Annotated in this window: 49 protein-coding genes (1 of these 49 cut by a window edge); 32 read left to right on the top strand and 17 right to left on the bottom strand. The window is 60.9% G+C overall.

From position 1 onward, the window contains the following. Both carB and guaA (I6E39_RS04790) read left to right on the top strand, forming a co-directional pair. A protein-coding gene (carB, locus tag I6E39_RS04795) for a carbamoyl-phosphate synthase large subunit (protein ID WP_235380473.1) crosses the window boundary here: on the top strand, positions 1–1,976 show its 3' portion. 1,234 nt of this gene lie to the left of the window's left edge; only the last 1,976 of its 3,210 coding nucleotides appear in the window; its start codon lies off the left edge, out of view; it ends in the stop codon at positions 1,974–1,976. Positions 1,977–2,329: 353 nt separating this feature from the next. Continuing rightward, positions 2,330–3,871, top strand: a complete 1,542-nt coding sequence (guaA, locus tag I6E39_RS04790) for a glutamine-hydrolyzing GMP synthase (RefSeq protein ID WP_235380472.1) — start codon at positions 2,330–2,332, stop codon at positions 3,869–3,871. Between the two features lie 195 nt (positions 3,872–4,066). On the opposite strand, the gene I6E39_RS04785 is transcribed toward guaA (I6E39_RS04790), so the two are convergent. Continuing rightward, positions 4,067–4,600 (bottom strand): helix-turn-helix domain-containing protein, encoded by a 534-nt coding sequence (locus tag I6E39_RS04785; RefSeq protein WP_004221664.1) that lies wholly within the window; start codon positions 4,598–4,600, stop codon positions 4,067–4,069. 191 nt (positions 4,601–4,791) lie between these two features. On the opposite strand from I6E39_RS04785, the gene I6E39_RS04780 reads away from it, so the two are divergent. From I6E39_RS04780 to tet(W), 6 genes are all read left to right on the top strand, one after another. Continuing rightward, positions 4,792–4,992: a MerR family transcriptional regulator gene (locus tag I6E39_RS04780; protein ID WP_052792092.1), complete on the top strand. Its 201-nt coding sequence runs from the start codon at positions 4,792–4,794 to the stop codon at positions 4,990–4,992. Positions 4,993–4,995: 3 nt separating this feature from the next. Beyond that, the gene (locus tag I6E39_RS04775) at positions 4,996–6,072 is read left to right on the top strand and encodes a site-specific integrase (RefSeq protein WP_052792091.1); all 1,077 of its coding nucleotides are present in this window, start codon (positions 4,996–4,998) and stop codon (positions 6,070–6,072) included. Positions 6,073–6,074: 2 nt separating this feature from the next. Continuing rightward, positions 6,075–6,395 (top strand): plasmid mobilization protein, encoded by a 321-nt coding sequence (locus I6E39_RS04770; RefSeq protein WP_052792090.1) that lies wholly within the window; start codon positions 6,075–6,077, stop codon positions 6,393–6,395. Positions 6,396–6,402: 7 nt separating this feature from the next. Continuing rightward, complete coding sequence (locus tag I6E39_RS04765) at positions 6,403–7,557, top strand: helicase RepA family protein (RefSeq protein ID WP_052792089.1); 1,155 nt, start codon at positions 6,403–6,405, stop codon at positions 7,555–7,557. A gap of 460 nt (positions 7,558–8,017) precedes the next feature. Continuing rightward, positions 8,018–9,361, top strand: coding sequence for a plasmid recombination protein (locus I6E39_RS04760; RefSeq protein ID WP_036376036.1), 1,344 nt, complete (start codon positions 8,018–8,020; stop codon positions 9,359–9,361). Positions 9,362–9,868: 507 nt separating this feature from the next. Next, on the top strand, positions 9,869–11,788 hold the full coding sequence (gene tet(W) / locus I6E39_RS04755; RefSeq protein ID WP_235229421.1) for a tetracycline resistance ribosomal protection protein Tet(W): 1,920 nt from the start codon (positions 9,869–9,871) through the stop codon (positions 11,786–11,788). 480 nt (positions 11,789–12,268) lie between these two features. On the opposite strand, the gene folK is transcribed toward tet(W), so the two are convergent. From folK to I6E39_RS04730, 5 genes are read right to left on the bottom strand one after another with little or no spacing between them, the layout of a single operon-like run. Next, positions 12,269–13,102: a 2-amino-4-hydroxy-6-hydroxymethyldihydropteridine diphosphokinase gene (gene folK / locus I6E39_RS04750; RefSeq protein WP_235380471.1), complete on the bottom strand. Its 834-nt coding sequence runs from the start codon at positions 13,100–13,102 to the stop codon at positions 12,269–12,271. A gap of 7 nt (positions 13,103–13,109) precedes the next feature. Then, entirely contained in the window at positions 13,110–13,922 is an 813-nt protein-coding gene (gene folP / locus I6E39_RS04745) for a dihydropteroate synthase (RefSeq protein ID WP_235380487.1), read from the bottom strand. Positions 13,923–13,943: 21 nt separating this feature from the next. Continuing rightward, complete coding sequence (locus I6E39_RS04740; RefSeq protein ID WP_235380470.1) at positions 13,944–14,426, bottom strand: HD domain-containing protein; 483 nt, start codon at positions 14,424–14,426, stop codon at positions 13,944–13,946. Between the two features lie 3 nt (positions 14,427–14,429). Continuing rightward, positions 14,430–14,987, bottom strand: coding sequence for a GTP cyclohydrolase I FolE (gene folE / locus I6E39_RS04735; RefSeq protein WP_235380469.1), 558 nt, complete (start codon positions 14,985–14,987; stop codon positions 14,430–14,432). Further along, positions 14,980–16,278 (bottom strand): bifunctional folylpolyglutamate synthase/dihydrofolate synthase, encoded by a 1,299-nt coding sequence (locus I6E39_RS04730; RefSeq protein ID WP_235380468.1) that lies wholly within the window; start codon positions 16,276–16,278, stop codon positions 14,980–14,982. Before I6E39_RS04730 ends, folE begins: the two co-directional genes overlap by 8 nt. A gap of 308 nt (positions 16,279–16,586) precedes the next feature. Between I6E39_RS04730 and guaA (I6E39_RS04725) the strand changes: the two genes are divergently transcribed. The 6 genes from guaA (I6E39_RS04725) (at position 16,587) to I6E39_RS04695 (ending at position 22,899) form a co-directional block, all read left to right on the top strand. Beyond that, entirely contained in the window at positions 16,587–17,540 is a 954-nt protein-coding gene (gene guaA / locus I6E39_RS04725; protein ID WP_235380486.1) for a glutamine-hydrolyzing GMP synthase, read from the top strand. Between the two features lie 627 nt (positions 17,541–18,167). Continuing rightward, complete coding sequence (locus I6E39_RS04715) at positions 18,168–18,380, top strand: FeoA family protein (RefSeq protein ID WP_235380467.1); 213 nt, start codon at positions 18,168–18,170, stop codon at positions 18,378–18,380. A 12-nt stretch (positions 18,381–18,392) separates the two neighbouring features. After that, a complete protein-coding gene (locus I6E39_RS04710) occupies positions 18,393–18,614 on the top strand; it encodes a FeoA family protein (protein WP_235380466.1) in 222 nt (73 codons plus the stop codon). A gap of 72 nt (positions 18,615–18,686) precedes the next feature. Continuing rightward, positions 18,687–20,888, top strand: a complete 2,202-nt coding sequence (feoB, locus tag I6E39_RS04705; RefSeq protein ID WP_235380465.1) for a ferrous iron transport protein B — start codon at positions 18,687–18,689, stop codon at positions 20,886–20,888. Between the two features lie 19 nt (positions 20,889–20,907). Next, on the top strand, positions 20,908–21,066 hold the full coding sequence (locus tag I6E39_RS04700; protein ID WP_235380464.1) for a FeoB-associated Cys-rich membrane protein: 159 nt from the start codon (positions 20,908–20,910) through the stop codon (positions 21,064–21,066). Positions 21,067–21,282: 216 nt separating this feature from the next. Next, complete coding sequence (locus I6E39_RS04695; RefSeq protein ID WP_235380463.1) at positions 21,283–22,899, top strand: putative manganese-dependent inorganic diphosphatase; 1,617 nt, start codon at positions 21,283–21,285, stop codon at positions 22,897–22,899. Positions 22,900–23,026: 127 nt separating this feature from the next. Here the strand turns inward: I6E39_RS04695 and I6E39_RS04690 are convergent, their stop codons facing one another. The 3 genes from I6E39_RS04690 to I6E39_RS04680 all read right to left on the bottom strand — a co-directional run bounded on the left by I6E39_RS04690 (position 23,027) and on the right by I6E39_RS04680 (position 25,217). Further along, positions 23,027–23,992, bottom strand: coding sequence for a P1 family peptidase (locus I6E39_RS04690; RefSeq protein ID WP_235380462.1), 966 nt, complete (start codon positions 23,990–23,992; stop codon positions 23,027–23,029). After that, positions 23,989–24,627 carry an ECF transporter S component gene (locus I6E39_RS04685; RefSeq protein WP_235380461.1) on the bottom strand — a complete coding sequence of 213 codons (639 nt, stop codon included), beginning with the start codon at positions 24,625–24,627 and terminating at the stop codon, positions 23,989–23,991. The genes I6E39_RS04690 and I6E39_RS04685 overlap by 4 nt, the downstream gene beginning before the upstream one ends. A gap of 146 nt (positions 24,628–24,773) precedes the next feature. After that, positions 24,774–25,217 (bottom strand): HAD family hydrolase, encoded by a 444-nt coding sequence (locus I6E39_RS04680; protein WP_235380460.1) that lies wholly within the window; start codon positions 25,215–25,217, stop codon positions 24,774–24,776. Between the two features lie 344 nt (positions 25,218–25,561). Between I6E39_RS04680 and I6E39_RS11130 the strand changes: the two genes are divergently transcribed. The 5 genes from I6E39_RS11130 (at position 25,562) to I6E39_RS04660 (ending at position 29,344) form a co-directional block, all read left to right on the top strand. Then, the gene (locus I6E39_RS11130; RefSeq protein ID WP_338127115.1) at positions 25,562–25,744 is read left to right on the top strand and encodes a hypothetical protein; all 183 of its coding nucleotides are present in this window, start codon (positions 25,562–25,564) and stop codon (positions 25,742–25,744) included. Continuing rightward, positions 25,705–26,946: an MATE family efflux transporter gene (locus I6E39_RS04675; protein WP_338127114.1), complete on the top strand. Its 1,242-nt coding sequence runs from the start codon at positions 25,705–25,707 to the stop codon at positions 26,944–26,946. Before I6E39_RS11130 ends, I6E39_RS04675 begins: the two co-directional genes overlap by 40 nt. Positions 26,947–27,104: 158 nt before the next feature. Beyond that, positions 27,105–27,638 (top strand): CarD family transcriptional regulator, encoded by a 534-nt coding sequence (locus I6E39_RS04670; RefSeq protein WP_235380459.1) that lies wholly within the window; start codon positions 27,105–27,107, stop codon positions 27,636–27,638. 30 nt (positions 27,639–27,668) lie between these two features. Further along, complete coding sequence (locus I6E39_RS04665) at positions 27,669–28,292, top strand: cytidylate kinase-like family protein (protein ID WP_235380458.1); 624 nt, start codon at positions 27,669–27,671, stop codon at positions 28,290–28,292. 128 nt (positions 28,293–28,420) lie between these two features. Next, on the top strand, positions 28,421–29,344 hold the full coding sequence (locus I6E39_RS04660) for a DMT family transporter (RefSeq protein ID WP_235380457.1): 924 nt from the start codon (positions 28,421–28,423) through the stop codon (positions 29,342–29,344). 74 nt (positions 29,345–29,418) lie between these two features. On the opposite strand, the gene I6E39_RS04655 is transcribed toward I6E39_RS04660, so the two are convergent. The 6 genes from I6E39_RS04655 to ylxM form a co-directional block, all read right to left on the bottom strand. Further along, positions 29,419–30,594, bottom strand: a complete 1,176-nt coding sequence (locus I6E39_RS04655) for an AI-2E family transporter (RefSeq protein WP_235380456.1) — start codon at positions 30,592–30,594, stop codon at positions 29,419–29,421. Between the two features lie 43 nt (positions 30,595–30,637). Continuing rightward, the gene (rimM, locus tag I6E39_RS04650) at positions 30,638–31,135 is read right to left on the bottom strand and encodes a ribosome maturation factor RimM (RefSeq protein WP_235380455.1); all 498 of its coding nucleotides are present in this window, start codon (positions 31,133–31,135) and stop codon (positions 30,638–30,640) included. Positions 31,136–31,438: 303 nt separating this feature from the next. Next, positions 31,439–31,669 carry a KH domain-containing protein gene (locus tag I6E39_RS04645; RefSeq protein ID WP_235380454.1) on the bottom strand — a complete coding sequence of 77 codons (231 nt, stop codon included), beginning with the start codon at positions 31,667–31,669 and terminating at the stop codon, positions 31,439–31,441. A 20-nt stretch (positions 31,670–31,689) separates the two neighbouring features. Then, complete coding sequence (gene rpsP, locus I6E39_RS04640) at positions 31,690–31,929, bottom strand: 30S ribosomal protein S16 (protein WP_235380453.1); 240 nt, start codon at positions 31,927–31,929, stop codon at positions 31,690–31,692. A gap of 66 nt (positions 31,930–31,995) precedes the next feature. After that, on the bottom strand, positions 31,996–33,381 hold the full coding sequence (gene ffh / locus I6E39_RS04635) for a signal recognition particle protein (protein ID WP_235380452.1): 1,386 nt from the start codon (positions 33,379–33,381) through the stop codon (positions 31,996–31,998). Positions 33,382–33,384: 3 nt separating this feature from the next. Next, complete coding sequence (ylxM, locus tag I6E39_RS04630; protein ID WP_235380451.1) at positions 33,385–33,750, bottom strand: YlxM family DNA-binding protein; 366 nt, start codon at positions 33,748–33,750, stop codon at positions 33,385–33,387. A 456-nt stretch (positions 33,751–34,206) separates the two neighbouring features. Between ylxM and I6E39_RS04625 the strand changes: the two genes are divergently transcribed. Next, on the top strand, positions 34,207–41,379 hold the full coding sequence (locus I6E39_RS04625) for a GH36-type glycosyl hydrolase domain-containing protein (protein WP_235380450.1): 7,173 nt from the start codon (positions 34,207–34,209) through the stop codon (positions 41,377–41,379). A 46-nt stretch (positions 41,380–41,425) separates the two neighbouring features. Here the strand turns inward: I6E39_RS04625 and I6E39_RS04620 are convergent, their stop codons facing one another. Continuing rightward, a complete protein-coding gene (locus tag I6E39_RS04620; RefSeq protein ID WP_235380449.1) occupies positions 41,426–42,052 on the bottom strand; it encodes a class I SAM-dependent methyltransferase in 627 nt (208 codons plus the stop codon). 247 nt (positions 42,053–42,299) lie between these two features. Between I6E39_RS04620 and yfmF the strand changes: the two genes are divergently transcribed. From yfmF to I6E39_RS04570, 10 genes are all read left to right on the top strand, one after another. Next, positions 42,300–43,583 carry an EF-P 5-aminopentanol modification-associated protein YfmF gene (yfmF, locus tag I6E39_RS11055; protein WP_268842189.1) on the top strand — a complete coding sequence of 428 codons (1,284 nt, stop codon included), beginning with the start codon at positions 42,300–42,302 and terminating at the stop codon, positions 43,581–43,583. A 3-nt stretch (positions 43,584–43,586) separates the two neighbouring features. Then, positions 43,587–44,870, top strand: a complete 1,284-nt coding sequence (gene yfmH / locus I6E39_RS04610; protein ID WP_235380448.1) for an EF-P 5-aminopentanol modification-associated protein YfmH — start codon at positions 43,587–43,589, stop codon at positions 44,868–44,870. Beyond that, entirely contained in the window at positions 44,867–45,892 is a 1,026-nt protein-coding gene (lgt, locus tag I6E39_RS04605) for a prolipoprotein diacylglyceryl transferase (protein WP_235380447.1), read from the top strand. Before yfmH ends, lgt begins: the two co-directional genes overlap by 4 nt. A gap of 2 nt (positions 45,893–45,894) precedes the next feature. Beyond that, on the top strand, positions 45,895–46,737 hold the full coding sequence (gene folD / locus I6E39_RS04600) for a bifunctional methylenetetrahydrofolate dehydrogenase/methenyltetrahydrofolate cyclohydrolase FolD (RefSeq protein ID WP_235380446.1): 843 nt from the start codon (positions 45,895–45,897) through the stop codon (positions 46,735–46,737). Between the two features lie 250 nt (positions 46,738–46,987). Continuing rightward, complete coding sequence (locus tag I6E39_RS04595) at positions 46,988–48,616, top strand: gamma-glutamyltransferase family protein (protein ID WP_235380445.1); 1,629 nt, start codon at positions 46,988–46,990, stop codon at positions 48,614–48,616. A gap of 30 nt (positions 48,617–48,646) precedes the next feature. Next, the gene (locus tag I6E39_RS04590; RefSeq protein WP_338127113.1) at positions 48,647–49,486 is read left to right on the top strand and encodes a putative RNA methyltransferase; all 840 of its coding nucleotides are present in this window, start codon (positions 48,647–48,649) and stop codon (positions 49,484–49,486) included. 46 nt (positions 49,487–49,532) lie between these two features. Next, entirely contained in the window at positions 49,533–50,267 is a 735-nt protein-coding gene (tsaB, locus tag I6E39_RS04585) for a tRNA (adenosine(37)-N6)-threonylcarbamoyltransferase complex dimerization subunit type 1 TsaB (protein WP_235380443.1), read from the top strand. Then, entirely contained in the window at positions 50,260–50,895 is a 636-nt protein-coding gene (gene upp, locus I6E39_RS04580; RefSeq protein WP_235380441.1) for a uracil phosphoribosyltransferase, read from the top strand. Before tsaB ends, upp begins: the two co-directional genes overlap by 8 nt. Before the next feature lie 273 nt (positions 50,896–51,168). Then, positions 51,169–52,221, top strand: coding sequence for a D-alanine--D-alanine ligase (locus tag I6E39_RS04575; protein ID WP_235380439.1), 1,053 nt, complete (start codon positions 51,169–51,171; stop codon positions 52,219–52,221). 4 nt (positions 52,222–52,225) lie between these two features. Further along, entirely contained in the window at positions 52,226–53,617 is a 1,392-nt protein-coding gene (locus I6E39_RS04570) for a UDP-N-acetylmuramoyl-tripeptide--D-alanyl-D-alanine ligase (RefSeq protein WP_235380437.1), read from the top strand. 88 nt (positions 53,618–53,705) lie between these two features. Here the strand turns inward: I6E39_RS04570 and mtnA are convergent, their stop codons facing one another. Continuing rightward, on the bottom strand, positions 53,706–54,722 hold the full coding sequence (gene mtnA, locus I6E39_RS04565; protein ID WP_235380435.1) for an S-methyl-5-thioribose-1-phosphate isomerase: 1,017 nt from the start codon (positions 54,720–54,722) through the stop codon (positions 53,706–53,708). A gap of 88 nt (positions 54,723–54,810) precedes the next feature. Between mtnA and abc-f the strand changes: the two genes are divergently transcribed. Together abc-f and I6E39_RS04555 are read left to right on the top strand one after the other, a co-directional pair. Further along, on the top strand, positions 54,811–56,709 hold the full coding sequence (gene abc-f, locus I6E39_RS04560) for a ribosomal protection-like ABC-F family protein (protein ID WP_235380434.1): 1,899 nt from the start codon (positions 54,811–54,813) through the stop codon (positions 56,707–56,709). Then, entirely contained in the window at positions 56,706–57,344 is a 639-nt protein-coding gene (locus tag I6E39_RS04555) for a YdcF family protein (RefSeq protein ID WP_235380432.1), read from the top strand. The genes abc-f and I6E39_RS04555 overlap by 4 nt, the downstream gene beginning before the upstream one ends. Positions 57,345–57,412: the final 68 nt, after the last annotated feature.

Genomic DNA, 57,412 nt, shown 5'->3' with positions numbered 1-57,412 from the left:
TGGAGAACCTGTACACCGACGAGATCGAGGACCTGCTGGTCAACGTCACCGACGAGCGGCTGTTCGTGGTGGCCGAGGCGCTGCGGCGTGGCTTCTCTCCCCAGAAGATCAACCTCATCACCAAGATGGACATCTGGTTCCTGGACGGCTTCAAGCGGATCATCGATATGGAGGAGGAGCTGAAGCGCTGCAAGGGCGAGCCCGACGCCGACGTTCTGAAGCGGGCCAAGGAGATGTGCTTCGCCGACAGCTATATCGGCACCCTCTGCGGCATGAAGCAGGCCGAGGTCAAGGCCCTGCGCGAGCGGTACGGCATCATCCCCTCCTTCAAGATGGTGGATACCTGCGCCGCCGAATTTGACGCTGAGACGCCCTATTACTACTCTTCTTACGACGGAGAGAACGAGGCTGTGGATTCCGGCTCCGGCAAGAAGAAGGTTCTGGTGCTGGGCTCCGGCCCCATCCGCATCGGCCAGGGCATCGAGTTTGACTACTGCTCCGTCCACTCCGTCTGGGCCTTCCGCCGCCTGGGCTATGAGACCATCATCGTCAACAACAACCCCGAGACCGTGTCCACCGACTTCGACGTGGCCGACAAGCTGTACTTCGAGCCTCTGACCGCCGAGGACGTCCAGAACATCGTGGAGCAGGAGAAGCCCTGGGGCGCCGTGGTCCAGTTCGGTGGCCAGACCGCCATCAAGCTGGCCAAGGCCCTCACTGACATGGGCGTCCAGATCCTGGGCACCTCCTCTGACGGCGTGGACGCCGCCGAGGACCGGGAGCGTTTCGACGAGATCCTGGAGAAATGCCATATCCCCCGCGCCAAGGGCCGCACCATCTATACCACCGAGGAGGCTCTGGCCGCCGCTCATGAGCTGGGCTACCCCGTGCTGGTCCGTCCTTCCTACGTCCTGGGCGGCCAGGGCATGGAGATCGCCTACTCTGACCGGAACATCGAGGAGTTCATGCGCATCATCAACATGACCGTTCAGGAGCATCCCGTCCTGGTGGACAAGTACCTCATGGGCCGGGAACTGGAAGTGGACGGCGTATTTGACGGCGAGGACATCCTCATCCCCGGCATTATGGAGCATGTGGAGCGGGCCGGCGTCCACTCCGGCGACTCCATCGCCGTCTACCCGCCCCTCCACCTGGAGGAGAAGCACCGGGAGCTGATCCTGCAGCACACCAAGAACATGGCCAAGCACCTGGGGGTCATCGGCCTGATCAACGCCCAGTATATCCTCTATGACGACGACATCTACGTCATCGAGGTCAACCCCCGTTCCTCCCGCACCATCCCCTATATCTCCAAGGTCACCGGCGTGCCCATTATTGACCTGGCCACCAAGGTCATGCTGGGTCAGAAGCTGAAGGACCTGGAGTACGGCACCGGCATCTATAAAGAGGCCAACTACTTCGCCGTCAAGGCCCCCGTCTTCTCCTTCGAGAAGCTGACCGATGTGGATACCGGTCTTGGCCCCGAGATGAAGTCCACCGGCGAGGTGCTGGGTCTGGCCGAGACCTTCCCCCAGGCTCTGCTGAAGGCCTTTAAGGGCTCCAACATGCGGGCTCCCAAGCGGGGCGGCCGCATCATCCTCACCGTCAAGGACGAGGATAAGCGGGAGATCGTCTCTATTGCCCGGGGCTTTGAGGAGATGGGCATCGAGCTGTTCGCCACCTCCGGCACCTGCGACGTGCTCACCGAGGCGGGCATCGAGTGCAAGCGGGTCAACCGCGTGTCCCAGGCCCACCCCAACATTCTGGATATGATCGCCTCCGGCACTGTGGACCTCATCATCAACACTCCCACCAAGGGACGCAAGCAAGATACCGACGGCTTCAAGATCCGCCGCTCCGCCGTGGAGCATGGCGTGGGCTGCGTCACCGCCATCGACACCGCCCGGGCCCTGCTCACCGTCCGCCAGCAGAGCCGCTCCGAGGAACTGGAGCCCATCGACATTACCAAGATTTAAAGCCGCCCTCCGGTCATTCGGATCAATCAAATCTCCCTGCCCTTTCCTCTTGGGAAGGGCAGGGAGAACATAGAACGTCACACTCTGACGGAATTGACGCTATCAACAAAAAACCCACACCATTTGGTGTGGTTTCCTGTTTCTAAAGCTTGAAATTACCGCTCGCTGACGGTATCGTAGCCGGCCTCATAGATCAGATCCTCCAGATCGACCAGGCTGCTCCAAGGTACTTCAGTCATGTGATCGCCCTCCTTTCTTTAAAACTGTCTGTATGATACGCTATCCCAGTGGGAAAGACAAGGAGAGTGGAGTTAAATATCTGTTAAATCTGAGTAGAAAAGAAGGTTGAGCGTATGTCCCACCAGACTGTCATCGTGCTGGACTTTGGAGGCCAGTATAACCAGCTCATTGCCCGCCGGGTCCGGGAGTGCAATGTGTACTGCGAGGTCAAGCCCTACACCACCCCCCTGGCAGAGCTGAAGGCCATGGACCCCATCGGCATCATCTTTACCGGCGGGCCCAATTCCGTCTATCTGGAGAGCTCTCCCCATGTGGACCCTGAGATCTTCACCTGGGGCGTGCCCATCCTGGGCATCTGCTACGGCTGCCAGCTCATGGCCCACACTCTGGGTGGCCAGGTGACTGAGGCACAGGATGACTCCGCCCGGGAGTACGGCAAGACCGTCACCTACTATGATACTACCTGCAAGCTGTTTAAGGGCCTGCCCGCTGAGGGCATCTCCTGGATGAGCCACGGGGACTATATGGCCAAGGTGCCCGAGGGCTTTGCCCTGACCGCCCACTCCGACGCATGCCCCAACGTGGCCATCGCCGACGAGGCGCGGGGCTTCTACGGTGTGCAGTACCACCCCGAGGTCAATCACACCGAAAACGGCATCCGGATGATCCGCAACTTCCTCTATGAGGTCTGCGGGGCCGTGGGCGACTGGACCATGGAGGACTATAAGAAGACCGCCATTGCAGCTATCCGTGAAAAAGTCGGAAGCGGTAAGGTGCTGCTGGCCCTGTCCGGCGGTGTGGACTCCTCGGTAGTGGCCGCTCTGCTGGCCGAGGCGGTGGGCAGACAGCTGACCTGCGTCTTCGTGGACCACGGCCTGATGCGCCTGAACGAGGGTGACGAGGTGGAGGCGGCCTTCGCCAAGTGGGACATCAATTTTGTCCGGGTAGACGCCGAGACCCGCTTTTTGCTGAAGCTGGCCGGTGTGGACGAGCCGGAGCGCAAGCGGAAGATCATCGGCGAGGAGTTCATCCGGGTCTTTGAGGAAGAGGCCAAAAAGATCGGAGCCGTGGACTTCCTGGCCCAGGGCACCATCTATCCCGACGTCATCGAGTCCGGCGCCGGCGACGCCGCTGTTATCAAGAGCCACCACAACGTGGGCGGTCTGCCCGACTATGTGGACTTCAAGGAGATCATCGAGCCCCTGCGCCTGCTGTTCAAGGACGAGGTCCGTCAGTTGGGCCGGGAGCTTGGCCTGCCGGAGTACCTGGTTACCCGCCAGCCCTTCCCCGGTCCCGGCCTTGCCATCCGCATCATCGGCGACATCACCAAGGAGAAGGCCGATACCCTGCGGCTGGCCGACTTCATCTTCCGGGACGAGATCGCCAAGGCAGGGGAGGACAAGAATCTGAACCAGTACTTTGCCGTCCTTACCAATACCCGCTCCGTGGGCGTCATGGGCGATGGCCGGACCTACGACTACACCTTGGCCCTTCGTGCCGTCACCACGGCGGACTTCATGACCGCCGACTGGGCCCGCATCCCTTACGACGTGCTGGACAAGATCTCCACCCGGATCGTCAACGAGGTCCAGGGCATCAACCGCATCTGCTACGACATTACGTCCAAGCCCCCCGCCACAATAGAGTGGGAATAACTGACAAAACCCGCAAAGCCTTGAAAACACTGGGGTCTTAAAGCGGAAACGGGGCATTTGATAGCAAATTGATAGCAGATACCAAAACCGGATTTACTTTGTTCACTCCCGTATAACGGGTGGCTTGCGGGTAAATCCTCCATATCCTAAGAAAAAGGTCTTGCTGACTTTCACCAGTCGGCAAGACCTTTTTTGTTATTTGTCTTTTCTCTGTTTCTTCAATCCTTTTATCAGAGCATCGCTTAATTCCTTCGAGGGGACTTTGGCCCACCGCTGGGTGGTGTCGTACTTCGGGTAGTTGTAGCGCCAGCGGTCATAGTCCTCCTTGGTGATCTCCCCGGCCTCCAACTTCGCCGCCTGTTCCCGCCACGCAATCAAGATTTTGTTCAGCTCACTGGCTTGACGGCCTCCCTGAAAAATATCTGCTTGCAGGCAGGCACGTCCATCCGCCTCTACCACTTTCAGACTGTAAACATCCTCCAAGGCGAACAGCGTATGGGCCAAACCTATGTAGTTGTCTATGTCCGGGACGCTCAACGCCTGGGGCGATACATCTAATGTATGCGCCAGGGCAGCGGTCAAGTCGGCCTTCGGCGTCCGGGTGCCTGTTTCGTACTGTGCCAGACGAACATCGGCGGAACGCTCTGGAAAGCCCACCGCCATACCAAGATACTTCTGTGTCATACCCCGGAGGGTGCGGAAAAAATGGATGCGCTCTCCTATTGCCATAAATGCCAACTCCTATCTGGTGGTTTCTGTCGAAAGTAGTATAACATATTCGCTTAGTAACAGTCAAGAGTATCTTAAACAAAAAAGTTAAAAATTATTCCGCAAGCCACTTGACAAAGCAAATTTGCTTAGTTATAATAGGTTAAGCATAAAGGCTTAGTTCTGGGGCCATGAAAGGAGGTGAGCGCACAATGGCAAGCACCATGTTCATGCGGGTGGACGAGGTAGCGGAGGAATTAGGGGTTTCTGTCCCCTATGCCTATAAGCTGATTCGTTCTATGAATGCGGAGTTGAAAAAGACGGGCTGTATTACCATTTCAGGCCGCATCGACCGCAAATTCTTCCACGAAAAATTTTATGGCACAAGAAGCCAGAGCGAAAGGAGTGATTAACCTATGGCGGCGTTTAAGAACAAGGCCAACGGCACTTGGTACGTCCAATTCCGCTATACGGACTGGAAAGGAGAGCGCCAGCAGAAGTTAAAGCGTGGCTTTGCCACCAAGAAAGAGGCCCAGGCGTGGGAACGGGAGTTTCTGATGCAAAAGCAGGCCGATGTGAACATGACCTTTGAGAGCTTCGCCCAGCTCTATGAGAAGGATATGAAGCCCAAGCTGAAACTGAACACCTGGCTGACAAAAGAAAGCATCATCCAGAAGAAAATCCTGCCGTATTTTGGAAAACGGAAATTGTCGGAAATCACCGCCAAGGACGTGATGGACTGGCAGAACGCGATCCGAGGGTTAACGGACGCCAAGGGAAAACCCTATTCCCCTACCTATCTCAAAACCGTCCACAATCAGTTAAGTGCCCTCTTTAACCATGCTGTCCGCTACTACGGCCTCCAGGTCAATCCTGCGGCCAAGGCCGGGAACATGGGGGTGGAGGAACGGCGTGAAATGCTGTTCTGGACGAAGGAAGAGTATCTGAAATTTGCCGACGCCATGATGGACAAGCCCCTCTCCTACTATGCCTTTGAAATGCTCTACTGGTGCGGTATCCGGGAGGGGGAACTGCTGGCCCTCACCCCAACAGACTTCGACTTTGAGGCGGGTACAGTGTCCATCAGCAAATCCTATCAGCGGCTCAAGGGCAAGGACGTGATTACCACTCCTAAGACGAAAAAGAGCAACCGTGTCATTAAGATGCCCAAATTCCTCTGTGGAGAGATGGAGGACTACTTAAAGATGTTTTACAGCACCGGGGCAAATGAACGGATTTTCCCTGTCAGCAAGCACTATCTCCACCATGAAATGGACAGAGGTGCGAAAGCGGCGGGAGTGAAGCGGATCAGAATTCACGACCTCCGACATTCACACATTTCCCTGCTGATTGATATGGGCTTCACCGCCCTGGCAATCGCTGACCGGGTGGGGCATGAGAGTATCGATATCACCTACCGCTACGCCCATCTGTTTCCTACAAGGCAGACGGAGATGGCGGACAAACTGGACTTTGAAAGGATGGGAACGTAACCATGTCACTGAAAAACCGAGACAACAAAAATCGCTGGAGGAACAAGACCGTGGCCTTCCGGGTGTCCCCGGAGGAAGATGAACAGATCGAGGCCGCTGTGCGGCTCTCCGGCCTGACAAAGCAGGACTACATCACAAGACGCCTCCTGTGCCGGGACGTAGTGGTACAGGGTAATCCCAAGGTCTACAAAGCCCTGCGTGACCAGCTTGCCGCCGTTCTGGACGAACTGCGGCGGGCCGAGGACGGGGCTGGCGTGGACGATGAACTGCTGGACACCATTCAGATGATCGCCGCTATCATGGGCGGCATGAAGGAGGATTGATAGATTGATGGATTCCAGAGAAACGAAAAGGACTGTCCCGGTTCCGTCTGTTGGCGCAGACGGGGAACAGCCCATTTCACAAACACCTACCGCAAGTATAACAGAGGAAACGACAGAAAACAATCCCCCTGAAAAAAATTATGCGGAACTGCTGCGGAAAATGCAGCGCATGAACGACCCGGCGTATCTCCCCACGATTTCCATGAACGAGTTGTACGAGAACGTCTATCAGAGCAGACCGCCCGTCATTGACGGTCTGCTCTATCCGGGGACGTACCTCTTTGCGGGAGCGCCCAAGGTAGGCAAGTCGTTTCTGATGGCCCAGCTTGCCTACCACGTCAGCATGGGCCTCCCCCTGTGGGACTATCCCGTTCACAAGGGGACTGTCCTCTATCTGGCGCTGGAGGACGATCACCGTCGCTTGCAGGAGCGGCTTTACCGGATGTTCGGCATGGACGGCACCAACGACCTCCTCTTTTCCATCTGCGCAAAGCAGGTCGGCAACGGGCTGGAGGAACAGCTAAAGCGATTCGTGCAGGAACACCCAGACACCAAACTGATTATCATTGACACCCTTCAGAAGATTCGGGAGGCTGGCGGGGATAAGTACAGCTACGCCAACGATTATGAGGTGGTAGGAAAGCTGAAACGCCTTGCTGACGCTTGCGGCGTCTGCCTCCTACTGGTACATCACACTCGGAAGCAGCAGGCCGACGACAAGTTTGATATGATCTCCGGCACCAACGGCCTGTCGGGGGCAGCAGACGGGGCCTTTCTTCTTCAGAAGGAGAAGCGGACGGACGGCACCGCCACCTTGGATGTGGTAGGACGTGACCAGCAAGACCAGCGGCTCTATCTCATTAAGGACAAGGAACACCTGACATGGACACTGGAGCGGATGGAAACGGAGTTGTGGGTAGAACCCCCCGACCCGGTGCTGGAGGCCGTAGCCGCCTTTATCACGGCGGAGAGGCCGTCCTGGGGCGGTACGGCCACGGAGTTGGCGGCAGCCCTGCAAGTGGATATGAAGCCCAATGCCCTGGCGATGCGGCTGAACGTCCGGGCCGGGAAACTGGCAACGGACTATCATATCCGCTATGAGAACACCCGCACCCACGCCGGGAGAAGTATCAGCCTGACCCTGGATCCTCCCCAAGCGTGACGACCGTGACGGCTGTGACGGCTTTTTTGAGAGCGGGGGCGGTGTCCAAAACATCGTCACGGTCGTCACGGCTGTCACGGGGAGCGGGGTCAAATGTCAAGGGGGCATACCTGTGGGTGGAGATTGCCGCAAGGCAATACAACCCGAACCCCTTGATATTTGGCCCACGGAGGACACTTGCCGGGTGGTGGAAAGGCTGTGCCTTTCCACCTGCCCAACGGCGAGTGGAAAAGTTTAGGCGGGGTGCAGGGCGCCCTTTTCAAAGGGCGGCCCTGCTGGGGGAGGCAACCGCAGTTGCCGGGGGCAAAGCCCCCGCACCCCCTCGGAGAGCCCACGGCACTTTCGCACCAACGGGGCGAAAGTGTCATAGTGGGTTATTACACTTCCCGCAGGAAGTGCCTTCCCCGAACCCCCGTCCATTTTCAACAACCAAACATCTGAAATGGGAGGATTTTTGCCTATGGCGAGAGGCGACGGTATTGACCGTACCAACGCAAGAAATATGAGGCTGACCGAAACCAAGATCGGTAACACCCAGCAGCACAACGAGCGTGAGAAGGATTCCTATGTCAATCAGGACATTGTACTGGAGCGGACGCCGCTCAATGTCCATTTCAAAACCCCGTCTGCCGGGTATCGGGAGATGTTTGCTCAAATGGAGGCCGACGGCGTGATCTCCACCCGTGGCATCAAGGAGGATGCCTTTCGATACGGTGAGTTGGTCTTTGATGTAAACTCCGCTTACTTCTACAATCACGGCGGGTATGACTTCGCAAAACAATTTTACACCGAAGCCTATAAAGCCGCAATCAAAATCGTGGGCGGAGAGCAGTATATTTTGTCGGCGGTCATGCACGCTGACGAGCGCAACCGGGCCATGTCCGAGGCGCTGGGGGAGGACGTGTACCACTACCACCTCCATGTGGTTTATATCCCGGTAGTGGAGAAGGAGATACGCTGGACAAAGCGGTGCAAGGACAAGTCCCTGGTGGGCAAGGTCAAGGAAACGATCATGCAGGTGAGCATGAGCAAGAAGTGGGCGTCCAAGCCCATTCTGGACGAAACTACCGGGGAGCCGTTACGCACAGCTAAGGGCAAACCCGTTCTACGAAAGTCGTACAGTGTCCTGCAAGATGATTTCTTTGAGCATATGCGCTCCGCTGGCTATGACGATGTAGAGCGTGGGGAACGTGGTAGTTCCGAAGAACATTTGACTGTTACGCAGTTCAAGACGGAGCGTGAGCAGGAACGGCTTGCACAGCTTCAAGAGGTGTCGGCGCTGGCCCAGGTTGAGGCCGACAAAAAGAATAAGGAGGCAGCATCAGCTGAGAAGAAAGCGGCCCAGGCCAGGGCTAAGCTGGACGATGTAGCGCCCTTGCTCAAGGGCATGGAGAAACTGGCGGCGGACTTCTCCGACGACCCGGAGCGGACGCTGCCGGAGGCGGGGCCGCTGGAATCGGCCAAGTCCTACCGGGAGAAAAAGGCCAAGCCCCTTTGGGAGAAGATCGTCAAGGTGCTGCGCTCCGTCTACCGGGCCTACTTCGACCTCAAGAGCAAGTTTGAGCGGTTGCAGAGCGCCTATGATCGTGAGGTCAGTAAGAACGGCTCCCTGTCAGCCAGGATTTATGAGGTTTGTGCCGAGAGGGACGGCTTGAAAGGGCAAGTCAGGGACTATGAGCGGGTCAGACGGGCCATTGGCCCGGAACAGGCGGACAGGATACTGGAGGCAGCTTACCAGCAGGAACAGGTCGAAAAGGAGCAGAAATGGGGTGCAAGGTCAAAAATAAGGGTAGGCGCACGATAATCACAAAAAATGGAGGTAATTTCATGGAAAAGTACATCTTTGACGAGGGCAACGGTCTGTGGTATGAGTTGCAGAGGGACTAACAATATTCGGGCGTGTGCGGCGGAAATCGTGGACACAGAAATTATTTGCGCATGAGGCCCCAAATCGGAGGGTGTCCCGGTGAATGCCCTCCTGATTTATTTGGGACAGCGGGTAAAAACTTCTTGCATTTTAGAGTGTACTATGATATACTGCTATTATCCTGATTTGAGGAGTCTACCAAATATGCGGCAAGGTATTCTTAAATAAAATTTGATAATGGGCGCAAAAATGATTGCCCCTTGCAGGGGCTTAGTTTTTGTACCCAATTTAAGAATACTTTTGCCTTTTTAGTAAATATCGTGACGGACAGCGGCTCATGTAAGCCGTCATACTTCTGTTTGTCCGAAGTCATGATCCCCAGCGGTAAAAGTATTAGCCGCTGGGGATTTTTGCGCCCATTTGGGCCTTGTATGGAGGATAGACATGAACATTATCAATATCGGGATTCTTGCCCATGTAGACGCTGGAAAGACAACCTTGACGGAGAGCCTGCTATATGCCAGCGGAGCCATTTCAGAACCGGGGAGCGTCGAAAAAGGGACAACGAGGACGGACACCATGCTTTTGGAGCGGCAGCGTGGGATTACCATTCAAGCGGCAGTCACTTCCTTCCAGTGGCACAGATGTAAAGTCAACATTGTGGATACGCCCGGCCACATGGATTTTTTGGCGGAGGTGTACCGCTCTTTGGCTGTTTTAGATGGGGCCATCTTGGTGATCTCCGCTAAAGATGGTGTGCAGGCCCAGACCCGTGTTCTGTTCCATGCCCTGCGGAAAATGGACATTCCCACCGTTATCTTTATCAATAAGATCGACCAGGCTGGCGTTGATTTGCAGGGCGTGTATCAGTCTGTTCGGGATAAGCTCTCCGCCGATATTATCATCAAGCAGACGGTGTCGCTGTCCCCGGAAATAGTCCTGGAGGAAAATACCGACATAGAAGCATGGGATGCGGTCATCGAAAATAACGATGAATTATTGGAAAAGTATATCGCAGGAGAACCAATCAGCCGGGAAGAACTTGCGCAGGAGGAACAGCGGCGGGTTCAAGACGCCTCCCTGTTCCCGGTCTATCATGGCAGCGCCAAAAAGGGCCTTGGCATTCAACCGTTGATGGATGCGGTGACAGGGCTGTTCCAACCGATTGGGGAACAGGGGAGCGACGCCCTATGCGGCAGCGTTTTCAAGGTGGAGTATACAGATTGTGGCCAGCGGCTCATCTATTTGCGGCTATACAGCGGAACGCTGCGCCTGCGGGATACGGTGGCTCTGGCCGGGAGAGAAAAGCTGAAAATCACAGAGATGCGTATTCCATCCAAAGGGGAGATTGTTCGGACAGACACCGCCCACAAGGGCGAAATTGTCATTCTTCCCAGCGACAGCGTGGGATTAAACGACGTATTGGGGGACAACACCCGGCTCCCTCGTAAAAGGTGGCGCGAGGCCCCCCTCCCCATGCTGCGGACGACGATTGCGCCGAAAACGGCAGCGCAAAGAGAACGGCTGCTGGACGCTCTTACGCAACTTGCGGATACTGACCCGCTTTTGCGCTGCGAAGTGGATTCCATCACCCATGAGATCATTCTTTCTTTTTTGGGCCGGGTGCAGTTGGAGGTCGTTTCCGCTTTGCTGTCGGAAAAATACAAGATTGAAACAGTGGTAAAGGAACCCACCGTCATTTATATGGAGCGGCCGCTCAAAGCAGCCAGCCACACCATCCATATCGAGGTGCCGCCCAACCCGTTTTGGGCATCTATCGGACTGTCTGTTACACCACTCCCGCTTGGCTCCGGCGTACAATACGAGAGCCGGGTTTCGCTGGGATACTTGAACCAGAGTTTTCAAAACGCTGTCAGGGATGGTATCCGTTACGGGCTGGAGCAGGGCTTGTTCGGCTGGAACGTAACGGACTGTAAGATTTGCTTTGAATACGGGCTTTATTACAGTCCAGTCAGCACGCCGGCGGACTTCCGCTCATTGGCCCCGATTGTATTGGAACAGGCATTGAAGGAATCGGGGACGCAGCTGCTGGAACCTTATCTCTCCTTCACCCTCTATGCGCCCCAGGAATACCTTTCCAGGGCTTATCATGATGCACCGAAATACTGTGCCACCATCGAAACGGCCCAGGTAAAAAAGGATGAAGTTGTCTTTACTGGCGAGATTCCCGCCCGCTGTATACAGGCATACCGTACTGATCTGGCCTTTTACACCAACGGGCAGAGCGTATGCCTTACAGAGCTAAAAGGGTATCAGGCCGCTGTCGGCCAGCCGGTCATCCAGCCCCGCCGTCCAAACAGCCGCCTGGACAAGGTGCGCCATATGTTCAGTAAGATCACTTGATACACCACAGCGAGGAAGGTTATTGCATTTCCCTGTCTTTCGTGGTAAAATGTAGTTGTAAACCACCAGAGAAACCAATCTAATTTTACCGTTGATAGCCATTTCCTTGATAGCCAAATGATAGCAAAAGTTCGGCAAGCCCATAGGATAAGGATAATAGGTATCAGGAAAAATCAAATGATATCAAATCTCCCAAACAAAAGCGTTTAGAATTAAGTTTCATTTTGCGAGTGGGAATAAGTGTAAGAAGCCGCGGATCCATTGCAGCGCAATGGATCCGCGGCTTTCTTCGGTGCGTTTGGCCATAAAACCAAAACACGGCTTGAAGCCCCGTTCAGAATCGGGTGTGAAAGCTTCCCTCTGCCGGGGACCTGCAGCCGTGCCTGTTCGCTCCATATTCCTGACCTGATGGATGCCGCTGAGGAGCGAATCAATCCGGTCCGTACACAAGGCGTTTATCTCCGCCCTCGGACCGGCGACTCAATCCTTGCAGACCTCAGCAGCCAGCTGAGCTATGGTCTTATGATAGATAGGGTGCCGTTTGTTGGGCGCGATCTCACACAGGGGTTTGAGCACAAAATCCCGCAGGTGCATCTCAACATGGGGGATCACCAGTTCCTCTGTCTCCAGGATCTCGTCGTCATACATCAGAATATCCAGATCCAGGGTCCGGGGCCCCCAGCGGATGGTCCGCTCCCGGTGGGCCGCCTGCTCGATCTCGTGCATCCGATCCAGCAGCTCCCGGGGGGGAAGGAAGGTGCGCAGCATCAGGCAGGCGTTTAAGAAATCGTCCTGCTCCACGCCGCCGTAAGGCTCCGTCACCAGGTAGGAGGACACCTTTTCCACCCGGCAGCCTCTGATCTCGTCCAGAACTTTCACCGCCTGGTCCAAATAGCCCTTTTTGTCTCCCATATTGGAGCCCAGTCCGAGATAGGCTGTGTGCCAGAACCGGGTGATCTTCACAGACACGGTCTCCAGGGGCAGGCCCACCGGAGCCCAGGGCTTTTTCAGTTCCAGAGTCACGCCTTTCAGCAGGGGATACCGCAGCAGCAGCTCTTCGGCCAGATGCTCGGCGGCGGCCTCAATGAGCTGATAGGTGTGTTCGTGCATGTAGGCAGTCATAAAACTGCTGACTTCTCCGTAATGGACCGACTGCTCCAGACAGTCTGCTTTTCCCGCGGGCCTGGCGTCCACATACATGGTCAGCGAGATCAGAAATTTCTGCCCCAGCCGGTTCTCCTCCGGAAATACTCCGTGATGGGCAAAAATTTCCAAATTCTCCACATGGATCTCGTCGTAGCATGTCGTATTCACGGCCGGCTCACTTTCTCTCCCGCATAATGATCTGGGTCATGCGGATGGCGCGGAGGTTTTCCTTCACGTCGTGGACGCGGATGAACGCCGCGCCCTTCTCCACGCCCATGACCGTTGTCACCAGAGTGCCCTCCACTCTCTCATCGGTGGGCAGGTCCAGGGCATTGCCGATCACGGACTTTCTGGAGGTGGCCAGCAGAACGGGATAGCCCAGCTCCACCAGACGCTCCAGGTGCCAAATGGCGGTCAGATTGTGCTCAAAGGTCTTTCCGAAGCCCACGCCGGGGTCCAGAATGATCTGGCTGTCCGCGATCCCGGCCTCCTTCGCGATGGCCAGCGAGTCCCGCATATCCTGGCACATGTCGTCCAGGAAGTTGTTGTACTCCGCCTTCTCCCGGTTGTGCATCAGACAGCAGGGCACCTGATATTGGGCGATCAGATCCGCCACCTTCCGGTCATACTTCAATCCCCAGATGTCGTTGACCAGGTCCGCGCCCGCCTTCAGAGCGGCCTCCACCACCGGACCCTTGTAGCTGTCGATGGAAACGGGGATGTCAAAGTTTTTCTTCACCATTTCAATGACAGGGACGACCCGGTCAATCTCCTCCTGAATGCTGATCTGTACATGGCCGGGGCGGGTGGACTCGCCTCCCACGTCGATAATGGCGGCGCCCTCCTGGATCATATCCGCGGTGTGCTGCTTCGCCTTTTCGATGTCTGTCCATTTTCCGCCGTCAGAAAAGGAATCGGGCGTTACGTTCAAAATGCCCATAATATAGCAGTCGTTGTCCACATCGAACATACGGTTTCCGATCTTCATCATCATTTTGCGCTCCCATTCTTATCCCTTTAGGGTGAGATTTTTCTTTTCCTGGCTCCAGTTGCATGCTTTCTGGGCCTGACAAAACAGACAGCTTCGGGAAGCCTTATCCGCCCGGTAGAGAAGCCCCGCCAGGTCTTCTTTTGTTTTGGTCTCCTGAGTCCTATGCTGCAGAATGGCGGAGAGGATCTCCTCCCGCTCGTCCTGTGAAAATCCGCAGTCTACTAAGATAGTCTCTGCCACCATGGCGCTTCCCCGATCGTGGGGGAGCCCCTCCAGGTACTGCAGGTGCCGTCCGATATCATGGAGCAGGGCAGCCGCGTAGATCCGCTCTTTGGGGATCTCCAGACCACGCTCCAGATTCTCAATGTAGGCGATCCTGGCCACATCCAGACAGTGGGCGACGTCGTGCTTGCAGAAGATCCGGTCCCGCTCCAGCTCCCGGATCTTGTCCACGCTTTCCGTCCAGAGGGGATGGCGGCAGATCTGATTGACCCGCTCCATCAATTATCTCCGCTCCAGCATCCGGTAGAAGCTGTTCTGGAGGGTTTCGTTCCCGTCGAATACGCCCCGGGTGACCACGGTGACGGTCTTGGTTCCCGGCTTCTTGATGCCCCGCATGGTCATGCACATATGCTCCGCTTCAATGAGGACCATGACGCCCTGGGGATTCAGCTCTTGCATGAAAACGTCGGCGATCTGGGCGGTCAGCCGTTCTTGCAGCTGGAACCGCTTGGCGTAGACCTCCAGCGTTCTGGCGATCTTGCTCAGACCCACCACTTCGCCGTTGGGGATGTAGGCGATGGCCGCCGTTCCGTAAAAGGGCAGCATGTGATGCTCGCAGAAGGAGTAGAAATGGATGTCCTTTTCGATGACCATGTCGTTGTTGTCCACATGGAATCTCTTCTGCAGGTGCTTGGCTGCGTCGTCGGTATAACCTCCGGCCAGCTCCTCGTACATTCTGGCGATGCGGTCCGGGGTCTCCAGAAGTCCTTCTCTGGTAATGTCTTCGCCGATCCCATCCAGAATCAGCCGCACGCCTTCCATGATCTTTTCTTTATCCATGGTTGTTCCCTCCGCTCTGAACTGCCTTTTCCGCCTCGCCTAAGAAGGACAGGGAGCCGAAAATAATGATGGCGTCCTCTTTCTTTGCCTGGTCCAGGGCCTTTTTCACCGCTTCGGCGATGCTTCCCGCCGCCTCCACAGAGGGATTTACCTTGGCCACCGCTTCTTTCAGCGCGTGTGCTGGGAGAGCTCTGGGGTTGTTGGGCGTCTCTACCGTGATGATGTGCTCCGCCAGAGGCGCGGTCAATTCGATCACTTTGTCATAGTCCTTGTCCTTGAACATGCCCATGATGTAGTGGAGTTTTTTTCCGGGGAAATAGAGCTCCAGGGAGCGGCGCAGCTCCTGGGCAGCGCCCGGGTTGTGGGCTCCGTCGATGATGACCGCCGGATCTTTTTGCAGCAGGGTGAACCGGCCGCGCCAATGGGTGTTGAGAAATCCCTGATAAACCTGGTCATCGGAAAGGCGGTAGCCGAGTTCGCGCAGGGCCTCCACGGCCTCCAGGGCCAGGGCCGCGTTGAGGATCTGATAGCTCCCCGCCAGACTGATCTTCACATTGCTCCATGTCTTGTAAGAGAAAGTTTGCGTCTCATATCCATAGCAGACGTCTGTGATCTGCGCCGGGTCCACCGTCCGGCAGGAGCAGCCGTTTTTCTCGCAGGTCTCCGCAATGACCCAGGCGGCTTCCGGCAGCTGGGCGGCGGAGGCCACCTTTGTGTGGGGCTTGATGATCCCCGCCTTCTGCCGGGCGATCTTCTCCAGCGTGTCGCCCAGACAGTCCATGTGATCCATGCTGACGGAGGCGATCACCTCCAGCACGGAGGTACGGATGACGTTGGTGGCGTCCAGAGCGCCGCCCATTCCGGTTTCCAGCGTCACGATGTCACAGTTCTTTTCCTTGAAATAGAGAAATGCCAACGCGGTCTCGATCTCAAAGGCGGTGGGGCTTCCCAGATGGTTTGCCTTCATATCTTCCGCTGCTTCCGCGATGGCCGTCACATGGCGGGCCAGGGAATCCTTCTCGATGTACGCCTCATCGACCTGGATCCGTTCCCGGTAAGAAAACAGCGTGGGGGAGATGTATCTCCCCGTTCGGTAGCCTGCGCCGGATAATATGGTTGAAAGATACGCCAGCACAGACCCCTTCCCATTGGTTCCGGAAATGTGAATGAATTTCAAGCTGTCCTGGGGATTACCAAGTCTGCTAAGCAGTTCTTTCATACTCTCCAAGCCAAGTACACTTCCGTATTTGGAAACTTCATCCAAATATACTCTTGCTTCCGTGTAATTCATATTACTCCTATCCGAGACAACCGAATCGTCTCTTGGTATGATACAAAGAGCATTATATTCCTTTTTTTCAAATATCTCAATCTTTTTAGAAAAAATTAGACGTTGGGATCGAGGGGAGCACATCCGTCCCCACGGTGGTCCGGGGCGGGGGAGACCTGGGCTGTATGGGATGCCGGACCTGCGCGGTTCCGGGGGCTTGTGCATCAGTACTTGCATTTTGACGAAAAAACCGTTATAATGTCCCCATCTGTAACCTATTTTTCATTGATGGAGGGAACGATATGGAGAACAACAAACGTCCGGAGACCATGGAGCGCATCACCACTCAGGCTCTGGCTGACGCCTTTATCGAAGAACAGCTGAAGCAGCTGCGGGCGCAAATCGGGGACAAGAAGGTGCTGCTGGCCCTGTCCGGCGGCGTGGACAGCTCTGTGGTGGCCGCGCTGCTCATCAAGGCGGTGGGCAAGCAGCTGACCTGCGTCCATGTGAACCACGGCCTGCTGCGAAAGGGCGAGCCGGAGCAGGTGGTGGAGGTCTTCCGGGACCAGATGGACGCCAACCTGGTCTATGTGGATGCGGTGGACCGCTTCCTGGACAAGCTGGCCGGAGTTGAGGAGCCGGAGCGCAAGCGCAAGATCATCGGCGCGGAGTTCATCCGTATCTTTGAGGAGGAAGCCAGAAAGCTGGAGGGCATCGAGTTCCTGGCTCAGGGCACCATCTACCCTGATATTCTGGAGTCCGGCCCGGTCAAGGCCCATCACAACGTGGGCGGTCTGCCCGAGGACCTGAAGTTTGAACTGGTGGAGCCGCTGAAGTTCCTCTTCAAGGACGAGGTGCGCGTGGTGGGCAAGGCTCTGGGCCTGCCCGACGGCATGGTGTTCCGTCAGCCCTTCCCCGGTCCCGGTCTGGGCGTTCGCTGCCTGGGCGCCATTACCCGCGACCGGCTGGAGGCGGTGCGGGAGTCCGACGCCATCCTGCGCGAGGAGTTTGCCAAGAACGGCCTGGAGGGCAAGGTGTGGCAGTATTTCACCGTGGTGCCCGACTTCAAGTCCACCGGTGTGAAGGATGACAAACGCAGCTATGACTGGCCGGTCATCATCCGTGCCGTCAATACCCGGGACGCCATGACCGCCACCGTGGAGGATGTCCCCTTCGCGCTGCTTCAGCATATCACCGCCCGCATCACCAGTGAGGTCCCCGGTGTCAACCGGGTGCTTTATGACCTGACGCCCAAGCCCACCGGGACCATCGAATGGGAGTAAGTTAATTTAGTCTTTCGAGTCCCGAAAACCCTTGAAAATACAGGGGTTTTCGGGATTCTTGTTTTTTACTGGCTACAAAATGGCTACATCAACCGATTTTTTCGTAGCCATCGTCTTTTGTGGCCATCATATCAAGCTGATCGGCTACTTCGGTCTGCTTGTTCGGGTACAGATGGCTGTAGGTTTCCATGGTAGTTTGTACCCTTTCATGTCCCAAGCGTTCCGCAACCAGAAGCGGTGTGCAGCCCATATCAATCAGCAAGCTGGCGTGGGTATATCATTTCCAAATGCAGACATGATGCTAATTTCGTTGTTAGAATGGTTTGTGACGAAGTGGAAAAAGGCATGGCTGAAGAGTAAAACAGAGAATCAGGTAGTATCCCAATGTTTGTGTAAACCTTCAAACTGATGTAAGATAAAATTACTCAGTTTGGAGGTTTTATTTAAACGCAACGTCCTGTTTGCGGGGTTGCATAGTTAAACCGAGTTTGCAAATTTTTTTAAAAGGCAGGCTTGACACAGAGAGTTAGCAGTGGTAAACTAAAGCCGATTTATGGGTTAGAGAGTGCTAACCTATGTTTTTTGAATAAAAGTTAGCATTAACTAACTGCTTGGGGAGGCGAAAGCATGATGCCGTTGACAATGGCGAAAACGGGCGAGATCGTCACCGTTCGTAAGATTTCCGGTAAGGACGAGGTCCGCCAGCATCTGGCGGGTCTGGGCTTTGTGGTGGACAGTGACGTAACGGTGGTGAGTGAGATTGCTGGGAATCTGATCGTACAGGTGAAGGACAGCCGGATCGCACTGGATAAGACGATGGCGAACCGTATTATGATTTGAGGAGGAAGCAGAATGAAGACACTGAAGGATGTGAAGGTTGGTCAGACAGTCACCGTGGTGAAGCTCCATGGGGGAGGCCCTGTCAAGCGGCGGATCATGGACATGGGGATTACCAAGGGTGTGGAGATCTTCGTACGCAAGGTCGCCCCTCTGGGGGACCCCATGGAACTGAACGTTCGGGGCTATGAACTGAGTGTCCGCAAAGCCGACGCGGAAATGATCGAAGTGCAGTAAGAATGGCGGGCGCATGCCGTCAATTTTTAAGAAAATAAGTTAGCCGTAACTAACAAGTGGAAGGAGAGAACCATGGATATCAAAATCGCGCTGGCAGGCAATCCCAACTGCGGAAAGACCACCCTGTTCAACGCCCTGACCGGTTCCAACCAGTATGTGGGCAACTGGCCCGGCGTCACCGTGGAGAAAAAGGAGGGGAAGCTGAAGGGGCACAAGGATGTCGTCATCCAGGACTTGCCCGGCATTTATTCCCTGTCCCCCTACACTCTGGAGGAAGTGGTGGCCCGGAGCTACCTGGTGAATGAGAAGCCCGATGTCATTTTGAACATCGTGGACGGCACCAATATCGAGCGAAACCTGTACCTCACCACCCAACTCATCGAGCTGGGCCTGCCTGTTGTGGTGGCGGTCAATATGATCGACCTGGTGCGGAAGAACGGCGACGCCATTGACCTGGAAAAGCTGGGAAAGACCCTGGGCTGCCGGGGGGTGGAGATGAGCGCTTTGAAGGGTGAGGGCGGTCAGGCCGCGGCCGAAACGGCTGTGGCCCTGGCTCAAAGCCACAAGGCTGGGGAGCTGCCCCATGTGTTCACCGGCAGCGTGGAGCACGCCCTGGCCCATATTGAGGAGTCTGTCCAGGGCAGGGTGGACCAGCGGTATCTCCGATGGTACGCCATCAAGATTTTCGAGCGGGATGAAAAGGTCCTGGAGGACCTGAAGCTGGACAAGGAACTGTCCGAGCACCTGGAGGCCCACATCGCCGACTGCGAGCGGGAGCTGGATGACGACGCGGAGAGCATCATCACCAACCAGCGGTACGCCTACATCAGCGGCGTGGTATCCAAGGCGGTGAAGAAGAAGGCGCCCAAGGGCAGTCTCTCCGTCTCCGACAAGATCGACCGGATCGTCACCAACCGCGTCCTGGCCCTGCCCATCTTCGCGGTGGTCATGTTCTGCATCTATTCCATCGCCATGGGCGGTTATGCCTTCTCCATCGGCACCATGGGCACCGACTGGGCCAACGATGTGCTGTTCGGTGAGATCGTTCCCGGCTTCTTTGACAGCATCCTGACCGCTCTGGGCGTCAGCGGCTGGCTGTACGGCCTGATCATGGACGGCATCGTGGCCGGCGTGGGCGCGGTACTGGGCTTTGTGCCCCAGATGCTGGTGCTGTTCTTCCTGCTGGCCATTCTGGAGGACGTGGGCTACATGGCCCGTGTGGCCTTCATCATGGACCGTATTTTCCGCCGCTTCGGCCTGTCCGGCAAGAGCTTTATTCCCATGCTGGTGGCTACCGGCTGCGGCGTCCCCGGCATCATGGCCTCCCGCACCATCGAGCAGGACCGTGACCGGAAGATGACCATCATGACCACCGGCTTCATCCCCTGCGGCGCCAAAATGCCCATCATCGGCCTGTTCGCCGGGGCTGTGTTCGGCGAGTCTCCCTGGGTCGCCACCTCCGCCTTCTTCATCGGCGTCGCCGCCGTGGTTGTCTCCGGCATCATGCTGAAAAAGTTCAAGGCCTTCGCCGGGGAGCCCGCCCCCTTCGTCATGGAGCTGCCCACCTACCACCTGCCTTCCATGGGCAACGTGCTGCGGGCCACCTGGGAGCGGGGCTGGTCCTTCATCAAGCGGGCGGGCACCATCATCCTGCTTTCCTCCATCATCCTCTGGTTCCTCCAGGGCTACGGCTTTACGGAGGCTGGGTTTGCCGCGGTGGAGGACAACAACGAATCCCTGCTGGCCGCCATCGGCAGCGCCATCGCCTGGATCTTCTACCCCCTGGGCTGGATGGGCGACATGGCCTGGAAGGCCACCGTGGCCACCATCACCGGCCTCATCGCCAAGGAGGAAGTGGTGAACACCTTCGGCGTGCTGTACCAGTATGCCGGCAGCGCCGACCTGCTGGAGGACAGCCACGACATCTGGATGGCCATCGGCGCGGACTTCGGCGCCGTCACCGCTTACAGCTTCATGATCTTCAACCTGCTGTGCGCTCCCTGCTTCGCGGCCATGGGCGCCATCAAGCGGGAGATGAACAATACCAAGTGGACCCTGGGCGCCATCGGCTACATGTGCGGCTTTGCCTATGTGGTGTCCATGATCGTCTACCAGCTGGGCGGCCTCATCACCGGTGAGGCGGCGTTCAGCCTATGGACCGTGGTGGCAGCCGCCGCCCTGGTGGGCATCCTGTACCTGCTGCTGCGCAAGGGCTGTCAGGGGGAACATGAGACCCATAACCTGACCTCTGTGGCCGCCGCGGCTGCGAAGTAAGAAAAAGGAGGACGTGACGATGTCTGGTATCTGGGGAAATGTGATTGTATTGGCGGTGCTGGTCGCGGTGGTGGCCCTGGCCGTCCGGTCCCTGTGGAAATCCCACAAGTCCGGCGGACATTGCGGGGGAGACTGCTCCGCCTGCGGCGGCTGTGACGGCGGCTGCCACTGCAAATAAGCCTGAGCATGTTTCTGCTCCGGCCTGATGGGTCTGGCTTGCATCCTTCGGCCAAAGGATGTTGCCAGAAGAAGGAACCAATCCGGAAGGAAAGAAGCGGACCTTCCCAGTTTTTCCTTGCCAAGACCGGCGGGAGGCTTTATACTGGATGAAAAGAGAGCCTCTTCCCGGCCCCCGCGGGCGGCTGACGGCGGAGGATTTTGAAGGAGTGGTCTGATGGATACGATCTATATTACCGGTCATCGCAATCCGGATACGGATTCCATTGTTTCGGCCATGGCATACGCGGCGCTGAAAAACGCCCTGGGGGACCGCCGGTACCAGGCGGCCCGTCTGGGTCAGATCAGCGACGAGACCCAGGCCGTGCTGGAACGTTTTGGGGTAAAGCCCCCCCAGCTTATCACCAATCTGCGCACCCAGGTCCAGGATCTGGATTATGATACCCCGCCGATCTTGTCTCCGGCTGCCACCATCAGCCGCGCGTGGCAGACCATGCAGTCGGATCAGATCTCCGTCCTGCCGGTTGGCAATGAGGACGGCACCCTGTACGGCACGATCTCGGCGGGAGATGTGGCCAGCAGCGACGTGGCTTCGGTAGGCGATCCGTACATAACGGGGATTCCCGTCTATAACCTCTTGTCCGTACTGGAAGGCAGGATCCTGAACAAGAGCGGAGAGATGAAGGACGTGATCTCCGGCGAGGTGACCATCGCCCTCCCCACCGGGCGGGAAAATCTGATCTTCTCAAAACCGGACAGCATCGTCATCTGCGGCAACCAGCCCGACATGATCGAGCGGGCCCTGGAGCTGAACGTGAACTGCGTCATCGTATGCCAGGCGGAGGTGTGCCAGGAACTGCTGGAGAAGGAGACGGAGACCTGCATCGTCTCCACCCCCTTTGACGCTTACCGGGCGGTGCGTCTGATCTGCCAAGCCCTGCCCATCAGCGGGATCTGCAAGAGCGAGGATCTGGTCTATTTCCACCTGGAGGACTACATCGACGACGTGCAGAACAAGGTGCTGGAGAGCCGGTTCCGCGCCTATCCCATTCTGGATGAGAATGAGCATGTGGTGGGTATGCTGTCCCGTTTCCACCTGCTGCGCCCCCGCCGGAAGCAGGTGATCCTCATGGACCACAATGAGCGGGCCCAGTCCGTGGCGGGTCTGGAGCAGGCGGAGATCCTGGAGATCGTGGACCATCACCGGCTGGCCGATATTGAGACCAAGAACCCCATCTATGTCCGCAACGAGCCGGTGGGCAGCACGGCCACCATCGTGGCGGGGATGTACCAGGAAAAGGGCTTGATGCCCACCGAGACCATGGCCGGCCTCATGGCGGCGGCCATCGTGTCCGATACCGTCATGTTCAAGTCGCCCACCTGCACCCAGCGGGACATCGACGTGGCCAACCGGATGGCCCGGATCGCCAACGTCTCTCTGGAGGAGCTGGGCCAGGCCATCTTCTCCGCCACCTGCAGCGACGACAAGACGGTGGAGGCGATGCTGGGCACTGATTATAAGGAGTTCCACATCGCCGGGCACAACCTGGCGGTGAGCCAGATCACCTGTATGGACTCTGAGCGCCTGCTGAAGCGCACCGACGAGTTCCTGGAGGCCATGCGGGAGAACCGGCGGAAAAATAAGCTGGATATGGTGCTCCTGATGATCACCGACGTGCTGCTGGACGGCACCCAGCTGCTGTTCGTGGGGGACGAGGACAATATCTGTCAGGCCTTCCATATCCGCAGCAAGGAGGGCAACTGCGCCTTCCTGCCCAAAATCCTCTCCCGGAAGAAGCAGGTTATCCCCATGCTGACCAGCTTGTGGGGCTGAGGCAGGGTAACAACCATAAAAGTCCCCCGGAAGCGGCCCAAACAGGCCGTTTCCGGGGGCTTTTGCGTAAAAATACGGCAGCGAGTTTGCCCCCTCGCTGCCGTATTTGATTATGATATTGGATGATTCAGCCGCCGTGGATGGCGTCATAGCCGGGCAGACCGTAGGCGGAGCCGGCGGCCCGGACGGCCCGGACGATGGCCCGTTCCATGGCCATGGCGGCCATGGCGCCCACCACGTTTACGTCGCCGGGGATCTGGCCCAGGGACAGGGCGTAGATGCTGTCGCCGTCCGCTGTCGTGTGGACGGGACGGATGGCCCGGGCGTAGCCGTTGTGGGTCATGCCGGCGATCTTGGTCAGCTGGGTCTTATGGAACTTGGCGTTGGTGACGATCACGCCCAGGGTGGTGTTTCCGGTAAAGAGGTTTTCCGCCAGCGTGACGTCGTGGAACAGCTCATCCAGAGTGCTGGACAGGCCGTTCCGCTCCGGATTGAGCAGACCGGCGATCTGCGTTCCCTCCGGTCCGTAGATGTCGCCCAGAGCGTTGACAGCCACCAGAGCCCCCACTTTCAGCGCGCCCGCCTGGAGGGCGTAGGTGCCGAAGCCGGACTTCATGGCCCGTTCCATCCCGCGGTACTTGCCCACGGAACAGCCGGTGCCGGCGCCCACATTGCCCTCGTTGGGGGCGTCGGCGCGGGCATTCTCACAGGCGGCGTAGGCCATGGCGGCGTCGGGACGGACGTCCTTGCTCCCCACGGTCAAATCGAACAGACAGGACTGGCTGACCAGGGGGACCTTGGTAACCCCCACGTCAAAGCCGATGTCCCGCTCCTCCAGGTACTTTTGAACGCCGCCGGCGGCGTCCAGCCCGAAGGCGCTACCGCCGGAGAGGAGCACCGCATTGATGCCCTCGGCGTTGGCCACCGGGTTCAGGATCTGGGACTCCCGGGAGGCGGGGCCGCCGCCACGAACATCCAGACCGGCGGGGCTCATCTGGTCACAGAGGATCACGGTGCAGCCGGTGGCGGCCTCTTCGTTCTGGGCATGTCCCACCCGGAAGCCGCCTACGTCCATAATGCCGATCTCTTTCATGCGGCGGTGGACACCTCGTTTCGATGTAAGGTCTTTTGCAGGGCCTTGCAGACGGCGGTGCCAAGCACCGTGCAGGTGATGGCCTCGGCTAGGCCGTTGACAGCCACCAGGCTCAGCATGAAGCCCAGCAGGCTGATCCCGCCCTCACCGGCGTAGCCGTAGGTGCTGACGGAGAGGGACAGCCAGGTGTCGGAGAAGATCATCCAGTTGCCCACGATATACAGCAGCGTGTTCAAGGCGGGAGTCAGGAAGCAGCACACGGCGATCCCGGCAATGCGGGTCTTGTCAAAGCGCTTCAGGACCAGATAGAGCAGGCCCGGGACCAGTCCCACCAGCACGCGGTTGACGACGCAGCAGAAAAAGGTGCCCACAGGGTTCTCCTGAAGGAAGATCACGCCCAGAGGGCTGGCGCCGAAGCACTGACCAAAGCTGGTCAAACCAAAGACCAGTCCCAGGAAAGCGCCGGCCGCGGGGCCCAGAATGACGGCACCCACCGCCACAGGGATGACGATGAAGGTGATCTCCACACCCCAGGGGGTCTTCAGATAACCCAGGGGGGTGTAGGCCATGATGAGGACGATGGCCGTCAGCAGGGCCAGTTCTGCCAGGTAGCGTACGTTCATTTTGCGATTCATATTCAATTCCTCCTGCTGCCGCTCCAAATCCATGGATGCAGCGCAATATTTGGGCGGCGGCCGGGCAAGACCGCCGCCGGGCATAAACCTGCTCTTGAGTGTAACACAGATACTGGAAAAAAGCAATGCTTCCGGGGCGGCAGGCTTCAGCCCTCCACCCGGCGGGTCATGGCGCCGTAGTCCTCGATGACCTGGTCCGCCATGGCCTGGAGTTCGGGTGGGTGTCCCGGTCCCACCAGGACCACAGGAAAACCTGCCGCCTTCAGAACGGGGACCATGTCCTCCCTGGCGGTAAAGACCGCCGTGGCGGGCAGGGCGGTCCGCAGCCGCCGCACCGCTTTTTCATAGAGGGCAGGGGCCGTGACGGAGACCCCATGCTCAGGGGCGGACAAAATGCCCCGAAAGAAGGGGGACAGGCCGCTGTGGTCCAGAACCCGGCGGGCCTGGGCCGAGGAACCCCCGGTGACCAGGTACATCCAGACGTCCTCCACCTTCATCAGAGAGAGGAAGGGGTCCAGTCCGGGCAGGGAAGCCCCGGCCCGGTCCAGCAGGGCTCCGTCAAGGTCAAAAATCGCGCCTTGCAGTCTCATGGCAGTTTCCAGCCCGCTGAGGGGCGTTGTCCTTTCTGAAATATGGATTCCATGCCGCACACTCCCGTCATGGCCACCCAGAACAGGGGAGGGGGCTGCTGATATTATATCAGATTTTGCCCGCAAAATCGCCATAGGAGAAAAAACTTGACAAAATCAAAATTTTTTTCTAAAATATAGCTGTTGTGTAGCAGAAATGCGTAAGTCCGAACCGGACTTGCGCATTTCTTTTTTTGTTGCGCAAACCAAAATTCAAATGGGGAATGCGCCGAGTTCTGCTCCGAGGTGCGTTGGGCCCCATGGAGTTTTGCGCGGCATTCGATTCATAGGAGGAAGATCATAGCATGGAACAAGAGAACAATCAATTTTTGGTCACCGAGCGGGTGGGGAAGCTGATGCTGAAGTTCGCGGTCCCCTGTGTCATATCCCTGCTGGTGGCGGCCCTCTACAACATTGTGGACCAGGCTTCATCGGTTGGGGCGTGGGCATGCTGGGCAACGGAGCCACCAACGTGGTCTTTCCCCTGACGGTAGCGGCGCTGGCCGTGGCCACCATGATCGGGGACGGCGCCTGCTCCTTCGTCAGTATCAGCCTGGGCCGCCGGGACCAGGAGAGCGCCCACCGCACCGTGGGCAACGCCGTGGTCCTTGCCCTGGGCAGCGGTCTGGTCCTGGCTGCGGTCTATCTGGCGGCCAGAGATCCCATCCTGCGCCTATTCGGCGCCACGGAGAGCAATTACGCCTATGCCTGGGACTACTTCACCTGGATCAGCCTGGGCATTCCCTTCTATATGTTCGGCCAGACCATGAACCCCATCATCCGCTCCGACGGCAGCCCCCAGTTTGCCATGATATCCACCCTGGCGGGAGCGGTTGCCAACGTGATCCTGGACCCCATTGCCATCTTTGTATTGGGCTGGGGCGTAAAGGGAGCGGCCATTGCCACCGTGGCGGGCCAGATCATCACGGCTGGGCTGGCGCTCTGGTACCTGGGCCGGATGAAGGCGGTGCGGCTGAGACGGGGCAGTTTCCCGCTGCGCGCGTCGCTGATGGGGAAATTTATCCCCCTGGGCTTCTGCAGCTTTTTAAGCCAGATCTCCCTGGTCATCGCCATGGCCACTACCAACAATATGCTGCGGCTCTACGGCGGACAGTCTATCTATGGAGAGGATATTCCCCTGACGGTGCTGGGCATCGTAATGAAGGTGTTCCAGATCGTCATCTCCATCGTGATCGGAATGGCGGCGGGCTGTATCCCTGTGGTGGGCTTCAACTTCGGCGCCCGGCGGTTTGAACGGGTCCGGGAGCTGATGTGGAAGCTGCTGTCCGCCGAGGCGGTTCTGGGCGTGATCTCCTTTGTGCTGGTGGAGGCCTTTCCCCGGCAGCTGATCGGGCTTTTTGGCAGCGAGAGCCAGCTGTACGAGCAGTTTGCCGTCCTCACCTTTCGGATCTACCTGTGTATGATCGTGCTGGCCTGCGTCAACAAGGCTTCCTTCATTTTCCTGCAATCCCTGGGGAAACCGATCCAATCCACCTTTTTGTCCCTGTTCCGGGAAGTGATCCTGGCGGTCCCCCTGGTAGTGCTGCTGCCCCGGGCCTTTGGACTGATGGGTGTGCTGTATTCCATGCCGGTGTCCGATGTGGCGGCCTTTTTCGCGTCGGTCTGGATCGTCCTTCAGACAGACCGGCAGCTGAAGAAGGCAATCGCCGCGGAAAAAGCCAAAACATAACAAAAACAAGGGAATCACAAAAATTTTTCTTACATCTCCTGTGAAAATATGCTATATTTTAATTAAAACAGCGTGTGGTTTACAGGAGTGCGCCCCGGAAGGGACAGTGTAAGCCGCACGTTGCTGTCATTGACAGAAACAGCAGGAGGTGTGGACAGATGTATCAGGTAGGAGCGCTGATCGTCTATGGCGCGGAGGGCGTCTGCCGGGTGGAGTCCGTAGGCCCGCTGGAGATGCGGGGAGCCCAGAAGGGGACCAGCTACTATACTCTGGCCCCCCTGTTCCGGGCGGGAAAGATCTTCACGCCGGTGGATACCACGGTCTATACCAGACCGGTCATGACCCGGGAGGAGGCGGAGGCCCTCATCGACCGGATCCCGGAGATCCCGGCGGAAGTTTATGAGAGCAACAACCCCCGCCTGCTCAACGAGCACTACCAGGCATTGCTGAAGAGCTATGACTGCGTGGACTTGGTGCGGCTGATCCGGGCCATCTACGCCAAGGGCCGGGGTGCGGCACAGCGGGGGCGGCATCTGGGCCAGGTGGATGAGCGGACCTTCAAACGGGCCCAGGATATGCTCCACGGGGAACTGGCCGCGGCCCTGGGCATTGCTCCGGACCGGGTGGCGGAGTATATCAGCCGCCGGGTGGAAGAACTGGAGCAGAGCAGCGTTCGGGAAGAAAAGAACTGAACGGCAGGAACTGTCAAGGAGGAACACTTTATGGAGAAGAAGATCATTACCGTCAGCCGGGAATTTGGCAGCGGCGGTCGGAGCATCGCCAAGGAGCTGGCCAACCGGCTGGGCTGGAGCTATTACGACAAGGAACTGGTGAAGGAGGTGGCGGCCAAGACCGGCTTCGACCCTGCCTTCATTGAGGACCGGGGAGAGTTTGCCTCCACCGGCAGCATCCTGTCCTATGTCCTCTCGGGCCAGGGAACGCCGGGGGTTATGAAGGGCATGTCCGCCTCCGACTTTCTGTGGTGCATCCAGAGGGATGTGATCGCGGAGCTGGCGGAGAAAGGCAACTGCGTCATCGTGGGCCGCTGCGCCGACTATATTTTGCGGGAGCGGGAGGACTGCTTCCACGTCTTTGTCCACGCGCCCATGGCCTTCCGGGCGGAGCGTATCGTCCGCCTGTACGGCCAGTCGGAACGGAGCCCGGAGCAGCGCCTCCAGGACAAAGACAAAAAGCGCAGGGTCAACTATAAACACTATACCGGCAGGGACTGGGGCGTGTGCCAGAATTATCATCTGTCCCTGGACAGCCAGGCGCTGGGCGTGGAGCGGTGCCCGGACATTATTTTGGCCGCTGCCGGCCTGTCGGGCGAAAAAAAGGAAAATTGAGACTGGCTTTTTCCGGCAGAATCAAGTATACTTGCTTTTGTCTGCTGACAAAGCGTTTCTGGATCAAAGGTCCGGACCGCGGCGCGGTCCGGACCTTTTTGTATGCTGCAATTGGGAGAGGATATGTTATGGACAAACGGGCGCTGGGCCACCTGGCCGCTCTGTTTACGGTTTTGAATTGGGGCACTACCTTCATCGCCACCAAGATCCTGCTGCGGGCCTTTACCCCGGCGGAGATCCTGATTTTCCGCTTTGTCTTGGGTGTGGCGGCCCTGTTCGTGGCCTGTCCCCATCTGCTTCGGGTGCGGGACCGGCGGCAGGAGCTGACCTTTGCCGCCGCCGGCTTGACGGGAGCCTGTCTCTACTATCTGATGGAAAATATCGCCCTGTCCTATACCACGGCCGCCAACGTCGGGGTCATCGTCACCGCCGCCCCCTTGTTCACTGCCCTCTTCGCCTGGGCGGCGGGCAAGGAGGAGGGGCGGCCCAGCGTCCGGTTCTTCCTGGGCTTCGTCACCGCCATGGCGGGCATCTGCCTCATCAGCTTTCCGAGCCTGTCCGCGGTGTCTCTGGACTGGCGGGGCGATCTGCTGGCTTTGGGGGCTGCGGCGGTATGGGGGGTGTACTCCCTGCTGGTCCGGCAGATCGGGACCTACGGCTACTCGGTGCTCCAGACCACCCGGCGCACCTTCCTGTACGGTCTGGTCTTTATGCTCCCCGCTGTCTTTCTGATGGATTTTCGGTGGGGGCTGGAGCGGTTTGCCGACCCGCTCTACACGGGGACCTTCCTCTATCTGGGCATCGGGGCCTGCGCCCTGTGTTTCGTTACCTGGGGCTTTGCCGTGGGTGTGCTGGGTGCAGTGAAGACCAGCGTGTACATCTATCTCTCACCGGTCATCACCTTGGTCTGCTCAGCGGCAGTCCTCCACGAGTCCATGACCCCCGCCTCCCTGGGAGGCGCGGTCCTGACTCTGCTGGGCCTGATCCTGTCCCAGTGGGACGCTCTGCGGGGGAAGAGAACGGCGGAAGAGAAGGTGGAGCGATTAGCTTGAGCGCTCCCTTTGGCATTATTTGGGTTGCGATAAAAAACGCACTGAGTATCATGATACTCAGCGCGTTTTTTATGTCATTCAGGCCGCTCCGGGTCATCTGCCGGAGCCTTTGACGGAATGTCCTCAGGGAGAGATGCGGTCCGCTTTCTCACGTCCTCCCGCACCATTTGGTAGCAGGCGGCGGCCAGGGGGACGGCCAGCAGCATACCGAAGATGCCCAGAATACCGCCGCCCACGGTGACGGCAACCAGCACCCAGATGCCGGGCAGACCGATGGAGGAGCCTACCACCTTGGGGTAGATCAGGTTGCCCTCCAGCTGCTGGAGTACCACGATGAATACCAGAAACAGCAGGGCCTTGACCGGGGAGACGGTGAAGATCATAAAGGCGCCCACCCCCGCGCCGATGTAGGCGCCCGCCACCGGGATCAGCGCGGTGAAGCCGATCAGGGCTCCCACCATAGTGGCGTAAGGGAAGCGGAACAGCAGCATCCCAGCCATGCACAGCAGGCCCAGGATCACCGCCTCGGTACACTGGCCCACCAGGAAGCGGCGGAAGCAGCCGTTCAAGGTCCGCAGGAAATACATCAGCCGTTCGTACCAGCCGGGCTTCAGATAGGTCCGCAGCAGCAGGGAGGCTTGGCGGCTCAACCGCTCCTTGTCCATCAACAGATAGATGGAGAAGATCAGACTGATGACGGAGGTAAAGGCGGCGGAGAACAGGGAGGAAAACAGAGAGAGGACCGAACCCATGACGCCGCCCAACCCCTGGCCCAGCCATTTCAGGGCGGTTGACAGGGCCTCCCGCCAGTCTACGGTGCCGTCGGTGAGGGCGGCGCCGTAGGAATTGAGGATCAGGGACAGATCCAGATTCTTGTTCAGCAGTACGCCCAACTCCTCCGCCAGGGGGGCGGCCTTTTGGAGCAGCAGCCCCACGCACTGCACCAGCTCCGGCAGGATCATTCGGACGATCAGAAAGACCAGACCGGCCAAGCTGGCAAAGGCCAGCAGCAGACAGACGGGGCGGCGGATTCCGGCGGCGGCTCCGGCCCCGCGGGGGAAGCAGTGCCGCTCATAAAAGCTCATCAGGATATTGACCGCGTAGGCGATGACACCGCCAAGCAGAAGGGGGGAGGCGGCTCCCACCGCCAGGGAAGCCAGGTGGCAGAAGGGTCCCCAATAGTGGATCGCCAGATACAGGATAAACAGAGTGACTCCACACCGGAGCCAAAGCTTCCATTCTTGCTTCATAGTGACCTCCGGGATCACGGAAAACTCGGGGGACTGGGGCGGCTTACAGGCCCTCCATCATGTTGACCCGCAGATAGCCGCCCTCCACATTGGTCTCGGCGATAAACTGGGGGACGGCGGGGACCAGGATCTCACGCTCACCGCCCCGGACCACATAGACGTTGTTGGCGGGCAGGTTCATGATGTCGGCGATCTTGCCCAGCACCTTGCCGGACTGGGCGTCCCGGACTTCCAGCCCCATGAGATCGGCCAGGAAGAAGCTGCCCTCAGGCAGGGCCGCGTCCTTCCGGTCAATATACAGGATGGCGTTCCGCATGGACAGGGCACTGGGCACGTCGGTGACCCCCTCCAGCTTCAGGATGACCATGTTTTTGTGAACTCTGGCCCGCTCCACCTTGATGGGCCAGTGGGCCTGGTCTACATACAGGGTCTTGAACTGGCACAGAAATTCCGGAGAGTCCGCCCAGGGCTGGACCCGTACTTCGCCCATGATGCCGTGGGTGTTGGTGATCTTTCCCACTTCCAGATATTGTTCCGGCATATTATGATCCTCCGTTGTGGTAAGTTGTATATGATGTGATGTGTAAATTTTAGTTTATGGATGTATTATGGGGCGTCGGGGACGCCGCCCCCTACGCACGGTTCACAATATGGCTTCGTAGGGGGCGGCCTCTGGACGCCCCGTCCGTAGGGCGGCCCCTTGGGGCCGCCGCCAAAATACGGCGGGGGCAAGCCCCCGCCCTACCAAGCCCTCACCCTACATGAAACGATAAACTAAAATTTACACTTGATTGAAGTAATTCAGATAAAACAAAGGCGCAGGAAAACTACCTGCGCCTTTGTTTTAGTCTACGATCTCCACAGAGACGCGTTTTCCGGACCGCTGAGCCACAGAGCGGATCAGGACACGAATCTCCTTGGCGATGCGGCCCTGGCGGCCGATCACCTTGCCCATGTCCTCAGGGGCGACCCGCAGCTCCAGAACGGTCTCTCCATCGCCCTCGACCTCGTTGACGGAGACCTGTTCGGGGTGCTCCACCAGGTTCTGGGCCACGTAGGTCAGAAGCTCTTTCATTGCGTGTAAAACCTCCAGCCTTACAGCGCGCCGGCCTTTTTCAGCAGGTCACGGACGGTCTCGGTGGGCTGAGCGCCGGTCTTGATCCAGGCCTGAGCGCGGTCCACGTCCACCTTCAGCTCGGCGGGGGTGACAACGGGATTGTAAGTGCCGATCTCCTCGATGAAACGGCCGTCGCGGGGATAACGGGAGTCAGCCACCACGATGCGGTAGAAGGGAGCCTTCTTGGCGCCCATACGACGCAGTCTGATTTTAACCATTTATATTCACCTCCAAATGTGTTTGTAAATTTTATATGGAAAGCGCCCGCGGCGCTTCACCAACGATCAAAAGGGCATCCCAGGCATTCCGCCCATTCCGGGGAAACCTCCCCGGCCGCCTTTTTTGCCCATCATCTTCCGCAGATTTTTGGGCAGCTTGCCGCCGGAGAACTGCTTTGTCATGGCCTGGAGCATCTCAAACTGCTTCAGCAGACGGTTCACGTCCACCACCTGGGTGCCCGAGCCGGCGGCGATGCGCTTTTTCCGGCTGGAATTGAGGACGTTGGGGTTCTCACGTTCGTAGGGAGTCATGGACAGGATGATGGCCTCCATCTGCTGAAGAAGCTTCTCGTCCATGGTGGCCCCCTCCAGATCGGAGGCCTTGACGCCGGGGAGCATCCCGGCGATCTCTGTCAGAGAGCCCATGTTCTTCAGCTGGGTCATCTGGTCGTAGAAATCAGTGAGCGTGAATTTGTTTTTCCGCAGCTTCTCCTGAAGCTCCAGGGCCTTTTGCTGGTCAAAGCTCTGCTCCGCCTTCTCAATGAGGGAGAGCATGTCGCCCATGCCCAGAATGCGGCTTGCCATCCGGTCGGGGTGGAACACCTCGATCTGGTCCAACTTCTCGCCCATGCCCACAAACTTGATGGGCTTCCCGGTGACAGCCTTAATGGACAGGGCCGCGCCGCCTCGGGCGTCGCCGTCCAGCTTGGTCAGCACCACGCCGTCGATGTCCAGGGCGTCGTCAAAGGCCTTGGCGGCGTTCACCGCGTCCTGGCCGATCATAGCGTCCACCACAAGCAGGATCTCGGTGGGGTTGACGGCGGCTTTGATGTTCCGCAGCTCGTCCATCAGCTCCTCGTCCACATGGAGCCGGCCGGCGGTGTCCAGGAACACCATGTCGTTGCCGTGCTTGACCGCATGCTCCACGGCAGCCTTGGCAATGTCCACCGGATCGGTCTGTCCCATCTGGAAAACGGGGATGCCTAACTGCTCGCCCACGACCTCCAACTGCTTGATGGCGGCTGGGCGGTAGATATCACAGGCGGCCAGCAGAGGCCGCTTGCTGTTTTGCTTTTTCATCAGGCCGGCCAGCTTGGCTCCGTTGGTGGTCTTGCCGGCGCCCTGAAGACCCACCATCATGATCACCGTGGGGGGCTTGGAGGCAATGGTCAGCTTGGCGCTGGTGCCGCCCATCAGCTCGGTTAACTCCTGGTTGACGATCTTGATGATCATCTGGGCGGGGGAGAGGGCTTCCAGTACATCGGCCCCTACCGCCTTTTCGGTGACCTGGGCGATGAACTGTTTGACCACCTTGTAGCTGACGTCGGCCTCCAGCAGAGCCAGACGGATCTCACGCATGGCCTCCTTGACGTCGGCCTCGGACAGCCGGCCCTTGCCCCGCAGCTTTTTAAAGGCCGCGGACAGCTTTTCGGAAAGTCCTTCAAATGCCATGGGTTACTCCTTCAAAAGGACGTCGGCGGTGTCCCGGATGCGGAGGGAGAGGCCCTCCATCTCCTCGTCGTCACGCCGGGCGGCCAGATCGGCCAACTGCTGGGCGTCGTCCCGCACCTGCCGGAGCTGCTCCGTCATGGTGTGGAACCGCTTGATGAGCCCGGTCTTGTCCTCCAGATCGGTGAGGATGGCCTCGGCCCGGACGATGACGTCCCGGACCCCCTGGCGGGTGATGTTGTAATTCTCCGCGATCTCCCCCAGGGACAGGTCCTCATTGTAGTAGAGGTCGTAGAACTCCTTTTGCCGGTCCGTCAGCACATCGCCGTAAAAATCGAACAGCATGGCCATGCGGTACGCCTGGTTTTTCATAGCTCCCGACCTCCTTAAACTCAAAAATGTAAAGCTGATTAACTTTACAAACGGAATCATAGCACATTTCGTTCTGTTTGTCAAGCCAAATTCCTTGTCAACCAATGACCCCACCTTTGGTATATTCACCCAGAGACAGGGGAAAACTGAACCGAAATGAACGAAGGATAAATTTTAGTTTTAGTTTATGGATGTATTATGGGGCGTCGGGGACGCCGCCCCCTACGCACGGTTTACAATATGGCTTCGTAGGGGGCGGCCTCTGGACGCCCCGCCCGTAGGGCGGCCCTTTGGGGCCGCCGTCAAAATGGCAGCCGTCAGACGGCGGGGGACGATTCCCCCGTCGGGGGGAAATGGCCGAAGGCCAAAAGGGGGAGGAATAAGCCCCCGCCCTACCAAGCCCTCACCCTACATGAAACGATAAACTAAAATTTATTCGTTTCCGGGAGGTATTCCATGTCCAACACACTAAACGTCCCAATGGACGACGCACATTTGAGAAACCATGCAATGAACGCGGCCCGGGAACTGAAACCGTGGGGCGCTGTCTCCGTCAGAGAGCTGGAGCGCACCATCCGCGCCTCCCTGATACAGACGGAGGCGTGCTGCCGCCGGCTGATCCAATGGAGCGCCGGCCGGACCACGCTGCCCCCGGCGGTGGAATGGCTGCTGGACAACCGCTATCTGGCTGTGCGGGAGGGGCGGGAGGCCGTGCTGGCCTTTCGCCGGGGCCGTCCCCTCCGTGGGGCGAAGGGGGGCGGCAGTCTGCTCTGGCGCTGCGCCCAGGGACTGCTGTGGGCAGCCCCCGACCTGGACAGCGGGCGGGTAGCCCGGTATCTGGACGCGTTCCAGGGGGAGCGGCCCTTGACCGAGCGGGAATTGTCACTGATGGTCCCCGCCCTGGCCGGCGTACTGGTCCAGCGTCTGGCTGACCTGTGCGGCAATGTTGAGGCTTTAACGGCGGGAAAGGGGGACGCGCGGGATTTTGAGACGCTGTTTTCCGCCTTGCGGGCCCTGTCCTCCGCCAACTGGGGGCCGGTGCTGGAGAATGCCAGCCGGGTGGAGGCCATCCTGCGCCAGGACCCCTCGGGCCACTACCCCCACATGGACGAGGACAGCCGCCGCCGCTACCGCCAGCGGGTATGCCGTCTGGCCAGACGGTACCGTATGGAGGAGAGCCAGGCGGCCCGCCGCGCCCTGGATCTGGCCCGGAAGGGGGAAGGCGCCCGGCGCCACATCGGCTGGTATCTCTACCGCCAGCCCCTGGGACGGAGAGAGTACCTGCCTTCCGGGGCGGGCTATATCTGGGCGGTGTGCGGCCTGTCCCTGCTGGCGGCCCTGGCGCTTGGGATCTGGGCGGGCTCCTTTGCCATCGCCGTGCTTCTGCTGTTCCCCCTGTCCGACATCGTGAAAAATACCCTGGATTTCGCTCTGGTCCGGCTGGTGCCTCCCCGTCCGGTGCCCCGGATGGAGCTGCGGGAGGGAATCCCAACCGAAGGCCGGACTCTTTGTGTCGTGGTGGCCCTGCTCACCGGGGAGGACAGCGGTCCCAAGCTGGCCACACTCCTGGAACGGTACCGCCTTGCCAACCGGGACGCGGGGGAGGAGCTGCGCTTTGGCATCCTGGCCGATCTGCCCGACAGCGGGACCCCCATGGGGGAGGAGGGATGCGTCTGGAAAGACAGCGCCAAACGGGCGGTGGAGGCGCTGAACGAGACATACGGCGGGGGCTTCTATCTCTTCTTCCGCCGGCCTCAGTTCAGCCCCCGGGACGAGCGGTATATGGGCTGGGAGCGGAAGCGCGGGGCCTTGCTCCAGCTGGTCCGCCTGCTGAAGGACCGGCCCACCGGTCTGGAGGTGGAGGCGGGGGACCGGGAGGCGCTGAAGGGCACCCGGTTTGTCATTACCCTGGACTCGGATACCAGCCTGAACGTGGGCACCGCTCGGGAACTGGTGGGAGCCATGCTCCATCCGCTGAACCAGCCGGTGGTGGACCGAAAGCGGCGGATCGTGACGTCGGGCCACGGGCTGTTCCAGCCCCGGGTGGCGGTGGATCTGGAGGCGGCCAACCGTTCCTTCTTCTCCCGGGTCTTTGGCGGCCTGGGAGGTGTGGACCCCTACGGCTCCACCGCCAGCGACGTGTACCACGACCTCTTTGACCAGGGGACCTACACCGGAAAAGGCATCTTCCAGGTGGACGCCTTTTATACCTGCCTGGACCGCCGCTTCCCCGACAACGCCGTTTTGTCCCATGACCTGCTGGAGGGCAGCTATCTGCGGGCGGGCCTGCTGGGGGAGGTGGAGCTTACCGACGGCTGCCCCTGGAAGGTGTACAGCTACTTTGCCCGCCTCCACCGCTGGGTCCGGGGGGACTGGCAGCTGCTGCCCTGGCTGCCGCGCCGGGTGCCCGACGGCCGGGGCGGGAAGGAGGACAACCCCCTGACCCCGCTGGCCCGGTGGAAGATCTTTGACAACCTGCGCCGGTCCCTGTCTCCAGTGTTCACCCTGACCGCCCTGGTGCTGGGTATCTGCCGGTGGGACGCGGCCTTTGCCTGGGCGGGGGGCATCGCCGTGGTGGCCGCCGCCTCCAATCTGCTGCTGTCCGGGGCCGAGCTGGCCGCCCGGCGGCGAAGCGGCAGACACCGGCGCTACCACTCCACCGTCATCGCCGGACTGGCGGGGGCGGTGCTCCAGACCGCCCTCCAGCTGCTGTTCCTGCCCTACCACGCCTATATCTCCGCCACCGCCGCCTGCACCGCCCTGTGGCGTATGGGAGTCTCCCACCGGGACCTGCTGGCCTGGGTGACAGCGGCCCAGACGGAAAAGGGGAAGGACGGCCTGTGGTCCTGCTTCAAAGCCCTGTGGTTCTCCGTGGCGGTGGGGCTGTTCACCCTGATCTTTGCCCGGCTGCGCCTGGGGATGGCGGTGGGCTTCCTGTGGATGCTGGCTCCCGCCCTGGCCTGGGCGATGAGCCAGCCCGCCGCCGGGCGGACGAAGCTGTCCCCCGCCGACCGGGCCTTCCTCCTCCACGAGGCCACCCTGATCTGGCGGTATTTTGCCGACTTCCTCCGGCCAGAGGACCACTGGCTGCCGCCGGATAACTGGCAGGAGCAGCCCGGCCCCCTGCTGGCCCGGCGGACCTCCCCCACCAACATCGGCCTGGCCCTGCTGTCCGCCATGGCGGCGGCGGATCTGGACCTGCTGCCCCGAAAACGGGCGGTGGAGCTGATCGCCCATATTCTGGACACGGTGGAGGGGCTGGACAAGTGGAGGGGGCACCTGTACAACTGGTACGACACCGGCTCCCTGCGTCCCCTTCACCCCCGGTATGTGTCCACGGTGGACAGCGGCAACCTGCGGGGCTGCCTCATCGCCCTGCGGGAGGGCCTGTACGAGTGGGAAGAAGGGGAGTTGGCCCGCCGGGCGGGGGAGCTGGCTGAGGCCATGGACTGCGCCCCTCTCTATGACCGGGAGCGGAAACTATTTTCCATCGGCTATGAGGCGGAGCGGGACAAGCTCACTGACGGGTACTACGACCTGATGGCCAGCGAGGCCCGGCAGACCAGCTATATCGCCGTGGCCCGGGGCGAGGTGGAGCCCCGGCACTGGCGGCGGCTGGGCCGGATGCTGCTGGGGGACAACGACTACAGCGGCATGGCCTCCTGGACCGGCACCATGTTTGAATACTTCATGCCCAACCTGCTGCTGCCCTGCGAGCCCAACTCCTTCCTCTATGAGACCCTGGCCTTCTGCGTCTATGCCCAGAAGCGGCGGGGAAGCCGGACCGGGACCCCCTGGGGCATCTCCGAGTCGGGGTTTTACGCCTTCGACCCGGCCATGAATTACCAGTACAAGGCCCACGGAGTTCAGGCCCTGGGGCTGAAGCGGGGGCTGGACTCCGAGCTGGTGGTCTCCCCCTACTCCTCCTTCCTGGCCCTGCTGCTGGCCCCCCGCAGTGCCCTGCGGAATCTGCGCCGTCTGCGGGACATGGGGCTGGAGGGCCGCTGCGGCCTGTACGAGGCGGTGGACTACACCCCCTCCCGCCTGCCCGCCGGAGAAACCTACGAGGTGGTCCGCTCCTATATGGCCCACCACCTGGGCATGAGCCTTGTGGCGGTGGACAACGTCCTCCGGGACAACATCATGCAGCGCCGCTTCATGAGGGACCGGGACATGGCCGCCTACCGGGAGCTGCTCCAGGAGCGGGTGCCCGTGGGCGCGCCGGTCATGCGCCAGGGGGAGCGGGACATCCCGGAAAAGCCCAAGCCGGCCGCCGGCCCCGGTCTGGAGCGGGCGGGGGAGCGCTGGGGCCGTCTGGAGTCCCGGTGCCATCTGGTGTCCAACGGAAGCTGGTCCGTCCTGGTCCGGGACAATGGCCTCACCGACTCCCGGCTGGGGGAGGACCGGATCACCCTGGCACGGCCGGGGGAGTACTATGGACCGGCGGGGGTATCCTTCTTCTTTCAGGGGGCGGAGGGCCTTGTGGGTCTGACCCCGGCGCCCCTGTACCAGGAGGGGGAGTACCGCTGGGAGTTTTACGCCTCCGGTGCCGCCTGGACGCTGAAGCGGGGAGAGCTGTCCGCCCGGACCGAGCTGTCTGTCCCCCGGCGGGAGAATGGGGAACTGCGCCGGGTTGAGCTGAGCTGGGAGGGCCGGGCTCCTCTGGAGGGAGAGCTGCTGGTATACCTGGAGCCGGTCCTCTGCCCGCTGGCGGATTTTGAGGCCCACCCGGCCTTTTCACGCCTGTTTCTGGAGGGACAGGCCACCGGGGAGGGGGCCGTCTTTCATCGCCGGTCCCGGAGCGGGGGACGGGAGCCTGTCCTGGCTCTGGCCTGGGAGGGGGAGGAGGCCAGCCTGGCTCTGGACCGGAGCGCCGCCCTGGGCCGAGGGGGCCTGCGGGCCCTGCCCTCCCGAAGACAGGGAGAGCTGGGCCGGGGGATCGGCGCGGACCCATGCCTCATGGTCCGCTTCCCCGTTGCCTTGCAGCCCGGGGAGCGGGCGGACTTTGCCATGGCTTTGGCGGTGGGGGACAGCCCCGCCGCGGCTCTGGAGGGAGCCCGCCGGGTCCTCAGGGGGGAAGAGCCGGGCAGTCTGGCTCCGCTGGTCCGGCGGCTGGCCCTGTCGGAGCGCCAGGCCCTGGAGGGCTTTCGGCTGCTGGACAAGCTGGCGGCGGTGGAGGAGGCGCGGGAGCGACCGCCCCAGTCCGCTCTTTGGCCCTTCGGGATCTCCGGTGACCTGCCCATTGCCGCCGGAGCGGTGGCCGGGCGGGAGGAGGGGGAGCAGGCCCTCCTGTGGTGCCGGTGGCACCAGATGCTGACCCGCTCGGGCTATCCCTTTGACCTGGTTTTGCTGGTGGAGGAGGGGGGCGATTACCGCCGTCCCCTGCGTACCGCCATTCTGGAGGGCCTGAAGGAACTGGGAGCCGAGTCCGCCCTGGGAGCTAAAGGCGGCGTCCATCTGGTGGCTTCGGAGGGGACTCCGGCGGTGCTGGCCTGGGCCAAGGCGGTGCTGCCCCTGCCCCGGGAGGAGACGGGGAGCGCGGGGAAAGAAGAGACAGCTCCCCCTCCGCCTGTGAAGCTGTCCTCCGGTCCCGCACCCTGGACGGCGGCGGAGGGCGCCTTCACCATCCGGACCGGAGACCGGCTGCCCCCAGTAGGCTGGAGCCAGATCTTGTGCAACCCGGAGTTTGGCTGGCTTACCGATGAGACGGGAGCGGGCTTTTTGTGGACCGGGGGCAACGCCCGGGAGAGCAGGCTGACCCCCTGGCCCAACGATCCCCTGGCGGTGGGCGGTCCGGAGCGGATCGTCCTGGAGCTGGAAGGAGAGGAGATCTCTGTCTTTGCCGACGGAGACGGCTTTCCCTGCACGGTCACCTACGGCCCCGGCTTCGCCCGGTGGGAAAAGGAACTGAAGGGGGCCTCCCTGACCACCCGGGGTTTCGTCCCGGCGGCGGAGAACTGCCGCATTTTGACCTTTGAGCTGACGGGGACCTCCGGAGTGCTGAAGGTCTGTCCGGCGGGTCGGGAGCCTTTGACCCATCCCCTGTCCCGGGACCTGCCCATGACCCTGGTGACCACCCCCGGGAAACGGGGGCCGGAGTACCGGTTTTCCGCCCGCCGGTATGTCCAGACCTGCCGGGAGACCCTGGATTGGTGGAAGGGCCGGGTGTCCGCCCTGACCGTCGCCACGCCGGACCCGGCTCTGGACCGGTATCTGGGAGGCTGGTGCCTGTACCAGGTCATCGCCTGCCGGCTGATGGCCCGGACCTCCCAATATCAGAACGGCGGGGCTTACGGCTTCCGGGACCAGCTTCAGGATGTGGCCGCCCTGGTGTACACCAGCCCGGACCGGGTCCGGGAGCAGCTCCTGCTGGCCGCATCCCGCCAGTTTGAGGAGGGAGACGTCCAGCACTGGTGGCACCCGCCCAAGGGGGCCGGGGTGCGGACCCGGATCAGCGACGATCTGCTGTGGCTGCCCTGGGTGCTGTGCCGATACTGTACCGTCACCGGGGATTGGGGGGTGTTGGAGGAACCCGTTCCCTATCTGACCTCCCCGCCTCTGGCCGCGGAGGAGATGGAGCGGTACGAGGTGCCCAAAGTCAGCGAAAAAACAGACACCCTGTACCGCCACGCACTGGCCGCTATCCGCCGGGTGTTGGAGCGGGGGCCGGGGGTCCACGGCCTGACCCTCATGGGGGGCGGCGACTGGAACGACGGCATGAACCGGGTAGGCGCGGGAGGCCGGGGAGAGTCGGTGTGGCTCACCTGGTTTCTGGTGGTGGTGCTGCAGGACTTCGCCCCCCTGTGCCGCCGTATGGGGGAGGAGAAAACCGAAGAGGAGCTGCTGGACCGGGCGGAGGAGTATCTGTCTGCCGCCCACCGCTCCTGGGACGGGGCGTGGTACCGCCGTGGCTACTATGACGATGGGAACCCTCTGGGCTCTGCCCAGAGCCGACGGTGCCAGATCGACTCCATCGCCCAGTCCTTTGCCGCCCTGCCCCGGGGGACGGACCGGGCCAGGGCCGACCAGGGGGTGTCCGCCGCTCTGGAGCGGCTCTTTGACCGGGAGCGCCAGGTGGTGCGGCTCTTCGACCCGGCTTTTGACGGCGGAGAGGACCGGGACCCGGGATATATCAAGGGCTACCCCGCCGGCGTCCGGGAGAACGGGGGGCAGTACACCCATGCCGCCGTCTGGCTGGCGCTGGCCTGCTTTCGGCTGGACCGGCCCGGGGACGGCTGGGAGATCCTGAAAGCCCTGCTGCCCGAGCACCACCCGACGGAGCACTACCGGGGGGAGCCCTATGTCATTGCCGCCGATGTGTCCCACGCCCCCGGCCGGGAGGGCCGGGCGGGCTGGAGCTGGTACACCGGGGCGGCGGGTTGGTACTGGCAGGCGGCGGTCCGGGAGCTGCTGGGTCTGGAGGTCCGGGAGGGAGTCCTGCGGGTGGAGCCCCGCCTGCCCCCGGACTGGCCGGGCTATTCCGCCCGTTGGACCCTGCCCGGAGGCCTGCTCCGCATCGAGGTGAAGCGGACGGGCAGTCCTTCCGTCCTGCTGGACGGAGTACCGACACCCCAGGGTGTGGCGCTGCCGGAGATCACGGGAGAACACCGTCTGGAGGTCACGGTTTAAAGAAAAAACCTCCCGCCGGCCAGAGGCCGGCGGGAGGGCGGAGCGGTTATTCTTTTTTCGCGGCGATAAACAGGTTGGGCGGGGCGGGGAAGAGGTTTTCCCGGTCCAGCACGGTGAAGCCGGCCTGGGCGACGGCCTGCTCCAGGCCCTTCATGCGGTAAAAGGCCACATAGGGCATGGAGCCGGTGCGGCTCTTGATGAACTTTTTGATCCCCACTTTGGTGACGGTCTGGCCCAGGCAGTCAGTGGCGGAGAGGAACAAGCCGCCCGGCTTCAGCAGCTCGCGGATGCGGGCCAGCACCTCCCGGGGGTTGTCCACATAGCACAAAACGTTAAAAGCGGTGACCACGTCAAAGCTGCCGGGCTCTAGACAGGGGTCAAACAGGTCGGTCTGGGAGATCTCCACATTGGGGACCTTCAAGGCTTCGGCCTTTTCCTTGGCATGGCGCACCATCTCGTCGGAGATGTCGATGGCCCGGATCTGGGCTACATGGGGGGCCATCTGAAAGGTCACGATCCCGGTGCCGCAGGCGAAATCCAGCACCCGGTCTTGGGGCTTCAGGTACTTCAGGGTGTTGGCCGCTGTCCGGGCATAGGCCTCCTCATAGAACGGGCCGATCTGGGTATCGTAGTTTTGGGAGCGCATATTCCAGAAATCCTTGCAGCTGATCATGGGGGGACACGTCCTTTCCAAAATATAGGCTTGTTAGCCTATTATATCGTATCTTCCGGCAAAAGACCACCGTTCTGAGAAAATTTTCTCCCGCGTCAGACAAAAATCAGGCGTTATTCCCCAGCGGGTCCGTAGGAAATACACTTTACTTTTGGCGGCCAGTCGTGGTATGATAACAAAACCATATTCTGTATGCAGCGAGGGAGGACTTTCCTCGCCATTCCCCCGGAGAAAGGAACATTATTCTATGTCACAAGTGAAGCGCCGGGAGCTGTTCCCCGGCGTGTGGCTGCGTGCAGTCCACACCAATAAATTTAAAAGCGCCTACCTGTCCGTCACGCTGATGTCCCCTCTGGACCCGGAGACCGCCGGGGCCAACGCCCTGATCCCCTCGGTTTTGCGCCGGGGCACCGCGGTCCACCCGGACATGGAGTCCCTGTCCGCCGCGCTGGACGGACTGTACGGCGGAGCCATTGAGCCGGCGGTCCGCAAGAAGGGCGAGACCCAGTGCGTGGGCTTTGCGGCCAGCTTCCTGGACGACGCCTATGCCCTGGAGGGGGAGCAGATCCTGGAACCCGCCGCCGCCCTGCTGGGCGAGGTGCTGCTGAAGCCCTATACCCAGGACGGGGTGTTCAGCCCCGACTACACCGCCGGCGAGAAGGCCAACCTCCTGGACCGCATCCGGGGCCAGATCAACGACAAGCGGACCTACGCCACCCACCGGCTGACCCAGCTCATGTGCGGGGAGGAGGCCTTCGGGGTGGACAAGCTGGGGGACGAGGCCCATGTGGAGGCCATTACCCCCGCTTCCCTGTGGCAGCGGTATCAGCAGCTGCTGCGGGAGGCCGCCGTGGAGGTCTACTACTGCGGCTCTGCCCAGCCCGACCGGGTGGAGGCGGCCATGCGTTCCGCCCTGGCCGGCCTGCCCGTGAACGGGGACCGGCTGGACCCGGACTGCGAGGTCCGCATCTCCGCCGGCCCGGAGCCCCGGGTGGTGGAGGAGGCCATGGACGTGACCCAGGGCAAGCTGGCCATGGGCTTCCGCACCGGCGGTCTGACCTGCTGGGAGGAGGACTACCCTGCTCTGGTGCTGTGCAACGCCATTTTTGGGGGCACCACCCTGTCCAAGCTGTTCCTGAACGTCCGGGAGAAGCTGTCTTTGTGCTATTACGCCAGCTCCGTGCTGGAGAAGATGAAGGGCCTGGTGCTGGTGTCCTCGGGCATCGAGTTTGACAAGTACCAGCAGGCCCGGGACGAGATCCTGGCCCAGCTGGACAACATCCGGTCGGGCAAGATCGAGGACTGGGAGCTGGAGGGGGCCCGCCGTACCGTCATCAGCGGCAATCTGGCCACGCTGGACGACCAGGCCCGCCAGGAGGAATTCTGGCTGGGACAGGCGGCGGCCGGGCTGGACGAGACCGCCGAGGAGCTGGCCGCCCGGTTTGAGGCGGTGACCCGGGAGCAGGTCATGGAGGCCGCCCGGAAGCTGGAACTGGACACCATCTACTTCCTGAAGGGAAAGGAGGACTGACCCATGGAACAGGTGAATTTTTCCCGGGTGGGGGAGCGGATGTACCACCGGGTGCTGGAAAACGGCCTGAACGTCTTTGTGTTCCCCAAGCCCGAGTTCCGGAAGGGCTACGCCTTTTTCGCCACCAACTACGGCGGCATGGACATGCGCTTCTGTCTGGACGGGGAGTGGCGCCAGACCCCGGCCGGTGTGGCCCACTACCTGGAGCATAAGATGTTCGACACCAAGCAGGGCAATGCCCTCCAGGAACTGGCGGCCAACGGGGCCAGCCCCAACGCCTTTACCAGCTCCGCCATCACCGGCTACTACTTCGAGTCCACCGAGAAGTTTGAGGAGAACCTCCGTATCCTGCTGTCCTTCGTCTCCATCCCCTGGTTCACCCAGGAGAGCGTGGACAAGGAGCAGGGCATCATTGGCCAGGAGATCGGCATGATCGAGGACAACCCCGACTGGAAGGTCTTTATGAACCTGATGGCCGCCCTGTACAAGAGCCACCCCATCCGGGTCAGCGTGGCGGGCAGCGTGGAGTCCATCTCCCGCATCACCGCCGATACCCTGTACGCCTGCCACAAAGCTTTCTATGACCCGGCCAACATGGTGCTGTGCGTGGCAGGCAATGTGGACCCGGAGCACATCTGCGACGTGGCCCGGGAGATCCTGCCCAAGGAGGCCGGACCCATCGCCGTGAAGGACTACGGAGAGAAGGAGCCTGACCGGGCGGCGCAGAGCGTGGTCGAGACCGCCATGGAGGTGTCTACCCCCATCTTCCAGCTGGGCTACAAGGGCGACGTCCCAGAGAAGGGGGAGGGAGGCCTGAAGCAGCAGCTGGTGGGCGAGTTGGCCATGGAGGCCCTGGTGGGCAACTCCAGCCCCCTGTACGCCAAGCTGTACCGGGAGGGGCTCATCAACCAGAACTTCTCCTACGGCTATGAGAGCTATCCCGGCTGCTCCTTCCTGTACGCCGGGGGCGAGTCCCGGGACCCCTACGCCGTCCGCCAGGCGGTGGCCGACGAGGCCGCCCGCATCGGCCGGGAGGGCATCGACGCCCAGCTGTGGGAGCGGCTGAAGAAGGGCGTCTACGGCGCCAAGGTCCGTTCCCTCAACTCCTTTGAAAACCTCTGCGTGGGTCAGGCCCAGGCCTTCTTTGCCGGCTTTGACTTTCTGCGCTTTGCCGACCTGTTCGCCTCCGTCACCAAGGAGGACGGGGAGAAGCTCATTGAAAACTGGGTCACCGGGGAGCGGACCGCCCTGTCTCTGGTGACGCCCAAGAGGGGGAAGGAAGCATGACGAATGTGGTCTCCTTTCCCGGCTTAGGACTGGAATTTGCCCTGAACCGGGTGGCCTTCACCGTTTTGGGCCGCCCCATCTACTGGTACGGCATCATCATCACCTCCGGCCTGCTGCTGGCGGTGTTCCTGTGTATCAAGTGGGGGCCCCGCTTCGGCATCAACGAGGACCAGATCATCGACATGATGCTCTTCGCCGTCCCCGCCGCCCTGGTGGCTATCCGGGCCTACTATGTGGTATTCAATCTGGACCTGTACCGGAGGATGGACGGCTCCCTGGACTGGGGGGCTATCTTCCGGTACAGTGACGGCGGCCTGGCCATCTACGGGGCCATCCTCTCCTCGGTCATCGTGCTGCTGATCTTCTGTCATGTGCGGAAGGTCAGCTTCCTGGCCTTTGCCGACCTGGGGGTCCACGGCCTGTTCATCGGCCAGCTCATCGGCCGCTGGGGCAACTTTATGAACGTAGAGGCCTTCGGCGGCGTCACCACCCTGCCCTGGCGGATGTGCGGGCCCTCCATCGCCCAGTACATGCTGGAGCACGGATATGTGGACGAGGCGGGCGCTCAGGCCATCCTGTCCGGCAATCTGGGCGTACATCCCACCTTTTTGTACGAGTCCCTGTGGAACCTGGCCGGCCTGGTCATGGTCTATTTCCTGGGAAAGAAGCGGAAATTCGACGGCCAGTGCTTCCTGTTCTACTTTTTCTGGTACGGCCTGGGCCGGGCCTGGATCGAGGGGCTGAGGACCGACAGCCTGTACTTCTTTGGACTGGAGCTCTTCGGAACGCCCATCCGCACCTCGCAGATGCTGGCCGTTGTCTCCGCTTTGGCCGCGGGGATCGTGTTGGTCTGGATGTGGCGGCGGAGCCTGCGGCATCCAAAGGAGCTGTATGTGTACCGGCTGGCCGCTCGGCAGGCGGAGGGGGCCGGGGATGCCCCGGAGGGGGAGAACGAGATACAAAGCGAACATCCGTCGGACGAGGAACACCGGCCGCCTGAGGATGATAAAAAGGAGGAATGACCATGGCCGCTGTGATCATGGATGGAAAGGCCCTGGCGGCCAAAATCAAGGACCATGTGCGGGAACAGGTGGAAGGAATGGAGCGGAAACCTGGATTGGCGGTGGTCCTGGTGGGGGAGAATCCCGCCTCAAAGGTCTATGTGAACGGAAAGAAGAAGGACTGCAGCCAGTGCGGCATTTACAGCGAGGAGTATGTTCTACCTGTGGAGACCACCCAGGAGGAGCTGCTGGGCCTGATTGAGATGCTGAACCAGCGGGAGGATATCGACGGCCTGCTGGTCCAGTTCCCCCTGCCGGAGCATCTGGACGGCAAGGCGGTGGAGCTGGCCATCCGGCCGGACAAGGACGTGGACTGCGTTCACCCGGCCAATATGGGCTACCTGGTGATGGGGGAGGAGACCCTTTGGCCCTGCACCCCCGCGGGGGTCATGCGCCTGCTGGCCGAATACGGGATCGACCCCACAGGCAAGCGCTGCGTGGTGGTGGGCCGGTCCAACATCGTGGGCAAGCCCCAGGCCATGCTCATGCTGTGGGGAGACGCTACCGTCACCGTCTGCCACACCAAGACGCCCGATCTGGCGGCGGAGTGCCGTCAGGCGGATATTCTGGTCTCCGCCGCCGGCCACACGGGCCTCATCACCGGCGATATGATCAAGCCGGGGGCCGTGGTGGTGGACGTGGCCGTGAACCGGAACAAGGAGGGAAAGCTCTGCGGCGACGTGGCCTTTGAGGAGGCACTGGAAAAGGTATCGTACATCACTCCGGTGCCCGGCGGCGTGGGCCCGGTGACCCGCGCCATGCTCATGGAGAACACCTTCCGGGCCGCCCGGCGCCACGGGAAGTAACCCGGCGGAGTGCCGCGCCCGTTCTTTAAGCCTGCGTAAATATGACTGACAAGACCACCGGGTCCTTTGTCCGGTGGTCTTTCCTTGCCTTGGCGTGTGCCGGGAAAATAATTTTCTCTCCCGCTGTTCAAAGAGGATGAATTTTAGTATAATATTGTCTGCTGGACATACCGCGCCGTCCTTTGACGCGGTACGCGTTTAGAAAGACAGCCGGACCATAAGAACAAACAGGAAAAAGGAGCGTGCGCCCATGCCGCAGTTCGACCCGCAGAAATATGCCTACCCCTCCCGCCGGAACGTGATCTATGCCCGCCGGGCCATGGCCTGTACCTCGGTGCCTCTGGGGGCCCAGATCGGACTGGATGTGATGAAGGCCGGCGGCAACGCCGTGGACGCCGCCGTGGCCATGGCCGCCGCCATGCCCCTGTTGGAGCCCACGGGCAACGGCCTGGGCTCCGACTGTTTCGCCCTGGTCTGGGTGGAGAAGGAGAAAAAGCTGTACGGACTCAACGCCAGCGGCGTGGCCCCCATGGCCCTCAGCGCCGAAAAGGTGCGGAGTCTGGGATATACGCGGATGCCTGAGGAGGGCTGGCTGCCCGCCATGGTCCCCGGAGCACCCGCCGGCTGGGCGGAGCTGAACCGCAGGTTCGGCACGAAGCCCTTGACGGAGCTCTTCGCTCCCGCCGCCTCCTACGCCCGGGAGGGCTGCCCCGTCCCCGTGAACGTGGAGCCCCAGTGGGTGGAGGACGCCAAGCGCATCGCCGCCGCCATGGAGCGGGACCCGGCCCCCCACGCCTGCTGGTGGAAGTCCTTTATGAAAGAGGACGGCTCCCCCTACCGGGCGGGGGACCTGTTCCGCTGGGAGGAGTACGCCGACACCCTGGAGGAACTGGCGGCCACCGGCTGCGAGAGCTATTACCGCGGGACGCTGATGGAGAAGATCGTCGCATTCAGCCGGGAGACCGGGGGCTATTTCTCCGAGGACGACTTCCGGAACTACCGTCCGGAGTGGGTGGAACCCATCACCGCTGACTACAAGGGCTATACCGTCTGCGAGCTCCCGCCCAACGGCCACGGCATCACCGTCCTTATGGCCCTGAACATCCTGAAGGGGCTGGAACTGCCCGCTGAGAAGGACTGCGCCGACACCTACCACAAGATCCTGGAGGCCATCAAGTTGGCCTTTGCCGACACCAAGACCTATGTGGCGGACCCCCGTTACATGAAGACCTCCGTGGAGGACATGCTGTCTGAGGAATACGCCGCCCGCCGCCGGGCCCTCATTACCGGCGAGGCCCTGACGCCCGAGGCAGGGGACCCCTCCTGCGGCGGCACCATCTACCTGTGCACCGCCGACCCTCAGGGCAACATGGTGTCCTTCATCCAGAGCAACTACACCACCTTCGGCGCCGGCGTGGCCGTCCCCGGCACCGGCATCTCCCTCCAGAACCGGGGCGCCAACTTCTCCCTGGACCCAGACAGCGACAACTGTCTGGCGGGGGGCAAGCGGTCCTACCACACCATCATCCCCGGCTTCATGCTGAAGGACGGGGAGGCAGTGGGCCCCTTTGGGGTCATGGGGGCCTTCATGCAGCCCCAGGGCCATGTGCTGGTGGCGGTGAACACCATCGACTACCACATGAACCCCCAGGAGTGCCTGGACGCCCCCCGGATGCAGTGGGTGGGCGGAAAGCACATCCAGCTGGAACGGGAGGTCCCCGCCCATGTGGGGAAAAAGCTGGCGGAGATGGGCCATGAGGTGGAGGTTTTGAATACCAACATCTCCATGGGCCGGGGCCAGATCATCTGGCGGACGGACAACGGCCTGCTGGCAGGGGGGACCGAGCCCCGGTGCGACGGCACTGTGGCGGCTTGGTGAATTGAGCCCCTTTTGCCGGAGAAATGAGAGGTGAAGCCCTTGGAAAGCCTGTTTTGCTGCCCCCTGTGCTCCGGTCCCCTGGAGCGGGAGGAGCGTCAATACCGCTGCCCCGCCGGCCACTGCTTTGATATTGCCGCCGCCGGGTATACCAATTTGCTGCCCGCCAACCGGAAGCACTCCAAAAATCCGGGGGATGACAAGGAGATGGTGGCGGCCCGGTCCGCTTTTCTGGAGAAGGGATACTACGCCCCTCTGCGGGACGCCCTGTGCGCCCTGGTGGTCCGGGAGTCGGGGGAGGAGCCCAGCCCGGTACTGCTGGACAGCGGCTGCGGCGAGGGCTACTACACCGCAGGGCTGTTCCAGGCGCTGGCCAAGGCGGGAAAAGAGCCCCGGGCGGCCGGGGTGGACCTGTCCAAGTTCGCGCTGCGCCGGGCGGCCAAGCGGCTGCCCCAGGGGGAGTTTGCCGTGGCCTCGGTCTACCGCCTGCCGGCGGCGGACGGGAGCGTGGACGTGCTGACCAATGTGTTCTCGCCCCTGGCGGCGGAGGAATTTGCCCGGGTGCTGAAGCCCGGTGGACTGTACTGCTATGTGGTGCCCGCCCCGCGGCACCTGTGGGAGATGAAGGAGATCCTGTACCCCCAGCCCTATGAGAACCCGGTCAAACGGGAGGACTATCCCGGCTTCCGGTGGCAGGGGGCGGAGCAGGTGCGGGGCCGGATCTGTCTGGAGGACGGGGCGGATATCATGGCCCTGTTCGGTATGACCCCTTACGCCTGGAAGACTCCCAAAGAAGGTGTGGAGCGGCTGCGGGCGCTGAAGCGGCTGGACACGGAGATCGGCTTCGACCTCCATTGGTACCGCCGGCAGTAGACCCTGCCGCCCTTGAAAATCCATAGAAGGAACGTGTGATGCTACCATGATGATCTTAGCTCTGGAATCCTCCGCCACCGCCTGTTCCGCGGCCCTGACCCGGGACGGGGAGCTGGTGGCCCAAAACTGGCAGAACAGCGGCCTGACCCACAGCCGTACCCTGCTGCCCATGGTGGACAGCCTGCTGAAAAACAGCGGCCAGACTCTGGACGGCGTGGACGTGATCGCCGTGGCCGCCGGCCCCGGCTCCTTCACCGGCCTGCGGATCGGAGTGTCCACCGCCAAGGGACTGGCCTGGCCGGGGGACAAGGACTGCGCCCCCTGCTCCACCTTGGAGTCTATGGCCTGGCCTCTGGCCCATCAGAAGGGCAAGCTCATCGTCTGCGCCATGGACGCCCGCCGCCACCAGGTGTACAACGCCCTCTTCTTGGCCACGGGGGAGGGGCTGGAGCGGTTGACCCCGGACCGGGCCATTTCCCTGGCGGAGCTGGGTGAGGAATTGAAAAAATATGAAAATTCCAAAATAGTCGTTGGAGACGGCGCCAAGCTGTGTTATAATACTTTGTTAGAACAAGGCATGGAACTGGAGCTGGCCCCGCCCAATCTGCGCCTGCAGAGCGCCTGGGGCGTAGCCCGGGCGGCGGAGGAGCTGGCGGCCCGGGGCGCTCTGGTCAAGGGCCGGGATCTGGTCCCGGTGTATCATCGGCTGTCTCAGGCGGAACGGGAGCGCCTGGAAAAGGAGAAACAAATCACAAAAGAAGGGGATCATACAAATGTTTAACGAAAAAGTACACGTTCTGAACCACCCTCTGCTTCAGCATAAGCTGTCCATCCTCCGGGACGAGCGCACCGGCGTCAAAGAGTTCCGTGAGATCATCTCCGAGATCGCCGCTCTGGAGTGCTATGAGGCCACCCGGGACCTGCCTCTGGAGGACGTGGAGATCAAGACCCCTGTGGCTACCGGCACCTTCAAGCAGCTGGCCGGCAAGAAGCTGGCCATTGTCCCCATCCTCCGGGCCGGACTGGGCATGGTGGACGGCATCCTGGACCTGATCCCCTCCGCCAAGGTGGGCCACATCGGCCTGTACCGGGACCCTGAGACCCATCAGCCCGTGGAGTACTACTGCAAGATGCCCAACGACATCGCCGAGCGGGACGTCATCATCCTGGATCCCATGCTGGCCACCGGCGGTTCCGCCTCCGCCGCCATCACCTTCATCAAGGGCTATGGCTGCAAGCATATCAAGCTGATGAATGTCATCGCCGCCCCCGAGGGCATCGCCTGCATCCAGAAGGACCACCCCGACGTGGAGATCTATGTGGCTGCCGTGGATGAGAAGCTCAACGACCACGCCTATATCGTCCCCGGTCTGGGAGACGCCGGCGACCGTATCTTCGGAACCAAGTAATTTTGCATCAAAAAGTCCTCTGAACCGCGGTTCAGAGGACTTTTTTACCCTTTTGCGGCGCGCCGGGGAGGTCAGCGGAAAGTAAAGAAATGAAGAGCGGAGAACGTCCCGGTGGAATGCAGAACGAAGGCTTCCGCCGGATATACAAAACTTTTTCGTCCAGGAAAATTGTCCGGACTCCTTGAGTATTTGCAGATCCTGTGCTAAAATATACGATTAGCGTATAAAATGTGATAGGTATGCCTAATTGGACCAAATGAGGTGTGTAACAATATGAAAATCGTGGTATTGGCCGGAGGACTCAGCCCGGAGCGAAATGTCTCCCTCTCCTCTGGCTCCATGGTGTGTCAGGCTCTGCGGGACCGGGGGCACCAGGTGGCTCTGGTGGATCTGTTCTTTGGACTGGAGGGCTTTGAGGGCGCTCCGGAGGAGCTCTATGACGCGCCGATTCCCGACTCCTTTAAGCGGGTGAGCCGTCAGGCCCCCGACTTGGCCCAGGTCCGGGCCAGCCGGAAGGATCAAAGCCCCTCGGCCATCGGCCCCGGGGTGCTGGAGCTGTGCCAGAGCGCCGACGTGGCCTATCTGGCTCTCCACGGGACCTGCGGCGAGGACGGCCGTATCCAGGCCGCGCTGGATCTGCTGGGCGTGCCTTATACCGGCTCGGGCTGTCTGGGCTCCGCCATCGCCATGGATAAGGACCTGACCAAACGCCTGGTGGCGGACCAGGTGACCACGCCCCGGTGGGAGACGGTGACCGTCACCCCGGAGGACCTGGAGGAGCTGACGGAGCGGACGGAGCTGCCCGTGGTGGTGAAGCCCATCGCCAGCGGATCCTCCATCGGCGTCTACATCGCCCGCACCCGGGAAGAACTGCGCCGCGCCCTGGCCGAGAGTATCCAGCTGGGGGGACGCACCGTGCTGGAGCAGTACATCGAGGGCCGGGAGATCCAGGTGGCTGTCCTGGACGGCAAGGCGCTGCCCTCCATCGAGATCATCCCCAAGGAGGGCTTTTACGACTACGAGAACAAGTACCAGCCCGGCGCCGCCCTGGAGGTGTGCCCGGCGGAGATCCCGGCGGGGTGGGAAGAGCGGCTGGGACAGGCCGCTTTGGCTGTGTTCCAGACCATCGGGCTGGCGGTCTATGCCCGGGCCGACTTCATCGTCACCGAAGACGGAACCCCCTATTTCCTGGAGATCAACACTCTGCCCGGCATGACCCCCACCAGTCTGGTCCCCCAGGAAGCGGCAGCCGTGGGCATCGACTACGGTACTTTGTGTGAAATTATTATCCGGAAATCTTTGGAAGCCCGGAAGGGAGGACTTTAAGTCCATGGAGACCATCACACTGGCCCAGCTGCTGACGGCGGTCAACGGAAAACTGCTGGGCAACGATACTGACCTGGAGACCCCCATTTTGCGGGTGGATACCGACAGCCGCAACATCCATGAGGGGGCCCTGTTCATCCCCCTGGTGGGCGAGCGCTTTGACGGCCACGCCTATATCAACTCCGCCCTGGAGGGGGGAGCCGTGGGCTGCCTCACCGCCCGGGAGCGGGAGAGCTACCGCCCGGACAAATTCTATGTGAAGGTGGGCAACACCCAGCGGGCCCTGCGGGATCTGGCGGCCTGGTACAAGGAGCGGTTCCAGATCCCCTTTGTGGCGGTCACCGGCAGCGTGGGCAAGACCACGGCCAAGGACATGATCGCCGCCGTCCTGGGCACCAAGTACAAGGTGCTCAAGACCGAGGGCAACTTCAACAACAACGTAGGTCTGCCCCTGACCCTGCTGCGGCTGGACCGCAGCTATGAGATCGCCGTCCTGGAGATGGGGATGGACCGGTTTGGGGAGATCGACTACCTGGCCGGCACGGTGAAGCCCGACGTGGGCGTCATCACCAACATCGGAGACGCCCATATCGAGCGGCTGGGAAGCCGGGAGAATATCTTCAAGGCCAAGTGTGAGCTGCTGCCCCACATCAAGGGGGACGGCCTGCTGGTCCTCAACGGAGACGACCCCATGCTGTCCACCCTCCGGGGAAACACGCCGGTGGAGACGGTGTTCTGCGGCCGGGATGAGGGGTTGGAGTACCGGGCCCAGGTCACGGGCGGTGACGGCGTGAGCCACATTCACTGCCGCCTGACCACCCCCCACATGGACCGGGACGTGAAAATCCCCGCCCTGGGGGAGCACATGATCTATCCCACGCTCATCGCCGCAGCGGTGGGAGAGCGGTTCGGCCTTACCCCCGACCAGATTGAACAGGGTCTGACCCGCTTCGTCCCAACCCGGATGCGGATGAATATCCTCCGCCGGGGCGGAGGCGTCACCATTCTGGACGACACCTATAACGCCAACCCCCAGTCCATGCGGGCGGCGGTCAGCGTACTGGCCGACAGCCACAGCGCATGGAAAGCGGCGGTGCTGGGCGACATGCTGGAGCTGGGGCCCTTTGCCCCCGCCCTCCACAGCGGCGTGGGCGAGTATCTGGGCAAGGCCGGGATCAACTGTCTGGTGGCTGTGGGCGAGATGTCGGAGCATATGGCCCAGGGCGCCCGGGATGCCGGCGTCCCCATGGTATGCCACTGCGCCGACAAAGAGGCCGCCAAGGCAGTTCTGGACCGGATCATCAAGCCGGACAGCACCATCCTGGTGAAGGCCTCACGGGGCATGAAGCTGGAGGAGCTGACCGCCTACCTTGTGGAGCACACCCAGGAGGCATAATAATTAGGGTGTGACCGGAGGCCACACCCTGCGCACCGATATGGAATTTCCGCGGCAGCTGCCTGAAAAAGTGAAAACTAAAATTGCTTTACAGATCTTGAAAACAGTTTGACAGACCGGCGGCAAAAGGCGGGCGTAGCACGCCCCGCTCGGTGATGATGCCGGAGAGCAGTTGGTGGGGTGTCACGTCGAAGGCCGGGTTCCAGGTCTGGGCCCCCAGCGGGCCGGTCCGGACCCCGCCGAAGCCAAGGACTTCCCCGCCGTCCCGCTGTTCCACCGGGATGTGGCTGCCGTCCGGAATGGCCATGTCGATGGTGGAGGAAGGCAGGGCGGTGTAAAAGGGAATATTGTGGTAGCGGGCCAGCACCGCCAGAGCGTAAGTGCCGATCTTGTTGGCGAAGTCCCCGTTAGCGGCCATCCGGTCGCAGCCCACCACCACCAGGTCCACCTTGCCCTGGGCCATGAGAGCGCCGGCCATGTCATCGCAGATGAGCGTCACCGGGATGCGGTCCTGGACCAGCTCGTAGGCGGTGAGCCGGGCGCCCTGGAGCAGGGGACGGGTCTCGTCGGCGTAGACCATGGAAACCTTGCCCTGGGCGTGGGCCGCCCGGATGACGCCCAGAGCGGTGCCGAAGCCCCCGGTGGCCAGAGCCCCCGCGTTGCAGTGGGTGAGGATGCGGGCCCCTTCGGGCACCAGCTCCGCCCCGGCCCGGCCCATGACGGCGTTCATCTGGACGTCCTCCCGGTGGATGGCGATGGCCTCTTCCTCCATCCGGCCTGGGTCGTTGCCGCAGGCCAGTCCGCAGCGCTCCATCCGGTCCAAAGCCCAGAACAGGTTGACCGCCGTGGGCCGGCTGGCGGCCAGGAGCTCTCTGGCACGGACCATGCGGGCTTCGCCATCGGGTCGGCCCGCGCTTTGACGGGCGGCCAGCACCATGGCGTAGGCCGCCGCCACGCCGATGGCGGGAGCGCCCCGGACCACCATGGTCCGGATGGCCTGTGCCACCGCCTGGGGGTCGGTGTACGCCAGCCAGTCCTCTTCGGCGGGCAGGCGGGTCTGGTCCAACAGATATAAAGTATGGTTTTCCCAACGGATCGCTTCCATGGCGCGTCCTCCAAATCAAGCTCATTTAGAATGTGGGACCCTCCGGTCCCGCTTCATCATATCACACCAGAGAACCGGGAGACAAGCAATGATCGACATTTCCGTATCCAACCTGGTCAAGGAGTTCGAGGTTGGAACCAAAATTTTAGACGGGCTCACCTTTCAGGTGGACACCGGAGAGCGGGTGGGATTGCTGGGCCCCAACGGCTGCGGCAAGACCACCCTGCTTCGCATCCTCACCGGCGTCATGGACTATGACGAAGGAGAGGTGGTCATCGCCCCGGGCAAACGGCTGGGGCTGATCTCTCAGATCCCCGTGTACCCCGAAGGTTACACGGTGGAGGACGTGCTGGACACCGCCTTTACCCCCCTGCGGGTGATGGAGGAGGAGATGGGCTGTCTGGCGGAGCGGATGGGGGAGGAACCCGCCCTCATGGCCCGATACGACAAACTGGCCGCCGCCTTTCAGACCGGGGGCGGTTATGAGACCGATACCAACAAAAACAAAGTGTGCAACGGCCTGTCCATTTCCCAGGAAATGCGGCAGCGTCCCTTTGACAAGCTGTCCGGCGGCGAGAAGACCCGGGTGAACCTGGGCCGTCTCATCCTGGAGGACACCGACATTCTCCTGCTGGACGAGCCCACCAACCACCTGGACCTGCGGGCCACCGAGTGGTTGGAGGAGTATCTGGAAAAGTTCAAGGGCACCGTCCTCACCGTCTCCCATGACCGCTATTTCCTGGATAAGGTGGTGGGCCGGGTCATCGAGATCCAGAATGGCAGGGCGGAGTTCTATGCCGGCAACTACTCGTTCTACGCCGTGGAGAAGGAGCGGCGGTATGAGGAGAAGCTGAAACAGTACGAAAAGGAGCAGGCCAAGATCGAGCAGCTGGAAAAATCCGTGGAGCAGCTGCGGACCTGGGCCTACTCCGGCATGGACAAGACCTTCCGCCGGGCCAAGTCCATGGAAAAGCGCATCGAGCGGATGCGTACCACCGACCGTCCCACCAGGGAGCGGAAGATGGAGGTGCGCTTTGGAGAGCGGGAGTTCCGGGGAGACGAGGTGCTCACCGTCAAGAACCTGGAAAAGTCCTTTGGGGACCGCACCCTGTTCTCCGGGGTGAACCTGGAGGTGGAGGGGGGCGAGCGCATCGCCCTGCTGGGGGACAACGGAACCGGCAAGTCCACCCTCATCAAGATCCTCATGGGAGAGGAGTCCGCCGACGGGGGCAAGCTGAGGCTGGGCCCCACGGTGCGTATCGGCTACCTGCCCCAGATCATCCATTTCGACCACCCGGAGCGCAATCTGGTGGACACCATGCTCTATGCTCTGGACTGCACCCCACAGACCGCGCGGAACCGGCTGGCCTCCTTTAAATTCCGGGGGGAGGACGTGTTCAAGCCTGTCTCCGCCCTGTCCGGCGGCGAGCAGTCCCGGCTGCGGCTGTGTATGCTCATGGACTCCAAGATCAACCTGCTGATCCTGGACGAGCCCACCAACCATCTGGATATCCAGAGCCGGGAGTGGATCGAGGAGGCGGTGGAGGAGTACGAGGGAAATCTTCTCTTCGTCTCCCATGACCGGTACTTCATCGACCGGTTCGCCACCCGGATCTGGATGCTGGAGGACGGCCATATCACCGACTTCAAGGGCACTTACCAGGAGTACCAAGCGGCCAAGCAGCGGCAGAAGCAGCTGGCCGCCGCTCCGGTCAAGGAGACGGCTGCCCAGGAACCGAAGAAGGAGAAGCCCAAGCGCCCCGGGGGCACCAAGGAGCTGGAAAAGCAGGTCAACGCCGCTGAGCGGGCGGTGGCCAAGGCGGAGGAGCAGATGTACGACCTGTCCCTCCAAATCGAGGAGGCTGCCTCCGACTATCTGAAGCTCCAGGAGCTGTATGAGCAGCGGGAGGCCCTGGAGGAGGAGATCTTAAAGCTTTACGGGACCTGGGAGTCCCTGTCCGCCCAACTGGAGGAGGCGAGAGGATGAAAACCAAGATCGAGGTAGCCAGCTACAAGGGACGCCGGTATCGCGGCTGGATCAAGGGTCTGATCGCCCTGGTGCTGGCGGGGGTCTTGGCCTTCGGCGCCCTCTTTGTGGCGGTCATGTCCGGGGCACGGGACCATGTCAGCGGCGATCCTCAGATCATGATCGTCCTGGGCTGTCAGGTGAAGCCCTGGGGACCTTCCATCCTGCTTCAGGACCGGCTGAACGAGGCTCTGGACTATTGGGAGGACCACCCGGACATCCTAATCGTGGTCTCCGGAGGCCAGGGGCCCGACGAGCCCTCCACCGAAGCCAGGGCCATGGCTGATTACCTGATGGAGCAGGGCGTCTCGGCGGAGCAGCTCCTTCTGGAGGAAGAGTCCCACAATACCTTCCAAAACTTGGCCTGCACCTTTGAGCTGTTGAAAGAGACAGGCTATGAAGACCAAATGGGACAGGTGCTGGTGGTGTCCAACGGGTTTCACCTGACCCGGGTCCGGATGCTGTTTGGCCGGGTCTGGGAGGGTGACTGTACTCTGTCCACCCTGGCCGCGCCCACCAGCCATATCCCATCCCGGCTGAAAATGTATGTCCGGGAGCCGCTGGCCCTGGCGAAATCCTTTCTGTTTGACCGATAAATTTTAGTTTATCGTTTCATGTAGGGTGAGGGCTTGGTAGGGCGGGGGCTTATCCCTCCCCCTTTTGG

This window comes from Pseudoflavonifractor phocaeensis (genome assembly GCF_021531375.1).
Lineage (GTDB): Bacteria > Bacillota > Clostridia > Oscillospirales > Oscillospiraceae > Lawsonibacter > Lawsonibacter phocaeensis_B.
The sequence above is the reverse complement of the archived record's forward strand: the minus strand, read 5'-3'. Positions and strand labels throughout refer to the sequence as shown.

Excerpts from the sequence above, each read along its gene's own strand:
- I6E39_RS04690 (WP_235380462.1), bottom strand. The coding sequence starts at position 23,992 with ATGAAAGAGATCGGCATTATGGACGTAGGCGGCTTCCGGGTGGGACAT.
- I6E39_RS04620 (WP_235380449.1), bottom strand. The coding sequence starts at position 42,052 with ATGATCAGCTGCAAGGATTTCTGGAATATGCGCTCCCAAAACTACGAT.
- ylxM (WP_235380451.1), bottom strand. The coding sequence starts at position 33,750 with ATGAAAAACCAGGCGTACCGCATGGCCATGCTGTTCGATTTTTACGGC.
- I6E39_RS04785 (WP_004221664.1), bottom strand. The coding sequence starts at position 4,600 with ATGGCAATAGGAGAGCGCATCCATTTTTTCCGCACCCTCCGGGGTATG.
- folE (WP_235380469.1), bottom strand. The coding sequence starts at position 14,987 with ATGGATAAAGAAAAGATCATGGAAGGCGTGCGGCTGATTCTGGATGGG.
- I6E39_RS04660 (WP_235380457.1), top strand. The coding sequence starts at position 28,421 with ATGGACAAACGGGCGCTGGGCCACCTGGCCGCTCTGTTTACGGTTTTG.
- rimM (WP_235380455.1), bottom strand. The coding sequence starts at position 31,135 with ATGCCGGAACAATATCTGGAAGTGGGAAAGATCACCAACACCCACGGC.
- yfmF (WP_268842189.1), top strand. The coding sequence starts at position 42,300 with ATGTCACAAGTGAAGCGCCGGGAGCTGTTCCCCGGCGTGTGGCTGCGT.
- mtnA (WP_235380435.1), bottom strand. The coding sequence starts at position 54,722 with ATGGAAGCGATCCGTTGGGAAAACCATACTTTATATCTGTTGGACCAG.
- folP (WP_235380487.1), bottom strand. The coding sequence starts at position 13,922 with ATGAAGATCGGAAACCGTATGTTCGATGTGGACAACGACTGCTATATT.
- I6E39_RS04680 (WP_235380460.1), bottom strand. The coding sequence starts at position 25,217 with ATGAGACTGCAAGGCGCGATTTTTGACCTTGACGGAGCCCTGCTGGAC.
- I6E39_RS04655 (WP_235380456.1), bottom strand. The coding sequence starts at position 30,594 with ATGAAGCAAGAATGGAAGCTTTGGCTCCGGTGTGGAGTCACTCTGTTT.
- I6E39_RS04595 (WP_235380445.1), top strand. The coding sequence starts at position 46,988 with ATGCCGCAGTTCGACCCGCAGAAATATGCCTACCCCTCCCGCCGGAAC.
- upp (WP_235380441.1), top strand. The coding sequence starts at position 50,260 with ATGTTTAACGAAAAAGTACACGTTCTGAACCACCCTCTGCTTCAGCAT.
- I6E39_RS04715 (WP_235380467.1), top strand. The coding sequence starts at position 18,168 with ATGATGCCGTTGACAATGGCGAAAACGGGCGAGATCGTCACCGTTCGT.
- I6E39_RS04695 (WP_235380463.1), top strand. The coding sequence starts at position 21,283 with ATGGATACGATCTATATTACCGGTCATCGCAATCCGGATACGGATTCC.
- rpsP (WP_235380453.1), bottom strand. The coding sequence starts at position 31,929 with ATGGTTAAAATCAGACTGCGTCGTATGGGCGCCAAGAAGGCTCCCTTC.
- guaA (WP_235380486.1), top strand. The coding sequence starts at position 16,587 with ATGGAGCGCATCACCACTCAGGCTCTGGCTGACGCCTTTATCGAAGAA.
- I6E39_RS04570 (WP_235380437.1), top strand. The coding sequence starts at position 52,226 with ATGGAGACCATCACACTGGCCCAGCTGCTGACGGCGGTCAACGGAAAA.
- lgt (WP_235380447.1), top strand. The coding sequence starts at position 44,867 with ATGACGAATGTGGTCTCCTTTCCCGGCTTAGGACTGGAATTTGCCCTG.
- I6E39_RS04575 (WP_235380439.1), top strand. The coding sequence starts at position 51,169 with ATGAAAATCGTGGTATTGGCCGGAGGACTCAGCCCGGAGCGAAATGTC.
- I6E39_RS04710 (WP_235380466.1), top strand. The coding sequence starts at position 18,393 with ATGAAGACACTGAAGGATGTGAAGGTTGGTCAGACAGTCACCGTGGTG.
- feoB (WP_235380465.1), top strand. The coding sequence starts at position 18,687 with ATGGATATCAAAATCGCGCTGGCAGGCAATCCCAACTGCGGAAAGACC.
- I6E39_RS04700 (WP_235380464.1), top strand. The coding sequence starts at position 20,908 with ATGTCTGGTATCTGGGGAAATGTGATTGTATTGGCGGTGCTGGTCGCG.
- I6E39_RS04675 (WP_338127114.1), top strand. The coding sequence starts at position 25,705 with ATGCTGGGCAACGGAGCCACCAACGTGGTCTTTCCCCTGACGGTAGCG.
- abc-f (WP_235380434.1), top strand. The coding sequence starts at position 54,811 with ATGATCGACATTTCCGTATCCAACCTGGTCAAGGAGTTCGAGGTTGGA.
- folD (WP_235380446.1), top strand. The coding sequence starts at position 45,895 with ATGGCCGCTGTGATCATGGATGGAAAGGCCCTGGCGGCCAAAATCAAG.
- I6E39_RS04770 (WP_052792090.1), top strand. The coding sequence starts at position 6,075 with ATGTCACTGAAAAACCGAGACAACAAAAATCGCTGGAGGAACAAGACC.
- I6E39_RS04765 (WP_052792089.1), top strand. The coding sequence starts at position 6,403 with ATGGATTCCAGAGAAACGAAAAGGACTGTCCCGGTTCCGTCTGTTGGC.
- I6E39_RS04740 (WP_235380470.1), bottom strand. The coding sequence starts at position 14,426 with ATGGAGCGGGTCAATCAGATCTGCCGCCATCCCCTCTGGACGGAAAGC.
- ffh (WP_235380452.1), bottom strand. The coding sequence starts at position 33,381 with ATGGCATTTGAAGGACTTTCCGAAAAGCTGTCCGCGGCCTTTAAAAAG.
- yfmH (WP_235380448.1), top strand. The coding sequence starts at position 43,587 with ATGGAACAGGTGAATTTTTCCCGGGTGGGGGAGCGGATGTACCACCGG.
- I6E39_RS11130 (WP_338127115.1), top strand. The coding sequence starts at position 25,562 with ATGGAACAAGAGAACAATCAATTTTTGGTCACCGAGCGGGTGGGGAAG.
- guaA (WP_235380472.1), top strand. The coding sequence starts at position 2,330 with ATGTCCCACCAGACTGTCATCGTGCTGGACTTTGGAGGCCAGTATAAC.
- I6E39_RS04665 (WP_235380458.1), top strand. The coding sequence starts at position 27,669 with ATGGAGAAGAAGATCATTACCGTCAGCCGGGAATTTGGCAGCGGCGGT.
- I6E39_RS04645 (WP_235380454.1), bottom strand. The coding sequence starts at position 31,669 with ATGAAAGAGCTTCTGACCTACGTGGCCCAGAACCTGGTGGAGCACCCC.
- I6E39_RS04780 (WP_052792092.1), top strand. The coding sequence starts at position 4,792 with ATGGCAAGCACCATGTTCATGCGGGTGGACGAGGTAGCGGAGGAATTA.
- I6E39_RS04760 (WP_036376036.1), top strand. The coding sequence starts at position 8,018 with ATGGCGAGAGGCGACGGTATTGACCGTACCAACGCAAGAAATATGAGG.
- I6E39_RS04730 (WP_235380468.1), bottom strand. The coding sequence starts at position 16,278 with ATGAATTACACGGAAGCAAGAGTATATTTGGATGAAGTTTCCAAATAC.
- I6E39_RS04670 (WP_235380459.1), top strand. The coding sequence starts at position 27,105 with ATGTATCAGGTAGGAGCGCTGATCGTCTATGGCGCGGAGGGCGTCTGC.
- I6E39_RS04625 (WP_235380450.1), top strand. The coding sequence starts at position 34,207 with ATGTCCAACACACTAAACGTCCCAATGGACGACGCACATTTGAGAAAC.
- tsaB (WP_235380443.1), top strand. The coding sequence starts at position 49,533 with ATGATGATCTTAGCTCTGGAATCCTCCGCCACCGCCTGTTCCGCGGCC.
- I6E39_RS04775 (WP_052792091.1), top strand. The coding sequence starts at position 4,996 with ATGGCGGCGTTTAAGAACAAGGCCAACGGCACTTGGTACGTCCAATTC.
- I6E39_RS04685 (WP_235380461.1), bottom strand. The coding sequence starts at position 24,627 with ATGAATCGCAAAATGAACGTACGCTACCTGGCAGAACTGGCCCTGCTG.
- I6E39_RS04555 (WP_235380432.1), top strand. The coding sequence starts at position 56,706 with ATGAAAACCAAGATCGAGGTAGCCAGCTACAAGGGACGCCGGTATCGC.